General features: G+C 71.4%; 62 protein-coding genes, 1 pseudogene and 1 riboswitch (2 of these 64 only partly in view). Of the genes and pseudogenes, 29 read left to right on the top strand and 34 right to left on the bottom strand.

Annotated features, from left to right (window positions below):
- The 4 genes from RV983_RS13030 to RV983_RS13045 form a co-directional block, all read left to right on the top strand.
- A protein-coding gene (locus RV983_RS13030) for a multifunctional oxoglutarate decarboxylase/oxoglutarate dehydrogenase thiamine pyrophosphate-binding subunit/dihydrolipoyllysine-residue succinyltransferase subunit (RefSeq protein WP_475985954.1) crosses the window boundary here: on the top strand, positions 1–95 show its final stretch. 3,859 nt of this gene lie to the left of the window's left edge; the window shows 95 of its 3,954 coding nt (coding positions 3,860–3,954); its start codon lies off the left edge, out of view; it ends in the stop codon at positions 93–95.
- A gap of 244 nt (positions 96–339) precedes the next feature.
- Positions 340–519, top strand: coding sequence for a DUF6104 family protein (locus RV983_RS13035; RefSeq protein WP_475985955.1), 180 nt, complete (start codon positions 340–342; stop codon positions 517–519).
- Between the two features lie 246 nt (positions 520–765).
- On the top strand, positions 766–1,641 hold the full coding sequence (locus tag RV983_RS13040; RefSeq protein WP_475985956.1) for a DUF4097 family beta strand repeat-containing protein: 876 nt from the start codon (positions 766–768) through the stop codon (positions 1,639–1,641).
- A 1-nt stretch (position 1,642) separates the two neighbouring features.
- Entirely contained in the window at positions 1,643–2,548 is a 906-nt protein-coding gene (locus tag RV983_RS13045) for a PadR family transcriptional regulator (RefSeq protein ID WP_475985957.1), read from the top strand.
- Positions 2,549–2,648: 100 nt separating this feature from the next.
- On the opposite strand, the gene RV983_RS13050 is transcribed toward RV983_RS13045, so the two are convergent.
- Both RV983_RS13050 and RV983_RS13055 read right to left on the bottom strand, forming a co-directional pair.
- On the bottom strand, positions 2,649–3,611 hold the full coding sequence (locus tag RV983_RS13050; protein WP_475985958.1) for a zinc-binding dehydrogenase: 963 nt from the start codon (positions 3,609–3,611) through the stop codon (positions 2,649–2,651).
- A 90-nt stretch (positions 3,612–3,701) separates the two neighbouring features.
- Positions 3,702–4,931 carry an NAD(P)-dependent malic enzyme gene (locus RV983_RS13055; RefSeq protein ID WP_475985959.1) on the bottom strand — a complete coding sequence of 410 codons (1,230 nt, stop codon included), beginning with the start codon at positions 4,929–4,931 and terminating at the stop codon, positions 3,702–3,704.
- 494 nt (positions 4,932–5,425) lie between these two features.
- Here RV983_RS13055 and RV983_RS13060 point away from each other — a divergent pair, with 494 nt between their 5' ends.
- From RV983_RS13060 to RV983_RS13070, 3 genes are read left to right on the top strand one after another with little or no spacing between them, the layout of a single operon-like run.
- On the top strand, positions 5,426–6,367 hold the full coding sequence (locus RV983_RS13060) for an ABC transporter substrate-binding protein (protein WP_475985960.1): 942 nt from the start codon (positions 5,426–5,428) through the stop codon (positions 6,365–6,367).
- Between the two features lie 34 nt (positions 6,368–6,401).
- Positions 6,402–7,367, top strand: a complete 966-nt coding sequence (locus RV983_RS13065; RefSeq protein ID WP_475985961.1) for an amino acid ABC transporter permease — start codon at positions 6,402–6,404, stop codon at positions 7,365–7,367.
- Positions 7,367–8,155, top strand: coding sequence for an amino acid ABC transporter ATP-binding protein (locus tag RV983_RS13070; protein WP_475985962.1), 789 nt, complete (start codon positions 7,367–7,369; stop codon positions 8,153–8,155). Before RV983_RS13065 ends, RV983_RS13070 begins: the two co-directional genes overlap by 1 nt.
- A gap of 95 nt (positions 8,156–8,250) precedes the next feature.
- Here RV983_RS13070 and RV983_RS13075 read toward each other — a convergent pair whose 3' ends face one another.
- Positions 8,251–9,012, bottom strand: coding sequence for a class I SAM-dependent methyltransferase (locus RV983_RS13075; RefSeq protein ID WP_475985963.1), 762 nt, complete (start codon positions 9,010–9,012; stop codon positions 8,251–8,253).
- A 79-nt stretch (positions 9,013–9,091) separates the two neighbouring features.
- Here RV983_RS13075 and RV983_RS13080 point away from each other — a divergent pair, with 79 nt between their 5' ends.
- The gene (locus RV983_RS13080; protein WP_475985964.1) at positions 9,092–9,721 is read left to right on the top strand and encodes a CGNR zinc finger domain-containing protein; all 630 of its coding nucleotides are present in this window, start codon (positions 9,092–9,094) and stop codon (positions 9,719–9,721) included.
- Here the strand turns inward: RV983_RS13080 and sodX are convergent.
- Positions 9,625–10,059: a nickel-type superoxide dismutase maturation protease gene (gene sodX / locus RV983_RS13085; RefSeq protein WP_475985965.1), complete on the bottom strand. Its 435-nt coding sequence runs from the start codon at positions 10,057–10,059 to the stop codon at positions 9,625–9,627. The two genes, RV983_RS13080 and sodX, sit on opposite strands and share 97 nt — an antisense overlap.
- 138 nt (positions 10,060–10,197) lie before the next feature.
- On the opposite strand from sodX, the gene sodN reads away from it, so the two are divergent.
- Positions 10,198–10,593 carry a superoxide dismutase, Ni gene (gene sodN, locus RV983_RS13090; RefSeq protein ID WP_018563636.1) on the top strand — a complete coding sequence of 132 codons (396 nt, stop codon included), beginning with the start codon at positions 10,198–10,200 and terminating at the stop codon, positions 10,591–10,593.
- A 70-nt stretch (positions 10,594–10,663) separates the two neighbouring features.
- Here the strand turns inward: sodN and RV983_RS13095 are convergent, their stop codons facing one another.
- The 8 genes from RV983_RS13095 to RV983_RS13130 all read right to left on the bottom strand — a co-directional run bounded on the left by RV983_RS13095 (position 10,664) and on the right by RV983_RS13130 (position 15,422).
- A complete protein-coding gene (locus RV983_RS13095) occupies positions 10,664–10,924 on the bottom strand; it encodes a hypothetical protein (RefSeq protein WP_475985966.1) in 261 nt (86 codons plus the stop codon).
- Positions 10,925–11,167 (bottom strand): hypothetical protein, encoded by a 243-nt coding sequence (locus RV983_RS13100; RefSeq protein ID WP_475985967.1) that lies wholly within the window; start codon positions 11,165–11,167, stop codon positions 10,925–10,927.
- On the bottom strand, positions 11,164–11,859 hold the full coding sequence (locus tag RV983_RS13105) for an IS3 family transposase (protein ID WP_475990306.1): 696 nt from the start codon (positions 11,857–11,859) through the stop codon (positions 11,164–11,166). Before RV983_RS13105 ends, RV983_RS13100 begins: the two co-directional genes overlap by 4 nt.
- Positions 11,856–12,158, bottom strand: coding sequence for a transposase (locus RV983_RS13110; RefSeq protein WP_475985968.1), 303 nt, complete (start codon positions 12,156–12,158; stop codon positions 11,856–11,858). Before RV983_RS13110 ends, RV983_RS13105 begins: the two co-directional genes overlap by 4 nt.
- A 125-nt stretch (positions 12,159–12,283) precedes the next feature.
- Positions 12,284–12,976, bottom strand: coding sequence for a hypothetical protein (locus tag RV983_RS13115; RefSeq protein WP_475985969.1), 693 nt, complete (start codon positions 12,974–12,976; stop codon positions 12,284–12,286).
- Positions 12,977–13,037: 61 nt separating this feature from the next.
- Entirely contained in the window at positions 13,038–14,882 is a 1,845-nt protein-coding gene (locus RV983_RS13120) for a zinc metalloprotease (protein WP_475985970.1), read from the bottom strand.
- A gap of 67 nt (positions 14,883–14,949) precedes the next feature.
- Positions 14,950–15,162: a hypothetical protein gene (locus RV983_RS13125; protein ID WP_319665719.1), complete on the bottom strand. Its 213-nt coding sequence runs from the start codon at positions 15,160–15,162 to the stop codon at positions 14,950–14,952.
- Positions 15,163–15,206: 44 nt separating this feature from the next.
- Complete coding sequence (locus RV983_RS13130; RefSeq protein WP_475985971.1) at positions 15,207–15,422, bottom strand: hypothetical protein; 216 nt, start codon at positions 15,420–15,422, stop codon at positions 15,207–15,209.
- Positions 15,423–15,875: 453 nt separating this feature from the next.
- On the opposite strand from RV983_RS13130, the gene RV983_RS13135 reads away from it, so the two are divergent.
- Complete coding sequence (locus RV983_RS13135) at positions 15,876–16,046, top strand: hypothetical protein (protein ID WP_475985972.1); 171 nt, start codon at positions 15,876–15,878, stop codon at positions 16,044–16,046.
- Positions 16,047–16,340: 294 nt separating this feature from the next.
- Positions 16,341–16,715: a hypothetical protein gene (locus RV983_RS13140; RefSeq protein ID WP_475985973.1), complete on the top strand. Its 375-nt coding sequence runs from the start codon at positions 16,341–16,343 to the stop codon at positions 16,713–16,715.
- A gap of 76 nt (positions 16,716–16,791) precedes the next feature.
- Here the strand turns inward: RV983_RS13140 and RV983_RS13145 are convergent, their stop codons facing one another.
- Together RV983_RS13145 and RV983_RS13150 are read right to left on the bottom strand one after the other, a co-directional pair.
- Complete coding sequence (locus RV983_RS13145; RefSeq protein WP_475985974.1) at positions 16,792–16,962, bottom strand: hypothetical protein; 171 nt, start codon at positions 16,960–16,962, stop codon at positions 16,792–16,794.
- Between the two features lie 379 nt (positions 16,963–17,341).
- Positions 17,342–17,788 (bottom strand): helix-turn-helix domain-containing protein, encoded by a 447-nt coding sequence (locus RV983_RS13150; RefSeq protein ID WP_475985975.1) that lies wholly within the window; start codon positions 17,786–17,788, stop codon positions 17,342–17,344.
- Positions 17,789–18,401: 613 nt separating this feature from the next.
- Between RV983_RS13150 and RV983_RS13155 the strand changes: the two genes are divergently transcribed.
- Positions 18,402–18,881: a hypothetical protein gene (locus RV983_RS13155; protein WP_475985976.1), complete on the top strand. Its 480-nt coding sequence runs from the start codon at positions 18,402–18,404 to the stop codon at positions 18,879–18,881.
- Between the two features lie 7 nt (positions 18,882–18,888).
- Here the strand turns inward: RV983_RS13155 and RV983_RS13160 are convergent, their stop codons facing one another.
- Positions 18,889–20,220 (bottom strand): polysialyltransferase family glycosyltransferase, encoded by a 1,332-nt coding sequence (locus RV983_RS13160; RefSeq protein WP_475985977.1) that lies wholly within the window; start codon positions 20,218–20,220, stop codon positions 18,889–18,891.
- Between the two features lie 359 nt (positions 20,221–20,579).
- Between RV983_RS13160 and RV983_RS13165 the strand changes: the two genes are divergently transcribed.
- Entirely contained in the window at positions 20,580–20,945 is a 366-nt protein-coding gene (locus RV983_RS13165; protein ID WP_475985978.1) for a YciI family protein, read from the top strand.
- 61 nt (positions 20,946–21,006) lie between these two features.
- The gene (locus tag RV983_RS13170; protein WP_475985979.1) at positions 21,007–22,329 is read left to right on the top strand and encodes an RNA polymerase sigma factor; all 1,323 of its coding nucleotides are present in this window, start codon (positions 21,007–21,009) and stop codon (positions 22,327–22,329) included.
- On the opposite strand, the gene RV983_RS13175 is transcribed toward RV983_RS13170, so the two are convergent.
- Positions 22,293–22,541, bottom strand: coding sequence for a hypothetical protein (locus RV983_RS13175; RefSeq protein WP_475985980.1), 249 nt, complete (start codon positions 22,539–22,541; stop codon positions 22,293–22,295). The genes RV983_RS13170 and RV983_RS13175 overlap by 37 nt on opposite strands.
- A gap of 291 nt (positions 22,542–22,832) precedes the next feature.
- Here RV983_RS13175 and RV983_RS13180 point away from each other — a divergent pair, with 291 nt between their 5' ends.
- The 6 genes from RV983_RS13180 to RV983_RS13205 all read left to right on the top strand — a co-directional run bounded on the left by RV983_RS13180 (position 22,833) and on the right by RV983_RS13205 (position 27,452).
- Positions 22,833–23,459, top strand: coding sequence for a histidine phosphatase family protein (locus RV983_RS13180; protein WP_475985981.1), 627 nt, complete (start codon positions 22,833–22,835; stop codon positions 23,457–23,459).
- Between the two features lie 135 nt (positions 23,460–23,594).
- Positions 23,595–24,434: a hypothetical protein gene (locus RV983_RS13185; RefSeq protein ID WP_475985982.1), complete on the top strand. Its 840-nt coding sequence runs from the start codon at positions 23,595–23,597 to the stop codon at positions 24,432–24,434.
- Between the two features lie 4 nt (positions 24,435–24,438).
- Positions 24,439–25,329: a 1-aminocyclopropane-1-carboxylate deaminase/D-cysteine desulfhydrase gene (locus tag RV983_RS13190; RefSeq protein WP_475985983.1), complete on the top strand. Its 891-nt coding sequence runs from the start codon at positions 24,439–24,441 to the stop codon at positions 25,327–25,329.
- 10 nt (positions 25,330–25,339) lie between these two features.
- The gene (locus RV983_RS13195; RefSeq protein ID WP_475985984.1) at positions 25,340–25,849 is read left to right on the top strand and encodes an N-acetyltransferase family protein; all 510 of its coding nucleotides are present in this window, start codon (positions 25,340–25,342) and stop codon (positions 25,847–25,849) included.
- A gap of 207 nt (positions 25,850–26,056) precedes the next feature.
- Positions 26,057–26,470: an ATP-binding protein gene (locus RV983_RS13200; RefSeq protein WP_319665704.1), complete on the top strand. Its 414-nt coding sequence runs from the start codon at positions 26,057–26,059 to the stop codon at positions 26,468–26,470.
- 43 nt (positions 26,471–26,513) lie between these two features.
- On the top strand, positions 26,514–27,452 hold the full coding sequence (locus RV983_RS13205) for an RNA polymerase sigma factor SigF (protein WP_475990307.1): 939 nt from the start codon (positions 26,514–26,516) through the stop codon (positions 27,450–27,452).
- A 19-nt stretch (positions 27,453–27,471) separates the two neighbouring features.
- On the opposite strand, the gene RV983_RS13210 is transcribed toward RV983_RS13205, so the two are convergent.
- The gene (locus tag RV983_RS13210; protein WP_475985985.1) at positions 27,472–27,891 is read right to left on the bottom strand and encodes a hypothetical protein; all 420 of its coding nucleotides are present in this window, start codon (positions 27,889–27,891) and stop codon (positions 27,472–27,474) included.
- Between the two features lie 72 nt (positions 27,892–27,963).
- Here RV983_RS13210 and RV983_RS13215 point away from each other — a divergent pair, with 72 nt between their 5' ends.
- A complete protein-coding gene (locus RV983_RS13215) occupies positions 27,964–28,929 on the top strand; it encodes a diacylglycerol/lipid kinase family protein (protein ID WP_475985986.1) in 966 nt (321 codons plus the stop codon).
- A gap of 318 nt (positions 28,930–29,247) precedes the next feature.
- Positions 29,248–29,506: pseudogene (locus tag RV983_RS13220) on the top strand (WhiB family transcriptional regulator).
- 132 nt (positions 29,507–29,638) lie between these two features.
- Here the strand turns inward: RV983_RS13220 and RV983_RS13225 are convergent.
- The 6 genes from RV983_RS13225 to RV983_RS13250 all read right to left on the bottom strand — a co-directional run bounded on the left by RV983_RS13225 (position 29,639) and on the right by RV983_RS13250 (position 37,515).
- Entirely contained in the window at positions 29,639–31,087 is a 1,449-nt protein-coding gene (locus RV983_RS13225) for a sensor histidine kinase (protein WP_475990308.1), read from the bottom strand.
- Positions 31,088–31,632: 545 nt separating this feature from the next.
- On the bottom strand, positions 31,633–32,703 hold the full coding sequence (locus RV983_RS13230) for an SIS domain-containing protein (protein ID WP_475985987.1): 1,071 nt from the start codon (positions 32,701–32,703) through the stop codon (positions 31,633–31,635).
- A 50-nt stretch (positions 32,704–32,753) separates the two neighbouring features.
- Complete coding sequence (locus RV983_RS13235; protein ID WP_475985988.1) at positions 32,754–34,277, bottom strand: glycoside hydrolase family 3 protein; 1,524 nt, start codon at positions 34,275–34,277, stop codon at positions 32,754–32,756.
- Positions 34,274–35,170, bottom strand: a complete 897-nt coding sequence (locus RV983_RS13240; protein WP_475985989.1) for a carbohydrate ABC transporter permease — start codon at positions 35,168–35,170, stop codon at positions 34,274–34,276. The genes RV983_RS13235 and RV983_RS13240 overlap by 4 nt, the downstream gene beginning before the upstream one ends.
- Positions 35,167–36,135 carry a carbohydrate ABC transporter permease gene (locus tag RV983_RS13245; RefSeq protein ID WP_475985990.1) on the bottom strand — a complete coding sequence of 323 codons (969 nt, stop codon included), beginning with the start codon at positions 36,133–36,135 and terminating at the stop codon, positions 35,167–35,169. Before RV983_RS13245 ends, RV983_RS13240 begins: the two co-directional genes overlap by 4 nt.
- A gap of 102 nt (positions 36,136–36,237) precedes the next feature.
- Complete coding sequence (locus RV983_RS13250) at positions 36,238–37,515, bottom strand: extracellular solute-binding protein (RefSeq protein WP_475985991.1); 1,278 nt, start codon at positions 37,513–37,515, stop codon at positions 36,238–36,240.
- A gap of 226 nt (positions 37,516–37,741) precedes the next feature.
- On the opposite strand from RV983_RS13250, the gene RV983_RS13255 reads away from it, so the two are divergent.
- The 3 genes from RV983_RS13255 (at position 37,742) to mctP (ending at position 40,581) form a co-directional block, all read left to right on the top strand.
- On the top strand, positions 37,742–38,521 hold the full coding sequence (locus tag RV983_RS13255) for a GntR family transcriptional regulator (protein ID WP_475990309.1): 780 nt from the start codon (positions 37,742–37,744) through the stop codon (positions 38,519–38,521).
- 150 nt (positions 38,522–38,671) lie between these two features.
- On the top strand, positions 38,672–38,932 hold the full coding sequence (locus tag RV983_RS13260) for a DUF3311 domain-containing protein (protein ID WP_475985992.1): 261 nt from the start codon (positions 38,672–38,674) through the stop codon (positions 38,930–38,932).
- Positions 38,929–40,581, top strand: coding sequence for a monocarboxylate uptake permease MctP (gene mctP / locus RV983_RS13265; protein ID WP_475985993.1), 1,653 nt, complete (start codon positions 38,929–38,931; stop codon positions 40,579–40,581). Before RV983_RS13260 ends, mctP begins: the two co-directional genes overlap by 4 nt.
- 58 nt (positions 40,582–40,639) lie before the next feature.
- On the opposite strand, the gene RV983_RS13270 is transcribed toward mctP, so the two are convergent.
- Entirely contained in the window at positions 40,640–41,611 is a 972-nt protein-coding gene (locus RV983_RS13270; RefSeq protein WP_475985994.1) for a helix-turn-helix domain-containing protein, read from the bottom strand.
- Between the two features lie 299 nt (positions 41,612–41,910).
- A riboswitch (cobalamin riboswitch) is annotated at positions 41,911–41,987 on the top strand.
- Positions 41,988–42,135: 148 nt separating this feature from the next.
- Between RV983_RS13270 and RV983_RS13275 the strand changes: the two genes are divergently transcribed.
- Complete coding sequence (locus RV983_RS13275; RefSeq protein ID WP_475985995.1) at positions 42,136–44,523, top strand: ribonucleoside-diphosphate reductase subunit alpha; 2,388 nt, start codon at positions 42,136–42,138, stop codon at positions 44,521–44,523.
- Positions 44,523–45,533 carry a ribonucleotide-diphosphate reductase subunit beta gene (locus RV983_RS13280; RefSeq protein ID WP_475985996.1) on the top strand — a complete coding sequence of 337 codons (1,011 nt, stop codon included), beginning with the start codon at positions 44,523–44,525 and terminating at the stop codon, positions 45,531–45,533. The genes RV983_RS13275 and RV983_RS13280 overlap by 1 nt, the downstream gene beginning before the upstream one ends.
- A 66-nt stretch (positions 45,534–45,599) precedes the next feature.
- Here the strand turns inward: RV983_RS13280 and RV983_RS13285 are convergent, their stop codons facing one another.
- From RV983_RS13285 to RV983_RS13330, 10 genes are all read right to left on the bottom strand, one after another.
- A complete protein-coding gene (locus tag RV983_RS13285) occupies positions 45,600–45,794 on the bottom strand; it encodes a hypothetical protein (RefSeq protein ID WP_475985997.1) in 195 nt (64 codons plus the stop codon).
- A gap of 61 nt (positions 45,795–45,855) precedes the next feature.
- Positions 45,856–46,212, bottom strand: a complete 357-nt coding sequence (locus RV983_RS13290; protein ID WP_475985998.1) for a DUF6247 family protein — start codon at positions 46,210–46,212, stop codon at positions 45,856–45,858.
- A gap of 123 nt (positions 46,213–46,335) precedes the next feature.
- Positions 46,336–46,956 carry a peptide deformylase gene (def, locus tag RV983_RS13295; protein WP_475985999.1) on the bottom strand — a complete coding sequence of 207 codons (621 nt, stop codon included), beginning with the start codon at positions 46,954–46,956 and terminating at the stop codon, positions 46,336–46,338.
- 73 nt (positions 46,957–47,029) lie between these two features.
- Positions 47,030–48,001 (bottom strand): tetratricopeptide repeat protein, encoded by a 972-nt coding sequence (locus RV983_RS13300; RefSeq protein ID WP_475986000.1) that lies wholly within the window; start codon positions 47,999–48,001, stop codon positions 47,030–47,032.
- Positions 48,002–48,232: 231 nt separating this feature from the next.
- Positions 48,233–49,417 carry an HD-GYP domain-containing protein gene (locus tag RV983_RS13305; RefSeq protein WP_475990310.1) on the bottom strand — a complete coding sequence of 395 codons (1,185 nt, stop codon included), beginning with the start codon at positions 49,415–49,417 and terminating at the stop codon, positions 48,233–48,235.
- 71 nt (positions 49,418–49,488) lie between these two features.
- Positions 49,489–50,856 (bottom strand): HD-GYP domain-containing protein, encoded by a 1,368-nt coding sequence (locus RV983_RS13310; protein WP_475990311.1) that lies wholly within the window; start codon positions 50,854–50,856, stop codon positions 49,489–49,491.
- Between the two features lie 196 nt (positions 50,857–51,052).
- Entirely contained in the window at positions 51,053–51,367 is a 315-nt protein-coding gene (rsrA, locus tag RV983_RS13315) for a mycothiol system anti-sigma-R factor (protein ID WP_475986001.1), read from the bottom strand.
- Positions 51,364–52,026 carry a sigma-70 family RNA polymerase sigma factor gene (locus tag RV983_RS13320; protein WP_475990312.1) on the bottom strand — a complete coding sequence of 221 codons (663 nt, stop codon included), beginning with the start codon at positions 52,024–52,026 and terminating at the stop codon, positions 51,364–51,366. Before RV983_RS13320 ends, rsrA begins: the two co-directional genes overlap by 4 nt.
- 231 nt (positions 52,027–52,257) lie before the next feature.
- Positions 52,258–52,902 (bottom strand): alpha/beta hydrolase family protein, encoded by a 645-nt coding sequence (locus RV983_RS13325; protein WP_475990313.1) that lies wholly within the window; start codon positions 52,900–52,902, stop codon positions 52,258–52,260.
- Between the two features lie 34 nt (positions 52,903–52,936).
- Positions 52,937–53,752: an SOS response-associated peptidase gene (locus RV983_RS13330; protein WP_475986002.1), complete on the bottom strand. Its 816-nt coding sequence runs from the start codon at positions 53,750–53,752 to the stop codon at positions 52,937–52,939.
- Between RV983_RS13330 and RV983_RS13335 the strand changes: the two genes are divergently transcribed.
- Together RV983_RS13335 and aroA are read left to right on the top strand one after the other, a co-directional pair.
- Positions 53,751–54,503, top strand: a complete 753-nt coding sequence (locus RV983_RS13335) for a M50 family metallopeptidase (RefSeq protein WP_475986003.1) — start codon at positions 53,751–53,753, stop codon at positions 54,501–54,503. The two genes, RV983_RS13330 and RV983_RS13335, sit on opposite strands and share 2 nt — an antisense overlap.
- A gap of 98 nt (positions 54,504–54,601) precedes the next feature.
- Positions 54,602–55,190, top strand: the beginning of a protein-coding gene (gene aroA, locus RV983_RS13340; RefSeq protein ID WP_475986004.1) for a 3-phosphoshikimate 1-carboxyvinyltransferase. It continues 758 nt past the right edge of the window; 589 of the gene's 1,347 nt are visible here — the first part of the coding sequence; its start codon is at positions 54,602–54,604; the stop codon falls past the right edge of the window.

A 55,190-nucleotide genomic window follows, 5' to 3' on the forward strand; every position in this document is an offset into this window, starting at 1 on the left:
TCTCGCGCCCGTCCTCCTCCTCGCCGGCGGTCGGCTCCGCCAAGCGCCACCAGCAGGAGCAGGAGCAGCTGGTGCACGAGGTCTACGAGCTCTGAGTCCACGGGCCGCAAGGCCCGAGGCGCACAGCGGCACAGCGCGAGGGGCCCCGTACTCACCGAGTGCGGGGCCCCTCGCGTGCCGAAGCGCCCGCCCCCCGGACGGGTGCCCCGGTACGCGAGGTGCGCCGCTGTGGGACCCATTGCACGGGAGAGTCCCGATTCCGCCTATCCTGACCGGGCGAAACATCCATCAGCGTCAACCGAGTTCGACTGAGTTCGACCGAGTTCTCCGGAGCACCCCTTGTACTTCACCGACCGCGGCATCGAGGAGCTGGACAACCGCCGGGGCGAGGAGGAGGTGACCTTCGCGTGGCTCGCCGAGCGGCTGCGTGAGTTCGTCGACCTCAACCCCGAGTTCGAGATCCCCGTGGAACGGCTGGCCACCTGGCTCGCCCGCCTGGACGACGACGAGGACGAATGACCGGCGGGGGTCCACAGGCCCCCCGCGCACTCGCGTGCTCGCCTCCCGGGCATGACGCGGCACACCGGTAGCCCTGGGCAACCGGTCCTCACATGCCCCGGCCGGGCGGGGACTCGGCGCCGCGGGACGCGCGAGGATGCTTGACTTCACCGTCACGCGATATATCGTGTCTATCGAGAGACGCGATATGTTGCGTTGTCGGTGTCGGCGCGGCACCCGCGCCCGGCGACCCCGAGGAGGGGCGGAATGAGCGGAACACCCGGCACACGGGAGTGGAAGGTCACGGAGCCGCACAAGCTGGTCTTCGACGGAACCGTCGACACCTTGCACGTGCGCATCGTCAACGGCGCGGTCAACGTCGTCGGCGTCGACGAGGGCCCGGCGCGGCTGGAGGTCGGCGAGCTGGAGGGGCCGCCGCTGATCGTGACGCGCGAGGGCGGCACCCTCACCGTCTCCTACGAGGACCTGCCGTGGAAGGGCCTGCTCAAGTGGCTCGACCGCAAGGGCTGGCAGCGGCACGCCGTGGTCTCGCTCGCGGTGCCGCAGCGCACCCAGGTCTCGGTCGGGGTCGTCGGCGCCAGCGCGGTCGTCTCGGGGATCTCCGACCGCACGGCGGTCCGCGGGGTCAACGGCGACATCACGCTCGTCGGGCAGGCCGGCCCGGTGACGGCCGAGACGGTGGCCGGGAACGTCGAGGCCCAGGCGGTCTCGGGCGATCTGCGGGTGAACACCGTCTCCGGGGACCTCACCGTGGTCGAGGGCAGCGGCAGCCACGTCAAGGCCGACTCCGTGAGCGGCAACATGGTGCTCGACCTGGACCCGCGCAGCGGCTCCGAGGTCCGCCTCACCTCGGTCTCCGGCGAGATCGCCATCCGCATCCCCGACCCGGCCGACGCCGAGGTGGACGCCAACACCACCAGCGGCCACGTCTCCTGCGCCTTCGACGAGCTGCGGGTCAGCGGCCAGTGGGGCGCCAAGCGGATCTCCGGCCGGATGGGGACGGGGGGCACCCGTCTGAAGGCGACCACCGTCTCGGGCGCGATCGCCCTGCTGCGCCGGCCGGCCTCCCCGGACAGCGGGTACGGCGCGGACCAGGCGGATCCGTTCCGGAAGGGTGTCTGACATGGCCCCCGTCTTCGCCCACGGCCGGCTCCGTCTCTACCTGCTGAAGCTGCTGGACGAGGCCCCCCGCCACGGCTACGAGGTCATCCGCCTCCTGGAGGAGCGCTTCCAGGGCCTGTACGCCCCCTCCGCCGGCACCGTGTACCCGCGCCTGGCCAAGCTGGAGCAGGAGGGCCTGGTCACCCACTCCACCGAGGGCGGCCGCAAGGTGTACTCCCTCACCGACGCCGGTCGCGCCGAACTCGCCTCCCGCGAGGACGAGCTGGCCGACCTGGAGAACGAGATCCGCGACTCGGTCTCCTCCCTGGCCGCGGAGATCCGCGAGGACGTCCGCGGCGCGGCGGGCGACCTGCGCCGCGAGATCCGGGCCGCCACCCAGCAGGCGACACGCACGCAGCCGAGGAACTCCCAGTCCGACTGGAAGGAGCAGATGCGCCGGTCGAAGGAGGAGATCCGGCAGGCCCGCGAGGAGGCGCGCAACGCCAAGCACGCCGCCAAGGAGGCCCAGGACGCCGCCCGCGACGAGATGCAGCGCATCGCGCGCCGCGTGCAGGAGGAGGTCCAGGACCACGTCCGGCGCGGCGACTGGCAGGCCGGCGTCCGTGAGGGCCTCGCCGAACTCACCCGCGAACTCGGCTCGTTCGGCCGCACGCCCAACTGGCCCCCGCGCGTCAAGCCCGAGCCCGCCGAGACCCCCGAGTGGGGGGCGGAGGACGCCGCCGCGACCGGCGACCCCGCCCGCGACCTCGAACGCCTCCTCGACCGCTTCCGCGACGACGTCCGCGACGCCGCCCGCGACAACGGGGTCGACGCCGACCAGCTCCGCGAGGTGCGCCGCCACCTGTCCACCGCCGCAGCCCACATCGGCGTCGTCCTGCGCGGAAAGCGCAAGGACCAGAAGGACTAGCCGGCCGGCGCCGCACGGACGCCGCAGAGGGCGTCCGTGCGGCGCCGGGTACGGCACGGCACGCAGTCCCGCGCCGCGGCCCCGGAGAACCGTCAGACCGTCAGACCGTCAGGACGACCTTGCCGAACAGGTCGCCGCCGGCCATCTTCTCGAAGCCCTCACGGGCCCGGTCCAGCGGAAGCACGGTGTCGACGACGGGACGGACGCCGGTGACCGCGCAGAAGCTGAGCAGGTCCTCGAGTTCGTCCTTGGTGCCCATGGTGGAGCCGACGACCTTGAGCTCCAGGAAGAAGATCCGGTTGAGTTCCGCGGCCTGGGGGTTGGGGCCGGACGTCGCGCCGGAGATGACGAGAGTGCCGCCCGGCCGCAGCGACTTGACCGAGTGCGACCAGGTGGCGGCGCCCACGGTCTCGATGACGGCGTCCACCCGCCGGGGCAGTCGCGCGCCCGGCTCGAAGGCCGCGTCCGCGCCCAGGTCCTCCGCGCGCTTGCGCTTGGCCTCGTCGCGGCTGGTGGCGTAGACCCGCAGGCCCGCGGCCTTGGCGAGCACGATCGCGGCGGTCGCGACACCGCCGCCGGCGCCCTGGACGAGCACGGAGTCGCCGGGCCGCACACCGGCGTTGGTGAAGAGCATCCGGTAGGCCGTCAGCCACGCCGTGGGCAGGCAGGCGGCCTCCTCGAAGGAGAGTTCCTTCGGCTTGGGCAGCAGGTTCCACGTGGGGACGGAGACCTTCTCGGCGAAGGTGCCCTGGTACTTCTCGGTGAGGATGGAGCGCGGCTCGTCCGGACCGACGCCGTGGCCGCTGAGGCCGACGACCGGGTAGACGACCACCTCGTTGCCGTGCTCGTCGATCCCGGCGGCGTCGCAGCCGAGGATCATCGGCAGGCTCTCCTCGCCGAGGCCCACCCCGCGCAGCGACCACAGGTCGTGGTGGTTGAGGGAGGCGGCCTTGACGGTGACGGTGCTCCAGCCGGGGCGGGCCTCCGGCTCGGGGCGTTCCCCGAGTTCGAGGCCGTTGAGGGGCTGGTCGCGGTCGATGCGGGCGGCGTAGGCAGCGAACATGGCCATGACGCTAGCGGCGCGCGGCACCCCGGCGGAACCGTACCGGGATGTGACACGCGCCGCTGCGCGACGGCCGATGCGGCGACGGGCTCAGCGCCGGGCGACGCCCTCGGCGCGGGCGGCGGCGGCGACGGCCGCGGCGACCGCGGGGGCGACCCGCTCGTCGAAGGGCGACGGGATCACCCGGTCGGCCGACAGATCGCCGTCGACGACGGCGGCCAGCGCCTCGGCGGCGGCGATCTTCATGCCTTCGGTGATGCGGGAGGCCCGCACCTGGAACGCGCCGGAGAAGATGCCGGGGAAGGCGAGCACGTTGTTGATCTGGTTGGGGTAGTCGCTGCGGCCGGTGGCCACGACGGCGGCGTAGCGGTGCGCCACGTCGGGGTGGATCTCCGGCGTCGGATTCGCCATGGCGAAGATGAAGCAGCCCTTGGCCATGCCCGCGACGGCCTCCTCCCGGACGGTGCCGCCGGAGACGCCGATGAAGACGTCCGCGCCCTCCAGGGCCTCCTCGAGCGAGCCGGTGAGGCCGGTTCTGTTGGTGTACGAGGCCAGTTCGCGCTTGGCCGGGTTGAGGTCGTCGCGCCCGGCGTGCACCACGCCCTTGCGGTCGGTGACGGCGACGTCGCCGATGCCCGCCTCGACCAGGATCTTGGCGATCGCGACTCCCGCGGCGCCGGCGCCGGAGATCACCGCGCGCAGTTCGCCGAGCGTACGGCCGGTCAGCCGGGCGGCGTTGCGCAGCGCGGCCAGGGTGACGACGGCCGTGCCGTGCTGGTCGTCGTGGAACACCGGGATGTCCAGGCGCTCCTGGAGCTTGCGCTCGATCTCGAAGCAGCGGGGCGCGGAGATGTCCTCCAGGTTCACCCCACCGAAGGACGGCGCGATGCGCACGACGGTCTCGACGATCTCGTCCACGTCGGTCGTGGCGAGCGCGATCGGCACCGCGTCGACCCCGCCGAACTGCTTGAAGAGGATCGCCTTGCCCTCCATCACCGGGAGCGAGGCCTCGGGGCCGATGTCACCCAGGCCCAGCACCGCGGTGCCGTCGGTGACGACGGCGACCACCTGGGACTTCCACGTGTAGTCGTAGACCAGCTCGGGCTTCTCGGCGATGGCCGTGCACACGCGCGCGACGCCCGGGGTGTACGCGAGCGACAGATCGTCGGCGTTCCGCACCGGGACGGTCGCGGACACCTCCATCTTGCCGCCGCGGTGCAGCGCGAAGGCCGGGTCCACCGGGCTTTCGGGACCTTCACTGCCTGCGCTGTCACCGGATTCACTGCCGTCGGTGCGAGGATTCAGAATCTCCGCTGCCACTTTCGACCCCTTTGTCCGAATTATCAATGAGGGTACTACCCCCTGCGACAGGGGATAGGTGGGCTCGGCTTCCGCGCCCGGGTGCAGAGTGGTCCCGGGCAGCCCGGACGCCGGGCGCGCCGCACGCGCGCCGTGGGCCCCAGGTGAGGGGTAAGGGTCTGTTGTACCGGAAGACGGTTTCCGCCGACGAGCAGGCTTCACCGTTCCGCGGTGCCGCACATCGGAGGGTTCCTCAGGAACGCGACAAGTCGTCCGAATAGCGGGACGGCGAAGGTGACGCACGCAACGTCGCACCGCGGCCTCATCCCGGTCCGGCCTTGGTGTACCGGCCCGGAGGGGTCCAGGGGATCGCCCGTTATGCGATTTTGACACAACCGGACACCTATGAAGACATGCCCAGATGGCAAGATGCGTGGATCACACGCTGTAGCGATAACCGAATACATGTACCCGGATGATCGGCTACTCCAGGACTCCCGCAGGAGGAACCAGCAATGACCGCACCCACCCCCCGTCGCTCGACCGTGACGAGCCGCTTCGCCGTGGTCGGAGCGATCGCGGTCGCCGGTGCCCTCGTGCTCACCGGCTGCGGCGACCAGACCGACAAGGGCACCTCGGCGTCCCCCTCCACCGGCGCCTCCAAGGCACCGCTGTTCGACAAGCTGCCTGAGTCGGTGCAGTCCGCCGGCGTGATCAAGGTCGGCTCGGACATCGCCTACGCGCCCGTGGAGTTCGTCGACGGCGGAAAGACCGTCGGCGTGGACCCGGACCTGGCCGACGCGCTGGGCGAGCAGCTCGGCGTGAAGTTCGAGTTCAACAACGGCACGTTCGACACCCTGCTCACGGGTCTGCGCGGCAAGCGCTACGACATGGTGATGTCCGCGATGAGCGACACCAAGAACCGCCAGGACGGCGTGGACTCCACCACGGGCAAGAAGGTCGGCGAGGGTGTCGACTTCGTCGACTACTTCACCGCCGGCTCCTCGATCATCGTGAAGAAGGGCAACCCGGAGGGCATCAAGTCGCTCGCCGACCTGTGCGGCAAGAACGTCGCCGTGCAGCGCGGCACCACCTCGCAGGACCTGCTCAAGGCGCAGAAGTGCGACAAGCCGATGAAGATCCAGCCCTTCGACACCGACGCGGACGCGCAGACCCGCCTCAAGGCCGGTGGCGTGGTCGCCGACGTCTCGGACTTCCCCGTGGCGGCCTACGCGGTGAAGACCTCCGGCGGCGGCCAGAACTTCGAGCTCGCCGGCGACCAGGTCGAGGCCGGCCCCTACGGCATCGCCGTGTCGAAGTCCAACACCCAGCTGCGTGACGCCCTCCAGGCCGCGCTGGACGCCATCATCAAGGACGGCTCCTACACCAAGGTGATGGAGAAGTGGGGCGTCACCGACGGCGCCGTCACCGAGGCGAAGGTCAACGGCGGCTCCTGAGCCAGGACGGCAGGAGGCACTTCTCATGGCAGACATGTCAGAACCGAATGACGAGGACAAGGCGGCCCCCGCCGGCACCCCGGCCGGGCCGCCCGTCACCGTGACCTCGCACCCCGAGGCCATCAAGGCGATCCCCGTGCGGCACTACGGCCGCTGGGTCTCCGCCGTGGTGGTGCTCGCGGTGCTGGCCCTGCTCGTCAACGCGTTCGCCAACGCGAACATCAACTACGCGGCGATCCCGGACTTCCTGTTCGACTCCGCCGTCCTCAAGGGCCTGCGCAACACCGTGATCATCACGGTCGTCGCCATGGTCGTCGGCCTGCTGCTGGGCATCGTCCTCGCGGTGATGCGCCTGTCGAAGAACCCGGTCACCTCCTCGGTGGCCTGGGGCTACATCTGGTTCTTCCGCGGCACTCCGGTCTACGTCCAGCTGCTGATCTGGTTCAACCTGGCGCTGATCTTCCCGGTCATCGATCTCGGCTTCTACAAAGACGAGATGAACCAGTTCATGACCCCGTTCATGGCCGCGCTGCTGGGCCTGGGGCTGAACGAGGCCGCGTACATGTCCGAGATCGTGCGGGCGGGCATCCAGTCCGTCGACGAGGGCCAGACCGAGGCGTCCCACGCGCTCGGCATGACCCAGGGCCAGAACCTGCGCCGCGTCGTGCTCCCGCAGGCGATGCGGGTGATCGTGCCGCCGAGCGGCAACGAGTTCATCAACATGCTGAAGACCTCGTCGCTGGCGGCACAGGCCGCGCAGTACGCGGAGCTGCTGCGCTCCACCACCGACATCGGCAACACCACCGGCGCCACGGTCGAGATGCTCTTCCTCGCCGCGGTCTGGTACCTGGTGCTCACCTCGGTGTTCTCCGTCGGCCAGTACTACCTGGAGCGCCGCTACGCACGGGGCACGACGCGCAACCTGCCGCCCACCCCGTGGCAGAGGATCAAGCAGAACCTGGGCACGGTCCGCCGCAGCCCGGTCGCGGGAGGTGCCTGATGACCGACTTCAGCAAGGGCACCGGCGGCCATCCCATGGTCAAGGCCGAAGCGGTGCACAAGCACTTCGGCCCGGCCCACATCCTCAAGGGCATCGACCTGGAGGTCGCGCCCCGTGAGGTGTTCTGCCTGATCGGCCCGTCCGGCTCGGGCAAGTCCACGTTCCTGCGCTGCATCAACCACCTGGAGCAGATCAGCGCGGGCCGGCTGTCGGTGGACGGCGAACTCGTCGGCTACCGGCAGAAGGGCGACAAGCTCTACGAGCTCAAGGACCGCGAGGTCGCCGCCAAGCGCCGCGACATCGGGATGGTCTTCCAGCGCTTCAACCTCTTCCCGCACATGACCGCGATGGAGAACATCATCGAGGCCCCGGTGCGCGTGAAGAAGGAGTCCAAGGCCGTCGCCCGCGAGCGGGCCGTGCGGCTGCTGGACCGGGTCGGCCTCGGCGACAAGGCCGGTCACTACCCCTCGCAGCTCTCCGGTGGCCAGCAGCAGCGCGTGGCCATCGCCCGCGCGCTGGCGATGGAGCCGAAGCTGATGCTCTTCGACGAGCCGACCTCCGCGCTCGACCCCGAGCTCGTCGGCGACGTCCTGGACGTCATGCGCGGGCTGGCCGAGGACGGCATGACCATGATCGTCGTGACGCACGAGATGGGCTTCGCCCGCGAGGTCGGCGACGCGCTGGTCTTCATGGACGACGGTGTGGTGGTCGAGGCCGGCCACCCCCGCGACGTGCTGACCAACCCGCAGCACGACCGCACCAAAACGTTCCTGTCCAAGGTGCTCTGACCAGAGCCCCACCGGCACGGGAACAGAGACGACGAGGGACGGCGCCCGGCGGCGCCGTCCCTCGTCGTTCGTCCCCCGGTGTCCGCGGGTCCGGGTCAGCGCAGCCCGAGGACGATCGCGTCCGTCGCCGAGCGCCAGATCTCCCGCGCCTCGCCGAAGCCCGCCTCGCGCAGGGCCGCGACGTGCCAGGAGGGCGGCAGTTCGTCGCCGTCCGCGTGGGAGCCGTAGATCGCGTAGCGCTCCTCGGTGGGGCCGGCGAGCAGCGGGTCGGCCCTGGCGGTCGCCCACCACTGCTCCCAGTCCAGGACGCCCGCGGCCTTCTCCCGGTCGCGGCGGGCGCGGTCGAAGGAGCGGACGGCGGCGTTGAGCCGCGGGGTGGACGCGTCGGGCATGTGGTCGGCGTTCATCAGCACGCCGCCGTCGCGCAGGAGCCCGGCGAGCGTGCCGTACAGGGCGCCGAGCGGACCGGGCTCGAGCCAGTGCAGGGCGGTGGCGGTGAGCACGGCGTCGTAGCGGTCGTGCGGCAGCCGGTCCGGCCACTGCGGGTCGCGCAGGTCGGCGGTGACGAACTCGACGCGCCGTTCGCCGGCGAAGTGCCCGCGGGCGATCGTGAGCAGCGCCGGATCGAGGTCGACCCCGGTGGACGTCGCCCCGGGGAACCGGCGCAGCAGGCGGTCGGAGATACTGCCGGTGCCACACGCGAGGTCCAGCACCCGGGGTTCCGGGCCGACGAGGGCCTCGACCATGTCGAGCATGACCCGGAAACGCTCCTCGCGGTCCGGGAGGTACCACTCCTGCTGCCGGTCCCAGCTGTCCTGCCAGGCCCGCCAGTCGGCCGCCGTGGCGGTTTCGGACATACGAATCCCCTCCAGATGTAATACCCTGAAAGCCGGATCAGCCATTACCGACCTTAGAGCGCGGGAGTAAGGACTACAAGTGGAACTGGCCCATTACTCAGACCTCGCTTCGCGCCTGGTGAACAGCGAGGAGCCCGAGCGCGGCATCGACACCCTGACCTCGGTGGACGCCGTACGGGCCCTGTTCGGACCGGCAAGCCTGGCGGCGAGCAGGATCACGGAGGCCGATGTGCAGCGGCTGCGCGGCGTGCGCACCCGGCTGCGGGGCGTCTTCGAGTCCGCCTCCGAGGGCGACGAGGTCCGCGCCGTGGACCTGCTGAACTCACTGCTGCTGGAGTTCCCGGTCAGCCCGCAGATCTCCGGCCACGAGTACCTGGACGAGAGCGGCCGGCCGGACTGGCACATGCACCTGGCCGAGCACGCCGCCACCGCGACCGCGTCCTACGCCGCGACCGCCTGCATGGGCCTGGCGTTCCAGCTCACCGACCTCGGGGTGGACCGGCTCGGCATCTGCCAGGCCACCGCCTGCCGCAACGCGTACATCGACACGTCGACCAACCACTCGCGCCGCTACTGCTCCGACCGCTGCGCCACCCGGGCCAACGTCGCGGCCTACCGCGCCCGCAAGCGCCTGGAGAACGACCGGTCCGCCCTCAGCGGCCGCACCGACGACGCCACCCAGCCCGCCACACCGGCCACCGACCGCTGAACCTCGGTCGGCGGCCGGAACCGGCCGATCCCCCGGGCGAGCACCATCTCGTCCGGGACGGTGCCGAACTCCCGGCTGTCGTTCTCCACAAAGGTGTTGTCGCCCAGCACCCACCACCCGCCCTCGCGCCGCTCCACGGCGCGTTTGACGATCAGCAGGTCCTGCTGCAGCGGATGGCGCATCACCACGACCTCGCCCTCACGGACGTCGTCGGCGCCCGCGACATGGCGCACGAGCAACCAGTCGCCGTGGACCAGCGTCGGCGCCATCGACGGACCTGTGACTTCGACCAGCTGGAACGACACTCTCCTCCTCTGCCCAGCCCCCGGCTCCCGCATGCTCCGCCTCCTCGTCCCGTCCTCCACCAGCCCAGGGTGTCACCAGACTTTTGTCCTCAGCACCAAGGGGCCCCGAGAAAACCACTCGGACAGGGAGTAATCTCGCTCGTGGAAAGACGATCACGAGGAAGGACAGTCATGCTCGCTCGCCTGTTCGCGCCCAAGGTGAAGGTCAGCGCCCACTGCGACCTGCCCTGCGGCGTTTACGACCCGGCCCAGGCCCGCATCGAGGCGCAGTCCGTCAAGGCGGTCCAGGAGAAGTACCAGGCCAACGAGGACCCGCACTTCCGCGCGCGCGCCATCGTCATCAAGGAGCAGCGTGCGGAGCTCGTCAAGCACCACCTCTCGGTGCTGTGGAGCGACTACTTCAAGGCCCCGCACTTCGAGAAGTACCCCCAGCTGCACCAGCTCTTCAACGACGCCCTGAAGGCCGGCAGCGCCGCGAAGGCGTCCACCGACCCGGCGACGGGCCAGAAGCTGCTGGACCTGATCGACCAGATCGACGCCATCTTCCAGGAGACGAAGAAGGCCTGACCTGGCATCGGCAGGTGTGCGCCCGGCCGCTTCTGCGGCCGGGCGCTGCCGTTCCCGGGACCACACACCGTCAGACGGCTTGCCCCGGGCGCATTCCCCCGCGGTCGCGGACGGCCGGCGGCGGCACCGGGGAAGGGGTGCCGCGCACGCGGCGCAGGAATTCCAGCTCGTCCAGTACGCACAGGACCGTCATGGGGAGCAGTGGTTCGGGGGCCGGCGGCCTGCGGCGCGGCCCCGCGAGACGACGGACCAGGCCGGCGGCGCGCGGCAGGACGCCGTGGCCCGGCCGGAGCGGGCGCGGGCGCCGTCGCAGCCGGAGGACCGCGCGCATCTAGGACGCCACCGGTCTGGAACGCAGCCAGCAGATCACGGCGTTGACCGTCGGATAGTCCAGTTCGGCGATCCGGGCGACGGCCCACGCGTCGTCACCGCGCATGCGGACCCCGGCGGCGTCGAGCGCACAGTGCAGCATGACCTGGTGGGCCTGCGTGGCGGGCAGGGTCTGCCCCGGCGGGATGTGCCGCCGCAGCGACGAGGAGATCGGCAGGGGCGGCGTCGGTCGTTCCACAGTCATACGCGGATTCCCTCGAAGTAGTCGGACAGGGCACTGGTGAGTTCCGGCCTGCTGTACCACTCCCGGTGGCCGATGAGTTCGGTGTACGCACGGGACCAGAAGGCCGCGACCACCGCGTGGTCGGCGCGGTCGGCGACCAGGCCGGTGGGCGGGGCCAGTCCGCCCGCGTGCGCCCGGTCGGTGAAGACGAGCGTGACGAGGGGGGCGCGCTCGTTCTCGGCACCCGCGTCGGCGGGTGCCGCGTCGCGCAGGACGGCCCTGCTCAGGGCGTCCGCGGCGACGCCGGCCGCGGGTGCCGGCCCCGTGCTCCAGCCCATCAGCCGCCGGCTGTGGACCTCCAGGACGACCACGCACAGCACCTCGCCCTGCCGGGTGGGCAGGGAGACGGCGTCGGTCACCCACAGCCGCCCGGGAACGCCCGACCTCCCCTGGAGACCGGCCCTGCGCATGAGCAGTTCGACCGTGCCGTGACTGACCGCGACCCCGTGCCGCAACAGCAGTTCCTCGTGGACACGGCGGTATCCGAAGGTGCCGCGGGAGGCGGTGTGGATCGAGGTGATGAGCTCGGTGAGCCATGCGTGACGCAGGGAGCGCGCCGACGGGGTGCGATTGCGCCAGGTGAAGTAGCCCGACTCGGAGGTGCCGAGCACGCGGGTGGCGGTGCGCACCGGCAGCCCCTCCCCCGCCATCATGTGCACGGCCTCGAAACGCCTTTTGGGGACACCACATCGCGCAGCAGTTCTGTCACGCGCCGGTGCACGGCAAGTTCGGTCTCCAGCTCGCTGATGCGCCTGCGCGCCGCGCTGAGGTCGGCGCCGGTCGTCGGCAGCCGGCGCTTCCTGCCCAGGTGCGGCAGGTGGGTGCGCCGCCACTGGTAGACCGTCTGGTCGCTGAGGTCGAGTACGTCGGCGACCTTCCGTACGGGCTCACCGGCGGTCAGCAGATCGAGGGCCTTGCGGCGCAGCTCGGGCGGGTAACGACGAGTGGGCACTTCTTTTCCTCCGGGGGAGCCGGTTCGGGGTGTGCCCCGGACCGGGGCCCGCCCTGGGGATAAGGGGGTGTGTGCGGGCGGGCCCCGGTCCGGGAGTTCGGGAGTTCGGGATTTCGGGAAACGTTTCAGCTGACGTGGCGCCGCATGCTGACGGTGGGCTGGAAGTCGTTCAGCGGGCTCACGCCGCGTCCGGCCGGTACCGCGTCCGCCGCCCGTCCGAGGATCGCCCTGACCTCGGCGGCCAGGGCGTCGGCCCGGCTCTCGACCACGTCGGCCGAGTCGTCGCAGCGCTCCAGGGCGGCCAGCCGGCGGCGGACGTCGGCGAGCCGGGCGCGGTCGGCCCTGCCCAGGACGAGCGGGCGCGGCGTCGCGACGATGAACTGGTACGCGCCGGCGAAGGTCTGGCAGCCGGCGCAGTGCTCGTTGACGGCGCGGCTGATGTTCGTGGCGGTGATCCGCCGGATGTCGACACCCGATGTGGTGACGATCTGGAAGGACAGGGCGACCGAGCGGCACGGCCGGTCGAGCGAGCAGCCGACGGAGGCGGCGACCGCCCGGTTGTGCGCGACGGCGGCGACGAGCGGACCGTACTCGTGGACGGAGAACGAGTCGTCGTACTGGACCCGGTGGACGCGGTTGGCCAGCGTGTGGGCCTCGTCCACGGCGGCGGCCACATCGCGGGGGATGCTCGACCGCGGTGCCACGACCGCGCCGGCCGGGGCCGCCGTGGCGAGGGCGGCCAGTCCTGCGGTGGCCAGCATGACCGGCCCGACGGCCTTGCGGCCGAACGTGCCGGTGCGGGGCTTTCGGTGCGTCACGTGCTTCTCCTGTACGGGTGTGCGGAAGGGGGGTGTGCAACTGGAGGGGACCGGCCGCGCGTCACGAGGGGAAGGGCGCGGGGCTGATGAAGGTGAACGGCGGGGTGGACGGGGGCACCGACGGCGTCACCGAATCCGAGGGCGAGGCACTGGGCGAGCCCTCGGACGGACTGGGCCCGGCCGTTCCGGTGGCCGGGCTGCCGCTGGGGGTCGGGCCGCTGCGGGTGGGCTGCGGCTGGGCGGAGGTCCTGACGGCCGAGGGTGAGGCGCTGGGCGTCGCCGGAGCTGAGGAGGAGGCGCTCGGCGACGGTGACGCGGACGGCTCGGCCGTCAGGGGCACGGTGCTCGCCGCCGGGGGCAGCGAGGGCGGGGTCGTGCTGGGCAGCGGCGACGGTGCCACGGTGCGCAGCGGCCGGACGTCCGGCACCCCGGGCTGCAGGATCGGCGCGATCGGCGGCTGCGGCGGCAGCGGTTTGGGCGTCACGCCGCCCAGCCACGCGCCGCACAGCGCGGCGCCTCCCGCCAGGACGACCCCGCAAATGGCCAGCCGCAAGCGCAGGTTGCCCGCAGTGGCCCGGACCGCGGCGCGCACCACCCGGCCGCCGAGGCGGACCGACAGATATGCCGCGCCGGCCAGCGGGCAGATCAGCATGAGGCTGCCGAGGATGCCGACCAGGCCCGCGGCGATCTCACCGTCGGCGAAGGCGAACCAGGTCCCGGCCAGTTGCTCGGCCAGCGAGCGCAGACTCGTGGCCAGCAGCCGCGGCAGGTTCCACAGCACGTAGCCGAGTTCGGCGAGCAGCAGCGGCACCATGGTGACGACCCACGCGGTGACGATGACCCGGGCGGAGCGCTTGAGGTCGGCGACGTCCGGGTGGACCGGGCGGCCCGGCCGCATGCTGAGCAGGATGGGCTTGATCTTGCCGAAGAGATCGGGGACCCCGGCCAGGTCGCCGAGGATGTAGTAGCCGTCGAGCCGCACGGCCGGCATCAGCTGCTCGACGATCTCGAAGTGCGCGAGGTAGATCGCGCCGAGGAAGAAGGACTGCCCGGTGGCGAAGTACCCGCCGGCCAGGGCCAGTATGAAGACGACGTTGAAGTAGACGCCGCCCAGGTCGGTGCGCATGCGCCCGGCCCGGCCGATCCGGTACACGTCGGTGACGTCGGTGTACATGGACGGCCAGATCAGGAAGAGCCCGCAGCCGATGGCCCCGGGCCGGGCGCCGCTGTAGCGGCATGCCGACGCGTGCCCGAACTCGTGGAAGACCAGCGAGGCCACCGTCAGCGCGAACACCACCAGCATCAGCACCGGCTGTTCCAGTACCTCGAGCACCGGCGTCATCGCGCCGTGCACCACGAACAGCCAGAACTCCATGACGACGGCCGCGCCGAGAACCAGCGCGACCACCGGTGGGCGGTGCAGCCAGGCCAGGACGTCCGCGATCCGGGCGACCTGCCGCTCGCACAGCACCACCCGGTGGCCCTTGAGGACCAGCAGAAGGTCCGCGGTCGGACCGCTGACCTTGTCGCTCTCCTGGTCGAACGGCACGGTGACGCCGAGCGGCTGGAGCTTGTGCTCGATCAGATAGTGGATGTTGTCCGCGCTGACCTCGCGGCCGAACCGGCCGCTCACCCGGTGCGAGACGGCCTCGGTGTCCCGGCGGCCGTCGATGGCGCCGGCGACCAGGTAGAGCAGCCTGCTCAGCTGCACGACCTGCCCGTCTCCCCGGCGGACCAGGTAGCGGGGCTCGGTGAAGCCCGATCCCTGGTATTCGCCCAGGAGTTGGAGTCCCGCGCCGAGGCGCGGAACCGGAAAGCCGGTGTCGTCCGCGGGTGCGTTCTCATCCGCCTCGTACACCGCCGTTCCCGTGGGGCCGGGACTGCCCGCCCTGTGACTGTGGGGCACCGTCTGCTCTTCCTCCCGAGGCGGACCGCACCGCGCCGGGCGCGGTCCGCACGGACACGGGGTGTGGTTACTGGCGGATGCTGATCGCCTGGGTGGCCTCGGACTGGGCGACCGCGAACGGCGAGTCGACGTTGACGGCGAGCGAGTCGTTGTGGGCCTCGACGTGCGCGACGTGCTTGGTCACGTGCGTCGTCTTGACGAAGCTGAACTTCAGCTTGCCCAGGGCCTCGCGGCCGGGCAGCAGCTCCGCGGACTCGGCGTCGAGCTGGTCGTTGTTCATGAACGGGTACCTCTCTCGGAAGATGTGATGCGCGTCGCCGCGGACTACTGGCAGATGCTGATGGCCTGGGTGGCCTGCGACTGCGCGACGGCGTACGGGGAGTCGACGTTGACGGCCAGCGACTGGTTGTGGGCGTCGACGTGCGCAACGTGCTTGGTCACGTGCGTCGTCTTGACGAAGCTGAACTTCAGCTTGCCCAGGGCCTCGCGGCCGGGCAGCAGCTCCGCGGACTCGCTGTCCAGCTCTCGCATGTCGAGCATGAAGGTTCCTTCGGACGAGGGGCGTGGGCAGGGAGCGGATCCCAGGATCCGTCCATCCACGCCGGACGAACTGTCTGACGGCGTTGGACAGTAGCCGCGCACCCCACCCCCGGCAAGCGTCCCGGCCGATCCCGACGGACCGTCAACTGTGCCGCGAGTGACGGGAAACGACAGGTGGGAGGCCAACTCGCCACCGGCCGGCCACACACCTCGGCCGTGCCGTTATCACCCGAACGGGTCAATCCGCCTGCTGCCCGAACTGAGGAAGTCCCCATGGAAGGGGCGAAGTCCGGCCAAACGGTGGCTATCCTCTCGAACTCCGAGGCGCGAGAGCCGACCAAGCCTCCAGCGAGAGGGGTGCAGGTGCTTTTCGTTCAAGGGGCGTCCGCGACCGCAGTCGTCCGCCACCGGACAGGAGAGTCCGTTGTCCTGCTTTCCGGCGAACTCCCCGCTGTGCTGACCCCGTCGAGTCTGAACGAACTGCTGAATCTGGCCGCGGCCGTTCTGACCCAGGAGGAGATGGAGCTGTTCCGCAGCTGCCTGACCGCGCTGCGCTGCGGGGAGAAACTCCAGGAACGCCGCATCGAGGTCAGCGGCGCGGTCCTCACCGTCCACAGCAGCTGAAATACATCACGCGGAATTTGGCAGACGGCATTTCCGGGGCATTTATAAAAACAACTCACGCGACCCGACATGCCGAATACCGATCACCCTGGAGGGTGTTTCCCGGGACCGTCCCGGAAAGCGCTCCGAGCAGCCGACAGTGAAGCTCACAGGCGGTTTTCCACCTCGTCAACGCCCCCTCCCGAGGTCGTCCGATCGGCCTCCATGGCACCCGTCGCCGAATGAATTCCGGCCGGTCGCCGAGTAACGTCTGGCGGGCCATCCGGCAATTCATCCACCGTGAGGAGAAAACCGATGAGAAAACTCGCTCGGGCCGCCGCGACGACCGCTCTGGCAGCCGTCGCGGTGATCGTGCCGCTCACCGGCACGGCCGAGGCCGCGCCCTCGCACGCCGTGACCGGCGGCTGGGACCGGGACAACGACGGAGGCTGGGGCCGGGGCCATGACGGAGGCTGGGGCCGGGGCCACGACGGCGGCTGGTGCGGAGGCCACCACCGGGGCGGGGTCCGGCTGTGGACCTACTACCGGTGGAGCAACCACTGGGGCAACGGCCGGGGCTGGGACAACCGCGGAGGTGATCGGTTCGGTTTCGGACGCGAACGCTTCGACTTCGGACGCGACGGGAGGGACTGCGGCTGCGGCGACGGTTTCCGTGGCGGGCGCTTCTGATCCCGCCGGCTCATGAGGCGGGCCCCCGGGGGGCGCATTCCCCCGGGGGCCCGCCCTTGCCCGCCATTGTGCTCGGTCAGCTGCTGTGGACGGTGAGGACCGCGCCGCTGACCTCGATGCGGCGTTCCTGGAGTTTCTCCCCGCAGCGCAGCGCGGTCAGGCAGTTGCGGAACAGCTCCATCTCCTCCTGGGTCAGAACGGCCGCGGCCAGATTCAGCAGTTCGTTCAGACTCGACGGGGTCAGCACAGCGGGGAGTTCGCCGGAAAGCAGGACAACGGACTCTCCTGTCCGGTGGCGGACGACTGCGGTCGCGGACGCCCCTTGAACGAAAAGCACCTGCACCCCTCTCACCGGAGGCTCCGGGGGCTTACCCACTCGTCCCGGGACTGGAGAGAATATCCCTGTTCCCCCCGCCCTTTGCCCCTTCTTGGGTGACTTCACCACCACCCATCACGGCAGGACCGACATGGGCATGCCCTTCCGGACGGGATGCCCCGGTCAGCGGGCCCCGACAACGGCCAAATCAGCACACTGCTGCATCAGACCGCCCGGGCCATCGGCAGTAGCCACCCGTCCGCAATCGGCGCCCCCATCTTCCCGCCGCGTGGACGGTCGTGACGGTAGGTCAGGCCGACGAATCGGGAGCGGCCGCGGGACCCGTGCCGGGCCCGGGATCGGATTCCGCTTCGGGAGCGCTGCGCAGCAAGGACTCGACGAGTGCGGCGACATGCCGGCGATCGGCTTCGGACAGCCGCTGGACACTGGCGATCAGGGTGGCCACCTCCGGATCGGGAGCGGCACCGCCCTCGCCGCCGGCGGTCGCGCCGTCCGCGAAGTACAGGTGGATCCCGCAGGCCTCGGCGGCGGCTCTGCGCACGGCGTCCAGCGGGAGTTCCAGACCCCGGGCCAGCCCGTCCAGCGTGGACTGCTGCGGCATCCTGGCGACCCGCGCGCTGGTCGCCAGGTGGTGCACGGTCGACCGCGGCACGCCTCCCCGGCGTGCCACTTCGCCGTACGACCAGCCCCGCTGCTCCAGCCGGCGCCTGATCAGTTCCTGCAGTGCGTTCACCACGGGGTGGATTCTTCCTGCTAGCACGTCGGTTGACCCATCCGAGTGAGATCGAGTCTATAGCGGCCACCGCGGTTCGCCCCGGCCTCGGCTGCCCTCACCTGCACCTTCACCCTTCCACGCGACACCGTCCGCACTCAAATGCCGCGAAATGCTTGCCGCGGGCCACCCAAGCCACTAGCGTCCAACGTGACCAGACGAGCCGTCCAATACTTCTGGACGGCGCAGCGCGGACCACCCGTCCGCCTGGGCCGGCCCTCCTTCCGACGGCGATCAGTGTCCCGGAATCCTGACAGTGATTCCACGCGCCCCGGGGCAGTTCTCCCCAGCGTCACCAAAACTGCACTCCGGACGCATAGTCCTCACCTTCAACGCTTCCGCGATGCTGCACGTCACGCCCGGCACCCGCCGCATCCGGACGGAATCTAGAGGTGATCAACCCCGGCGAAACCCCAGATGCCCAAAACTGGCCGCTTTTGCTCCATCCGATCAAGTGAATCAACGTCATGGGCATTGCTCACAGCACATGCCGACAGCAGACTTTCGGTGTTTTGCCGACACCTCCCGCCGGCTCCACGTGCACACGCTGATCACTTGCGGCAGATCCGGGAGAGGTATGTGCGACGAATTCTGCGGGCCCGCCCTCGCGGCCTGGCTCGCCCAGGGAACCGGTGGGACGGCGGGCCGGCTGCGCGCGTGGGAGCGCGCCAGGAACAGGGTGCTGCTGCTTCCCGCCGGAGTGCGGTGGGACGCGGTGCGTGTCCCCGAGCGGCCCGGCCACGAGGTCCACGCGCGGCTTCAGGACAGCACCGCGCCGCTCGGGCCCGTCATGTGGGACCGCCGCTGCGGCCTCCTCTACTTCCTTGTGCCGCCCCACGGGGAGGATGTGTGGGCCCCGTTGGGGCTGCGCCGTCTCACCCTCGGGTCGTGGCTGGCCGCCCGGGACCCCCGCCGGGCCGCCCCGCACCCGGCGGTGTGGCTCTACCCCAGGGACGGCGTCCGGCTGACCAGCCCCGCGTTTCTCCTCATCGCCTGCCTGGAGGTGCTCGGCGCGGGCACCCGCGCCCGGCAGCGGCTGCCGGCGCCCCTCGGCTGAGCCCCGCTCACGTTCTGGCGGCGCGCAGCGTGCGCACGATGCGCCGCACGGCCGGGTGGCGCCGCAGCGCCTCGGCGCGGACCGGGGCCCCGCCCGGGAGCCGCAGGCTCGTCAGCCGCCGGCGCTTGAAGTACCGCTCCCGCCCGGCCTGATGGCCACTGAGCCAGGCCTCCGCCTCCGGGCGCAGGGCGGGATGGGCCCGCGCCTGCATGCAGTAGCCCACGGTGCGGATCAGCGGCGCGAGGCGTTCCGCGACCAACTCGCCGGTGAGGGCGGGGGGCTTGCCGATCACCTCCGTGTCCCGTTCCAGATCGGGCAGCGCGGCGTCGATCAGGGTGAGCGGCACACGGTTGCTGTTCTCGTACGGGCTGATCCGTTCCAGCAGCAGCTCCGTGCCGACCCGGGCGGCCGGGATGCCGTAGAGGGACGCGGCGGTGATCAGCGCGGTCGAGAAGCAGCCCACGACGAGCTCGGGACGGTCCCGTTCGAAGAGGGTCTCCGCGAGCACCGGTGTGCCGAGGACGGTCAGTTCGGCCCCGAGCTCCGCTGCCGCCCGCTCCAGGGAGCGCGACTGCTGCACAGGGGCACTGGGGTGCGGCTTGAACAGCACCGAGGTGTGGCCCGCGGCCACCGCGCCGCGCAGTATGCGCGCGTGCAGCTCGTCCTCCTCCCGTTCGGAGATGAGGTCCAGCGCCGACAGGTACTGGCCGAGGAGCACGGCGGTGTACCGGCCGGACGCGGCCGGCGCGGCGGCGCCGATGCCGGAGAGCGTGCGCAGGAAGGGCTCGCCGGGGAGCGGCACCGCCTCGACGCCGTACTCCGAGAGCAGCAGGGGGCGCAGTCCCGGGAGCAGGTCGAGGTGGAGCAGTCGCGCGATGCGGCAGGCGATGCCGCCGGGGAGCCGGTCACGGGTGGGGCCGTAACTCATCAGGCCGTCGGCGTACACATGGATCGTGCTCTCGGCGAAGATCTCGGCCACCGCGCGGGAGGGATTGGCCTGCAGGGACTCACAGGCGATCTCGACGGGCCCGTCCCCGAGGTCCCAGGCCAGGCGCAGCGCCCGTTCCCACAAGGTGAGGTCCTGCTCACGGGGGGACCAGCCGGCCGGGTGGTGCGGGGCGATGGCCTCGTTCCAGGAGTGCACCGCGTCGAACTCCGGGCGCAGCTCCTCGAAACCGGCCATCCGGTCCAGGGGCGTGGTCAGTTCGGGGATGGCCGAGGTGTTGCTCACCACGAGGAGGCGACGGTGCTCCTCACGCGGGCCGAACAGCCCCGCCCGGACGGCCGCCGTGACGGTTGCCGCCGCGTACTGGGTCGCCGCGAAGAAGATCTGGATCATCTAGGACAATTCCTTCATGCCGGGCGCACGCCCGCCGCGCACCCGGCGCGGCGTCTGGCCCGGGGCGCAGCCGCTGTCCCCTCAGCATCACGGCCCGAATCCCCCGGGACCAAGCCCAGCTGCCGGATATCACCGGACCGGGTGACCCCTGTACGGACGGCTTACGCCGCACGTCACCCGTTCGCGCGCCCTCGCGGTGGGGCCTCACCCACTCGCCGCCCGGCCCACCGTGCCCGTGCCGGAGCCGGTCCGGAAAAAACTTCGGCCGGGGTGTCGATCCGCCCGCCGCCCGTTCGACGCGTATGCAGAAGCGGGGCCGCAGCCCCGCCGGCACAGCACCGAAACAGAGGAGTACGGCAATGCGTTTCATGTCCCTGATCCTGATCAACGAGGACAAGGTCCCGGCGGGCGGCCCCAGCGAGCGGCTGATGCAGGACATGGGCAAACTCATCGAGGAGATGTCCACGGCAGGCGTGCTGCTGGACACCGCCGGGCTGCGCCCGCCGGCCGAGGGCTCCCGGATGCACTGGGACCACGGGAAGCTGACCGTCGTCGACGGGCCGTTCACCGAGTCCAAGGAGTTCATCGGCGGCTACGCGATCATCCAGGCGAAGTCGAAGGAGGAGGCGCTGGAGTGGACCAAGCGCTTCCTCCAGGTGCACGGCGACGAGTGGGAGCTCACCTGCGAGGTGCGCCAGATGGAGGAGGCCCCCGAGCTCGCCTGAGGGCGCGGGCGCGCCGCTCCGCCGATCGGGTTGCAGCTGCCCGGGGCGGCTGCTCTGATGGGTGGCTGTGACCGGTACGGCTTCTGGCTCCGATGACGCCCGCCGAGCGATCGACGCGGTGTGGCGCATCGAGTCGGCCCGGGTGATCGCCGCTGTCGCGCGCGTCGTGCGCGACATCGGCGTCGCCGAGGAACTGGCCCAGGACGCCCTGGTGGCCGCCCTGGAGCAGTGGCCGCGGGACGGCGTCCCGGCCAGCCCCGGCGCCTGGCTCACGGCCGCGGCCAAGCACCGCGCGATCGACCTCGTCCGCCGCAAGGAGGTCTTCGCACGCAAGCTGGAGGAACTGGGGCACGCCTTGGAAGCGCGCCCGCCGGAGTCCGAGGCCGGCTTCGCCGCGGCCGAGGCGGCGGCGGACGACGACATCGAGGACGACCTGCTCCGGCTGGTCTTCACCTCCTGCCACCCGGTGGTGTCCACCGAGGCGCGGGTGGCGCTCACACTGCGCCTGCTGGGCGGCCTGACGACCGCCGAGATCGCGCGGGCCTTCCTGGTGCCCGAGGCGACGGTCGCGCAGCGCATCGTCAGGGCGAAGCGGAACCTGGCCAAGGCGGAGGTGCCCTTCGAGCAGCCGCAGGGACCGGAGCGCGTCGAGCGACTGTCCTCGGTGCTGGAGGTCATCTACCTGGTCTTCAACGAGGGGTACTCGGCGACCGCCGGCGACGACTGGATGCGCCCGGCGCTGTGCGAGGACGCGCTGCGCCTCGGCCGGCTGCTGGCCGGTCTGATGCCGAAGGAGCCCGAGGTCCACGGCCTGGTCGCATTGATGGAGATCCAGGCGTCCCGGGCCGCCGCCAGGACGGGTCCCGACGGCGAGCCGGTGCTGCTGATCGACCAGGACCGGCGGCGCTGGGACCGGCTGCTGATCCGCCGCGGTTTCGCCGCTCTGACCCGCTCCGACGCGGCCGGCGGGCCGCCGGGGCCGTATGCGCTCCAGGCCGCCATCGCCGCCTGCCACGCCCGGGCTGCCCGCGCGCAGGACACCGACTGGCGGCGCATCGCGGATCTGTACGGCGTGCTGGCGCTGCGGGCGCCGTCGCCGGTGGTGGAGCTCAACCGGGCGGTCGCGGTCACCATGGCGTACGGGCCGCAGGAGGGACTGGCGGTCGTCGACCGGCTGGCCGGCGAACCCGCGCTGCGCGAGTACCACCTGCTGCCGAGCGTCCGGGGCGACCTGCTGGAGCGCCTCGGCCGTCATGACGAGGCGCGTGCGGAGTTCCTGCGGGCGGCGGCGCTCACGCGCAACGAACGCGAGCGCGCGCTCCTTATGGGGCGCGCCTCGGCGGCGCCTCAGACCCGGGGCGGGGAGTCCGGCGGCCGGACCTGAAATGCGCCGCGGCGCGGGCCCTTGAGCGCGTGCAGCATGATCAGCATGAGCAGCGGGCACATCAGTGCCACCGCGAGGATGAACACCGCGGCAAAGGGAACGCCCACGCTCAGGGCGACCACGACGGCGACGGCCGCGAGCACCGCCCCCACAGCCCATTGACGGCCGGTCCGCGGCAGGCCCCGCGCCCCCGGCGTACCCATCGTTCGCATCGCGGCCTCCCGCGTCAGCTCGCCGACGGCCTACTTCTCATCGTACGCGGGGGGGCCGCGTCCCGCACCCGCGCCGGCGCGGGGTGCCGGCGCGGGGTGCCGGCGCGGGCGCCCGACACTCCCGCGCACCAACTCCCGGATGGTCCGGGCAACTTGACGGCAGATGCGCCAAACGGCCGGACGCCCCCGTGGCATCATCCTGCGGGGTACGCTCCGCGGCAGGGCGGAACCGGGCCCGCACGGGCGACGTCTCCACGCCCAGCATCCCCGAACACCCGAGAGGGGCCCGGCATGACCGGCACGGCGAGCCGCTATCTCTATCTGACCCGGCACGCTGAGGCGCTGCCCGACGAGAGCGGCCTGACGGAGAACGGCCTCCGGCAAGCGGAACTCCTCGGCGAACGCCTCAAGGGAACCCCGATCGCCGCCGTCCACCACGGCCCGCTCCCCCGGGCCGCCCGGACCGCCGCGCTCATCGGCGAGCGACTCGGCGGCACGGTGCCGGTGGAGGCGAACGAGCTGGCGGGCGACTACCCGCCCTACTTCCCCCAGGAGTCCGAGCTGCCCCCGGACAGCGCGTACTACCTCTCCCGGTTCCTGGACCGCTTCGGCCCGGAGGACCGCGCGTGGGGGCCGCAACTGGGGCGGGAGGCGCTGGCGCGCTTCACGGGCCCGCCGGCCGCGGGCAAGGCCACCCACGAGCTCGTGGTCACCCACAACTTCCTGATCGGCCGGCTGGTCGCGGCGGCCCTGGACGCGCCGCCGTGGCGCTGGCTCGGCCTCGACCACGCCAACGCCGCCCTGACCGTCGTCCGCTACACGCCGGGGCGTCCGCACTCCGTCCTGCTCTACAACGACATGCGGCACCTTCCGGAGGAGCTGCGCTGGACGGGTTTCCCCGCCGAGCTGCACTTCTGAGCACGTCCACGCGCGTCCCCGGCACCGCGGGGCACGCCGACGGCCCCTTCGGCCCCTTCGGCCTCTGGCAGCCCCCCACCCGCAGTGCCACAAAGGCGACATGGTCGAACTTTTCGGCCGATTCGGGATGTACCGGTGCGGTCACTGAGCGAGAAGAGTCCCCGCAGCGTCGCCGGGCAGGTCTTCATCCTCCAGGTGGCGGTGGTCGTGCTGCTCGTGGCCTGCGGAATGCTCGCCCTGGTGCTGCAGTCGCGGCACGACAGCGAGCGCGAGGCCGTCAACCGCTCGGTCGCCGCCGCGCGCACCTTCGCGCGTTCCCCCGGGCTGCCGGAGACACTGAAGGGCCCCGATCCCTCCAAGGTGCTGCAACCGGTCACCGAACTGGCCCGCAAGGAGGCGGGGGTCGACTTCATCGTCGTCATGGACACCCACGGCACCCGCTACACGCACCCCATACCGGCGCGGATCGGCCAGCGGTTCGTCGGCACCATCGAGCCGTCGCTGCACGGCAAGGTCTACACCGAGAGCGTCCAGGGCCCGCTCGGCCACGAGGTGCAGGCCGTCGTTCCGGTGCACGACCCCGTCGACGACCCGCACGGCGCAATCATCGCCCTGGTGTCGGCCGGCATGAAGGTCACCAACGTGACGGTCGTGGTGAACCGGCAACTGCCGATCGTCCTCGGCGCGGGCGCCGCCGCGCTCGCCCTGGCCATGGCGGGCACGGCGCTCATCTCCAAGCGGCTGCGGCGGCAGACCCCTCACTTGGACCCCGTCGCGATGAGCCGCCGTCGCGCAGATCGCCGAACGCTGGGGCACCCGCTACACCCCCGACGGCAAGGTGCTGTGGGCCGAGCAACCGCTGCCCGAGGGGAACACCGGGGAGGCGGCCGTGGGGTTGGCCGACACCCTCGACGCGGCCTCCCCCTGACCCGAAGCTGCCGACGCGTCCCGCTCCCCCGGGTGACGTCACAATGAAGCCGTGATCGCGGATGTCCGGCTGCCCTCCCCCCTCGTCGAGCTGACCGGCGACGAGCGGCTGGCGGGGCGCGGCCTGCGCATGCTCGTCAAGCGGGACGACCTGATCCACCCGGAGGTGCCCGGCAACAAGTGGCGCAAGCTCCACCTGAACCTGCGCGCGGCGGCCGACGCGGGACACCAGGTGCTGCTGACGTTCGGCGGGGCCTACTCCAACCACCTGCGCGCGACCGCAGCGGCGGGCCGCCTGCTGGGACTGTCCACCGTCGGTGTCGTGCGCGGCGACGAGCTCGCCCGGCGCCCGCTGAATCCCTCGCTCGCCCGTGCCGCCGCCGACGGCATGCGCCTGCACTTCCTGGACCGTGCCGCTTACCGCCGCAAGGACGAGCCTGAGGTGCTGGCGGAGCTCCTTGAGCGGTTCGGCCCCGCCTATGTGCTGCCCGAGGGCGGCAGCAACGCCCTGGCCGCACAAGGGTGCGTGGCACTCGGCGAGGAACTGCGCGGCGCGGCGGACGTCGTCGGTGTCGCCTGCGGCACGGGCGGCACCCTGGCGGGGCTCGCCGCGGGGCTGGGCCCGGGGCAGCGGGCGATCGGCTTTCCCGTCCTCAGGGGAGGCGGATTCCTGCGGGAGGACATAGGCCGCCTCCAGGAGGCGGCCTTCGGCGGGCGGCGCGGGGCCTGGCACCTGGAGGACCGCTTCCACCACGGCGGATACGCGCGCCGCACGCCCGCCCTCGACGCCTTCGCGGAGGACTTCGGCGCGCGCCACGGCTTCGTGCCTGACCCCGTGTACGTCGCCAAGATGCTGCACGGCCTGTTCACGCTGGCCGCCGAGGGTGCCTTCCCCGAGGGGACGGTCGTAGCGGCCGTCGTGACCGGCCGGCCGAGCGGTTAGCCTTGGCCGCATGATCCGATCCGCGGCCCCCGAAGACATCCCGGAGATCCACTCGATGATCCGCGAACTCGCGGAGTACGAGCGGGAGCCGGACAGCGCGCGGGCGACCCACGCGCAGCTCCGGGAGGCGCTCTTCGGCCCCGGGGCGGCGGTCTTCGCGTTCATCGCCGAGGACGACGACACCGGCGCCGCGGTGGGCTTCGCCATGTGGTTCCTGAATTTCTCCACCTGGACCGGCACCCACGGCGTGTACCTTGAGGACTTGTTCGTACGCCCCTCCGCGCGCGGGGGCGGCCACGGCAAGGCGCTTCTCGCCGAGCTGGCCGCCGTCTGCGTCGAGCGGGGCTACGAGCGCTTCGAGTGGTCCGTGCTGGACTGGAACGAGCCGTCGATTGCGTTCTACCGTGCGATGGGCGCCCGTCCCCAGGTCGGATGGACGGTGCAGCGGATGGCCGGCGAACCGCTGCGCACCCTCGCGGAGCAGGCACGTGTCAACAAAGCGACTTCTCTTTCGAATTGAGACCCCTCGCCCCCTACCCACGGTGCGTGCGCATGCGCCTACTATGGGTGACAGCCATGGGGTGCCGGGCCGGGGCCCATTCATGGCGGCGGCCGTGCTCCGTCCGGGCGACACCGGGGTACGGATCGCGATAGCGTCGCTGGCGAACCGAACCAGATCCAATGCAATGCCGATGAGGGCAGTGCGAGTGCCACCTTGGAGGTGAGGGTGTCCGAGATCGCAGGCGAGCCCGGGTCGAAGGACTTCGTCGAGGTCCGGCTGCCCGCGGCGGGGGCCTATCTTTCGGTGCTGCGTACGGCGACCGCCGGCCTCGCGGCCCGCTTGGACTTCACCCTCGACGAGATCGAAGACCTGCGCATCGCCGTTGACGAGGCGTGCGCGATCCTGCTCCAGCAGGCCGTCCCGGGGTCCGTGCTGAGCTGCGTCTTCCGCCTGGTCGGGGACGCTCTGTGGGTGACCGTGTCGGCTCCCACGACCGACGGCCGCGCCCCGGAGCGCGACACCTTCGCCTGGACGGTGCTCTCGGCCCTGGCCGGCGAGGTGGACTCCAGCGTGGCCGAGGACAAGACCGTGAGCATCGCCCTGCACAAGAAGCGCGGTGCCGGACCGGGACAGCTGTAACGGGGGAATCGCCGTGAACGATCTGGAAGGCAGTACGCCTGGGGTGAGGGGCCGCCCCGTACCCGCCCCTGCGGCACAACAGGACGAGGCACGGCCCCACCCTGGCAGTGGACCGGCGGACCGTCCCGACGACAAGGACGCGCCCGAGCAGACGGATCAGGCGGATCAGGCGGATCAGGCGGGTCGCATGGAGCAGGAGCAGCAGGCGCAGCACGAGCACCACGACCCGCACGACCGGGCCGGGGCACGTGCGCTCTTCGTGGAGCTGGGCAAGCTTCCGCCGGGTTCGCCGGAGCGTGCCGAGCTGCGCAACCGGCTGGTGCGGATGCACCTGCCGCTGGTGGAGCACCTCGCCCGGCGCTTCCGCAACCGCGGCGAGCCGCTGGACGACCTCACCCAGGTCGCCACGATCGGCCTGATCAAGTCCGTCGACCGGTTCGACGTCGACCGCGGGGTGGAGTTCTCCACGTACGCCACCCCCACCGTCGTCGGCGAGATCAAGCGGCACTTCCGGGACAAGGGCTGGGCCGTGCGCGTCCCGCGGCGGCTCCAGGAGCTTCGCCTGTCGCTCACGACGGCCACCGGCGAGCTCTCCCAGCGGCACGGGCGGGCCCCGACCGTGCACGAGCTGGCCGAGCATCTGAAGATCACGGAGGAGGAGGTCCTCGAGGGCCTCGAATCCGCGAACGCCTACAGCACGCTCTCGCTCGACGTGCCCGACACCGACGACGAGTCGCCGGCCGTGGCCGACACCCTGGGCGCCGAGGACGACGCACTGGAGGGTGTCGAGTACCGGGAGTCCCTCAAGCCGCTGCTGGAGCAGCTGCCGCCGCGTGAGAAGAAGATCCTGCTGCTGCGCTTCTTCGGCAACATGACGCAGTCGCAGATCGCGCAGGAGGTCGGCATCTCCCAGATGCACGTCTCCCGGCTGCTCGCCCGCACCCTGGCGCAGTTGCGCGACAAGCTGCTCGTCGAGGAGTGACGGCCGCCGGGCCGGAGGGCTAGCCCTCGGTGGCGGTGATGCCCAGCGCCTCGGTGGCCGCGGGGTGCACCAGCAGTACCAGTTCGGCGATCGCCGCGGCGCCCAGTGCGGCGCCCGCGGCGATCATCACACCGCCGTTCTGCACCATGGTCCAGGCGACCGGCAGCGCGACGAGCTGGATGATGAGGGCGGGGCCGCGGCTCCAGCGGCGGGCGTGCCACAGGCCGTACGCCGCCGCCAGGGGCATGGCCGAAAGGGCCAGCACCGTCAGTCCGCCGGCCTCGGCCTGGCGCGGGCTGTCGGGGTTGCCGACCAGCCCGAGGACGAGCATCGCGATGCCCCACGCCGCCAGCGCGGCGCCTTCCAGTGCCGCTACCGCGGCGGCGGCCGCGAGGCGGCTCGTACGGCCCGGGCGCACGGTGTTCTCTGTGCCACTCACCCGAGCAGGGTATCCGCCTCCGCTCCCACCGGGAGTAGGGGCCGGTACCGCCCGGTAGGTACCCTGGCGGTCATGCGCGCTCTCCTCGTGGTCAATCCCGCCGCCACCACCACCAGCGCCCGTACCCGTGACGTCCTCGCGCACGCGCTCGCCAGCGACCTGAAGCTGGAGGTGGCCGCCACCGAGTACCGGGGCCATGCGCGCGACCTCGCGCGGCAGGCCGCCGAGGGCGGCGAGATCGAGCTCGTCGTGGCCCTGGGCGGCGACGGCACGGTCAACGAGGTCGTCAACGGGCTGCTGCACAACGGCCCGGACCCGGAGGGCCTGCCGAAGCTCGCGGTGGTGCCCGGCGGATCCACCAATGTCTTCGCGCGCGCCCTGGGGCTGCCCAACGACCCCGTGGAGGCGACCGGGGCCCTGCTGGACGCCCTGCGGGAGGGAAGCTCGCGGACGGTCGGCCTGGGCCGCGTGAGCGGCACGCCGGGCACCGCGGACGAGGGCGTGCCGGAGCGCTGGTTCACCTTCTGCGCCGGCCTCGGTTTCGACGCCGGTGTCGTCGGCCGGGTCGAACAGCAGCGGGAGCTCGGCAAGCGTTCGACGCACGCGCTCTACATACGGCAGATGGTCCGGCAGTTCCTCGCCGAGTCCCGCCGCGGCGGGACGATCACGCTGGAGCAGCCGGGCGAGGACCCGGTCACCGATCTCGCGATCGCCATAGTCTGCAACACCGCCCCCTGGACCTACCTGGGCAATCGCCCGGTGTACGCGTCGCCGCGGGCGTCCTTCGACACCGCCCTCGACGTGCTCGGGCTCTCCCGTCTGTCGACCGCCGCGCTGACCCGTATCGCCACGCAACTGCTGCGATCGACCCCCGAGCGGGGGCCGCACGGGAAGCACGCGGCCTCGCTGCACGATCTGACGGACTTCACCTTGCATTCGCAGGCGCCACTGCCGTTCCAGGTGGACGGAGACCACCTGGGACTGCGAATCAGCGCAACCTTCTCAGGCGTACGCCGTGCACTGCGTGTGATTGTGTAAGCAGAAGGACATAAAGTCCTTCCACTCGAACGTTTAGGCTGCCCTGCACCCCATGGAAGTACGGCTGTGACCGAGCCGACACCGAGGAATCAAAAAAAAGTTTCCGGAAGGGGTTGTATCCGCAGCCCAGGTTTGCGAGTCTCTTCTTGGCGATCGGGACAGCCGCTCTACGGGCGTCCTCAGTAGCCGGAATCCTCACCACACCCCCGCGGGACCGCACCCAGGAGACTGGGCGATGTCCCGTGTCGTGTCTGGGGATTCGTGAAAGCGTTCACATTCACAAGCAATGTGCAAGCAATACAAGGAGATGGAGCAGCCATGGACTGGCGTCACAACGCCGTTTGCCGCGAAGAAGACCCTGAGCTCTTCTTCCCTATCGGCAACACCGGTCCTGCGCTGCTGCAGATCGAGGAAGCCAAGGCCGTCTGCCGCCGCTGCCCCGTCATGGAGCAGTGCCTGCAGTGGGCGCTTGAGACCGGCCAGGACAGCCGGCGTGTGGGGTGGCCTCAGCGAGGACGAGCGTCGCGCAATGAAGCGCCGCGCCGCCCGCAACCGCGCCCGCAACGCCAGCGCCTGACGCACTCGCTTACCCCCGAGCCGCAGCGCGCAGCACCTCCGAACCGCGCAGCATCGCAACGCAAAAAGCCCCGGCAGCTCCCCCGAGCAGCCGGGGCTTTTACGTTGCTCCGGCCAGTCGCACGGCGGGAGTTCAGCTCTCCAGCGAGAGCTCCAGCAGCACCTTCGTCCCGCGCTCCTCGGCTGGGACCATATCGAAGGTGCCGCCCAACTCCCCCACCACCAGGGTCCGTACGATCTGCAGCCCGAGGTTGCCCGCCCGCTGCGGATCGAAGCCCGGAGGCAGGCCGCGGCCGTCGTCGCGCACCGCGATCGCCAGCTTCCCCTGGCGCCGCTCCGCCGAGATCTCGACCGAGCCTTGCTCGGCGGGGCCGAATCCGTGCTCCAGGGCGTTCTGCAGCAGTTCGGTGAGGACCATCGCCAGCGGGGTGGCCACATCAGCGCTGAGGACGCCGAAGTACCCGGCGCGCCGGGTGGTGACCCGACCGGGTGAGATTTCGGCGACCATGGCCAGCACGCGGTCGGCGATCTCGTCGAACTCGACGCGCTCGTCGAGGTTCTGCGACAGGGTCTCGTGCACGATCGCGATCGAGCCGACCCGCCGCACCGCCTCCTCCAGCGCCTCACGGCCCTGGTCGGAGTCCATCCGGCGGGCCTGGAGCCGCAGCAGGGCGGCGACCGTCTGCAGGTTGTTCTTCACCCGGTGGTGGATCTCCCGGATGGTGGCGTCCTTGGTGATCAGCTCCCGTTCGCGGCGGCGCAGCTCGGTGACGTCGCGCAGCAGCACCAGCGAGCCGCTGCGGACGCCCTTGGGGCTCAGCGGGATGGCGCGCAGCTGGATGACGCCGCCGTTGCCCTCGATCTCGGTCTCGCGCGGCGCCTTGCCGCCGGCGACGGTCACCAGCGCCTCGTGGCTCTTGCCGCGCGAGGGGGCCAGCTCGGCGGTGGCGGTGCCCAGATGGTGGCCGACGAGGTCCGTGGCCTGGCCGAGGCGGTGGTAGGCGGACAGGGCGTTGGGACTGGCGTACTGGACGATGCCCTCGGCGTCGAGACGGATCAGTCCGTCGCCGACGCGCGGCGAGGCGTCCATGTCGACCTGCTCGGACGGGAAGGGGAAGGTGCCGGCCGCGATCATCTGCGCCAGGTCGGACGCGCTCTGCAGATAGGTGAGCTCCAGCCGGCTCGGCGTGCGCACGGTGAGCAGATTGGTGTTGCGCGCGATCACCCCCAGGACCCGTCCGGCCCGGCGCACGGGGATCGACTCGACCCGCACCGGCACCTCCTCGCGCCACTCGGGGTCGCCCTCCCGCACGATCCTGCCCTCGTCGAGCGCGGCGTCCAGCATGGGACGGCGGCCGCGCGGCACGAGATGGCCGACCATGTCGTCCTGGTACGACGTGGGGCCGGTGTTGGGGCGCATCTGCGCGACGGATACGTAGCGCGTGCCGTCGCTCGTGGGTACCCACAGAACGAGGTCGGCGAAAGAAAGATCAGAGAGCAATTGCCACTCCGACACCAGCAGATGGAGCCACTCGAGATCGGAATCGTCGAGGTCGGTGTGCTGGCGTACGAGTTCGTTCATGGAGGGCACGCAAATGAGCGTACCCGCGCTCATGGCAAGCGCTGACATCCAGTCCCCCACAATGGCCTTCGAACGCCTATGATCTGACTGCGTCAGCTTATGGACAACGGATAATGGTCTAGTCCAGAATTGATGTGAACAACTGAACTTCCATCCTTCCCGCACAGAAGGGTGGACCGAGGCCGGGGCGCTCTCTGCCCTGACTGCGCCAGGCCTCACGAGTCGGCTCCAGCAAGCCGCGGGAACCGCACACCCCGCGTGCCATGGTGCCGACAGCAGCTCCGGGCTGCGGTGCTGGACGGGCTGAGGGTCCCGTTCCGGCGCCGCGGCCCGAAGTGGTTTCCGGGACTTTTGCGCCCTTGCCCTCACTGTGTCCCCGCACCTTTCACGCACCGCGGCTTCACATCTTTGACGATCGACGCCCGCGGCGCTCCCCGGCTCCTCCGCTCCCCGTCCCCGCGCGGCACGCGAAAAGCCCGTGGACGCGGCGGGCAGGACATCGAGTTCCTCACCCCCCACGCCCACGGGCCGGACGCGGCGCGGCGTCAGTGCGTCTCGGTCACCTTGGCCAGGGCGCGCGGCGCGTCCGGGTCCTGGCCGCGGGCGATCGTGACCTCGTAGGCGAGCATCTGCAGCGGCAGGATCTCCAGGATCGGCTGGACCTCCTCGGCCACACCCGCGGTCGGCAGTACGAAGCCGGCGGAGGCCGCCTCGACGGAAGCCCGGTTGCCGATCACGACGAGGTCGGCGCCCCGGCCGCGGAGCCGGTCGAGGACCGGCTGCAGGGCCTGGCCGCCCTTGCCCTCGGTGACGATGGCGATGACCGGCGAGACGTTGTCGACCATCGCCAGCGGACCGTGCAGCAGGTCGGCGCCGGAGAAGGACAGGGCCGGGATGTAGCTGGTCTCCATCAGCTTCAGCGCGGCCTCCTTCGCGGTCGGGTAGCCGTAGCCCCGCGAGGTGAGCACCAGGCGCTCGGCGAAGCGGTAGCGGCCGGCCAGCGTCCTGACCTCGTCCTTGCGGGCGAGGATCTGCTCGGCCAGCTCGGGGAGGATCTTGGCGGCGTTGCCGTCGCCGCCGCGCAGGCCCTCGACGAAGAGGTAGAGGGCGAGCAGCTCGGCCGTGTAGGTCTTGGTGGCCGGGAGCGCCTTCTCCGGCCCGGCGAGCACGTCGATGTGGAACTCGGAGACCTCGGCCAGCGGCGAGTCCGCGTTGTTGGTGACCGCCAGGGTGATCGCACCGGCGTCGCGGGCGGCCCGGGTGGAGGCCACCAGGTCGGGCGAGCCGCCGGACTGGCTGACGGTGATGACCAGGCAGTCGGTGAGGTCCGGGCGGGCGCCGTAGGCGGTCGTGGTGGACATGGAGGTCAGGCCCGCCGGCTTGCCGAGCAGTACCTCGATCAAGTACTTCGCGTACAGCGCCGCGTTGTCGGAGGTGCCGCGCGCGGTGAGCAGGACGAAGCGCGGGTTGCGCGCGGCGATCTGCTCGGCGATCTCACGGATGCGCGGCGCGCCCTCCTCCAGGATGCGGCGCAGCACGGTGGGCTGCTCTGCCATCTCGCCGGACATGATCCGGCCCGGCATCGAGGGCTGCTGGGTCGGAGTCGGGGCGGACATTCTGCATGCCTCCAGGTCGGTCTCTGGAACGGGTGGCGCCGCCGGGGCGGTCAGGCGTCGGCGTCCTTGCCGACGACGACCTCCGCGGCCGCTCGCCCGCACACGCGGGCCGCGCCGTGGGTCGCGATGTGCAGCGCGCCGGAGGGCGGAGCCTGGGGGACGCCCATCTCCACCACCGCCGTGTCCGGCCGGGCGGCGAGCAGGGCGCCCAGCGCCTCGGCCATCCACGGGTGACGGTGCACGTCGCGGACCACTGCGACGATCCTACGGTTCGCCGCGGACCGGAGCACATTTGCGGTCAAAGCATCGCCCTGGCGGAAGGTGCCGGTCACCGTCCCGGGCAGCAGCCGGTCCAGTTCGGCGGCGACCCCCCACGGCGTCTCGGCGCCGACCGCGATGTTGGCGACCGGGGTGAACGCGGCGACGTAGGGCGCCTCGGCGATCGGCACGTACTCCTCGGTCCGGGTCACGCGCAGCGCGCGCCGCGCCGCCATGAGGCCGATCTCCGGATCCGGCGCACTGCCGGCGGCGGCACCGGCCGCGCCGGTGGCCCAGGAGGCCAGCGCCCGTACCCGGGCGGCCGCGTCGGCGAGCCGCCCGCGCGGCAGTTCGCCGGCGCGCACGGCGTCGACGATGGCGTCCCGGAGGGCGACCACGGTCTCCTCGTCGGCGAGGCCGCCTCCGACGCAGATGGCGTCGGCACCGGCCGCGATCGCCAGCACCGTTCCGCGCTCCACGCCGTAGGTGTCGGCGATGGCGCGCATCTCGATGCCGTCGGTGACGATGAGGCCGTCGTAACCGAGCTCGTCGCGCAGCAGTCCGGTCAGGACGGCGGGGCTGAGCGTGCCGGGGCGGTCGGGGTCGAGGACCGGGACGAGGATGTGCGCGCTCATGACGGCCTTGGTGCCGGCGGCCAGGGCGGCGCGGAACGGGACCAGTTCACGGGAGTGCAGGGTGCCGGTGTCCACGTCCACCTTGGGCAGGGCGTGGTGGGAGTCGACGGAGGTGTCGCCGTGCCCGGGGAAGTGCTTGGTGCAGGCGGCCACGCCCGCGGACTGCAGCCCCTCGACATAGGCGGCGGTGTGCCGGGCGACGAGCAGCGGCTCCGAGCCGAAGGACCGCACCCCGATGACCGGGTTGCCGGGGTCGGAGTTGACGTCGGCGGACGGCGCCCAGTTGAGATTGACCCCGCAGGCGGCCAGCCGGCGCCCCAGCTCGGCGGCGACGTCACGGGTCAGGACGGTGTCGTCGACCGCGCCGAGCGCGAGGTTGCCGGGGAAGGAGGAACCGGTCCGGGCCTCCAGCCGGGTCACGTCGCCGCCTTCCTCGTCGGCGGCGATCAGCACCTCGGGCCGTACGGCACGCAGTTGCGCGGCGAGCGCGGCGAGTTGCTCGGGCGACTCGATGTTGCGGGCGAACAGCGCCACGGAGCCCAGGCCCTCGGCGAGCCGGCGCAGCAGCCACTCGGGGGCGGTGGTGCCGTGGAAACCGGGCTGCAGGACGGCCAGGGCGTCCCGTGCCAGTTCGTCGGCGTCCGCGATGCCGTCCGGGATCTGACTCAAGGTCTCGGTCATCCCTTCACCGCCCCGGCGGTCAGGCCGGCGGCGACCTTGCGCTGCACGATCAGGAAGAAGATCACCACAGGAACGCCCATCATGGTCGAACCCGCCATCATCGGCGCGTAGTCCGTACCGCGCGAGGTGACGAAGTTGCCCAGCCAGACGGTTGCGGTCTGGTGCTCCTGGCTCATGATGAGCATCGCGTAGAGATACTCGTTCCAGGCCTGGATGAGCGCGTAGATCGAGGTGGCCACGAGGCCGGGGGCGAGCAGCGGCAGGACGATGCGGAGGAACGCGCCCATGCGCGTGCAGCCGTCGACCATCGCCGACTCCTCCAGCTCCTTGGGGATGTTGACGATGAAGCCGCGCAGCGTCCAGACCGTGAAGGGCAGGACGAAGGTCAGGTACGTGATGACGAGGCCGGAGAGCTTGTCGATCTGGTCGATCTGGTTGAGCAGCAGGAAGACCGGGATGATCATCGCGACCAGCGGCACCATCTGCACGGCGAGGATGGCGACGATGACCGCCTTGCGGCCGCGGAAGACGAAGCGCGAGATGGCCAGCGCCGCCAGCAGCCCGATGACCAGGCCGAGGCCGACGGTCGAGCCGGAGACGATGAGGCTGCGGCCGACCGAGCCCCAGAAGTCACCGATGTCGAGGGCGTCGGAGAAGTTCTGGAAGGACAGGCCGGTCGGGAAGAATTTGGGGTCGGGGTCGATGGCGTCCTTGGCGGGCTTGAACGCCGTGTTCAGCATCCAGTAGACCGGGAAGCCGGTGACGACCACGACCAGCAGGCCGAGCAGGTTGTAGACGGTGCGTCCCTTGCGGCGCGGGCGCCGGGCGGCGCGGCGGGCCGGGGAGGCGGGCGGGGCCGCCGGGGCGGGGGCGGTGTCGAGCACGGTCGTCACTCCACCTCTCCGATCTTCAGCATCTGGCGCATGTAGACGGCCATCACGCCGAGGAGCAGCAGCACGGTGATGACGGCGATGGCCGCGCCCGCGTCGTAGTCGTTGGCGACGAAGGCCTGGTCGTAGGAGTAGGTGGTGAGCACCTGGTAGTCGGGCTCGGGGTGGCCGTCGCGCATGAGGAAGACCTGCGGGAAGACGCCCATGTCCCAGATGACCGACAAGGTGGTCAGCATGACGATGAGCGGCTTGAGCACGGGAAGGGTGACGTGCCGGAAGACCTTGACCGGGCCCGCCCCGTCCATGCGGGCAGCCTCCTCCAGTTCCCTGGGCACCTGGGTGAGGCCGGCGTGCAGGGTGATGGCGACGAAGGGGATGGCGCCCCAGACCACCATCAAGGTGATGACGAGGAAGCCCTGCCGGGTGTCGGTGAACCAGTTGTGGCCGCTGAAGTCGACCCCGGGCAGCCGGCTCAGCAGCCAGTTGAGGACGCCGTAGTCGCTGTCGAACATCCACTTGAAGACGGTGATGGCGACGACGACGGGCATCGCCCAGCTCGCCACCAGCGCGATGTTGATCAGTGTCTTCATCCAGGGCGAGACCCGCTGGAGCAGCAGCGCCACCGCCATGCCGAGGACGAGGGTGAGCAGCACCGCCGCGATGGTGAAGAGCAGGGTGCGCAGGACGACGGCCCAGAACTCCGAATCGCCGAGCACCTGGGTGTAGTTGGCGAAGCCCTGCCAGTCACCGGGCAGCCCCTGCCAGAGCTCGGCCTGCCCGTACTGCTTGAAGGACAGGGTGATCAGCCGGACCAGCGGATACCCGAGGACCAGCACCAGGACACCGATGGTCGGTGCGAGCAGGGCCCAGGGAAGCGCGGCCCCGCCCAGACGGCGTGATCTGCGGCCCGGTCCCGCCGGCGGCCGCGAGAGCGGCACTTTGTCGGGCGATGTGTCAACGGCACTCATCATGTGCTCCTCGGCTACTCCAGTCCCTGGTGTTCGCGCACCGGGGCCGGCCGCCCGAGGGCGGCCGGCCGGCGTCGATCACTGTGGCGCCCTGACCCCTGGTCAGCCGGCGTTGATCACCGCGTTGATCTGGTCGTCGGCGGACTTCGCCGCGTCCTCGATGGACGCCTTGCCGACGGCGATGTCGTTGAGCATGTTCTGCAGGATCTGCTTCTTCTCGACCTGCAGCCAGCCCGGGGCGGTCGGGACGAACCAGGTGTTCTCGTTGGCGCGGGCCGAGGCGGCCGTCGCCGGGTCGTCCTTCAGCGGCGCGAGCAGGGACTTGGCGTTGGGCAGGTTGCCCTTGGAGATCAGGACCTTCTGGGCCGCCGTGTTGGTGAAGTCGTTGATCCAGTCGGCGGCGAGGTCCTGCGCGGCGGACTTGGCCGGGATGACCAGGTCGGAGCCGCCGATGAAGTTCGGCAGCAGGTCGCCGTTCGGGCCGGGCAGCGCGAAGGTCTCCAGGTTGTCCTTGAGCTTGCCGGTCTTGTCGGTCTTCGGGTCGGCGGCCGCGCCGCCCTCCCAGCTCGCGCCGTAGATGAGCGCGGACTTGCCCTGGCCGTAGACGATGTAGCGGTCGGACTCGTCCTTGTTCTTGTCGCCGTGGAAGTACTTGTCGAGGACGCCCTTCCAGGTCTTGAGGCCCTCGATGGACTTGGGGTCGGAGAGGGAGGCGGTCCACTTGCCGCCGTCCTCCTTGGCCACGTCGCCGCCGGCGTCCTTGACGAAGGCCAGCGCGGTGTACCAGTCACGGCTGGGCTGGTACCAGGCGGAGAACTTGTCGCCGTTCTTCTTCTGGATCTTGTCGAGCGCGTCGGTCAGCTCGGCCCAGGTGGTCGGGGCCTTGGTGACACCGGCCGCCTTGGCGACGTCCTTGCGCCAGGTGCCGACACGGGCACCGGCGTAGTAAGGCACGCCGTAGGTCTTGCCGTTGTACGTGACCGAGCCCTCCAGGGCGTCCAGCCAGTCACCGGAGTTCTCGAACTTGCTCTTGTCGATCGGGGCGAACGCGCCCTTGACCAGGTAGCCGAGCGTCTCGGTGTTGCCCATCTCGACCACGTCCGGCACCTTCTTGGTGGCGAGGACGGCGTCGAGCTTCTGGTTCTTGGCGGTCCACTCGTAGTACTCGTGGTGGATCTTCACGCCCTTGTGCGCGGCCGTGAAGGCGTCGTCCGCCTGCTTCACCAGCTCGGGCCAGTTCTTCTGTGCGTCGACCGTCAGCCAGACGGTGATCTCCTTGGGCGCGGCGGCCTTGTCGGAGCCCTTGTCGTCCGAACCGCAGGCCGCAACGCCGGCGACCATGACTGCGACACCGATCGCCGCGATCAGCTTGCGCTTCACAACACCCTCCCCAGGGCAGTGAGTACCAAGTGGTGTAGACCAGTGCCCGAAGCTTGGCCTAGACCTTTAGGGGTGTCAAGGGTGTATAAGAGCACCGGTCGCGTCCGTTACCGGACCGACATCTGGGGCCCGTAACGCGATATGGCCCCTGACCGTGCCACGATGTGAGCCGCGAATGACGGAGGAGCCGGTGACGGCAGCACGACAGCACACGGGAGCAGAGGCGATGGACAGCGACGGCGAGACCGGGTCGGCGGTGACGGAGTCCGCGGATACCGCGGCGACCGCGGCCGGACGAACCGCCAGGGTGCCCAAGTACTACGGGCTCAAGCGCCATCTGCTGGAGCTGACGCGGACGATGCCGCCCGGCTCGCCGGTACCTCCGGAACGCACCCTGGCGGCGGAGTTCGACACCTCCCGCACCACCGTGCGCCAGGCCCTGCAGGAACTGGTCGTCGAGGGCCGGCTGGAACGCATTCAGGGCAAGGGCACCTTCGTCGCCAAGCCGAAGGTCTCCCAGGCACTGCAACTCACCTCGTACACCGAGGACATGCGGGCCCAGGGCCTGGAGCCCACCTCGCAGCTGCTGGACATCGGCTACATCACCGCCGACGACCGGCTGGCCGAACTGCTCGACATGAAGGCCGGCGGCCGCGTGCTGCGCATCGAGCGGCTGCGGCTGGCCAACGGGGAGCCGATGGCGATCGAGACCACCCACCTGTCGGCGAAGCGCTTCCCCGCGCTGCGCCGCAGCCTGGCCAAGTACACCTCGCTCTACACCGCCCTGGCCGAGGTCTACGACGTGCGGCCGGCCGAGGCCGAGGAGACCATCGAGACCTCGCTGGCCACCCCGCGCGAGGCCGGGCTGCTCGGCACCGACGTGGGCCTGCCGATGCTGCTGCTGTCCCGGCACTCCATCGACGCCGACGGACAGCCTGTGGAGTGGGTGCGCTCGGTCTACCGCGGCGACCGCTACAAGTTCGTGGCCCGGCTGCGACGCCCGTAATCCCCGGGGGAGGCCCGGAAGTTCCGGAATGGTTCCCGTCCGTGGAGATCGTTTCCATACCGCAATGCGGACGGGTAGTGACGTGCGCCTGCGCCTGACCTAGATTTCCTGCGCATTACACAGGAGTGAGATCAGGACGGAGCCGCAGCAATGTCCGAGCAACCATCCGGAACTCCGGTTCGGCCACCGGTGGCCACCCCCACCCGCGTGATCGCCGGTGTCTGCCTCGTCATCCCCTTTGTTGCCATGCTCTGGGTCGGCTCGTACGCGAAGCTGACCCCCGAGTTCATCGGCATCCCGTTCTTCTACTGGTACCAGATGCTGTGGGTGTTCCTCTCGTCCGGGCTGACGTACACCGCGTACGTCCTGGTCCGCCGCGAGGAGCAGGCACGGAAGGAGGCGTCGAAGTGAAGGACGGGGTCAACGGCGTCGCACTCGCCGTCTTCATCTTCTTCTTCGTGGTCGTCACGGTGCTCGGCTTCCTGGCCGCCCGCTGGCGCAGGGCGGAGAACTCCCTGCACCTGGACGAGTGGGGGCTCGGCGGCCGCAGCTTCGGCGGCTGGATCACCTGGTTCCTGCTGGGCGGTGACCTGTACACGGCCTACACCTTCGTCGCCGTCCCGGCGGCGGTGTACGCCGCGGGCGCGTCCGGCTTCTTCGCGGTGCCGTACACGATCCTGGTCTACCCGCTGGTCTTCACCTTCCTGCCGCGGCTGTGGTCGGTCTCCCACAAGCACGGCTACGTCACCACCTCGGACTTCGTCCGCGGCCGCTTCGGCTCCAAGAGCCTGTCCCTGGCGGTGGCCGTCACCGGCATCCTCGCCACCATGCCCTACATCGCACTCCAGCTCGTCGGCATCCAGGCGGTGCTGGACGTGATGGGCGTGGGCGGCGGCGCGTCGTCCAACTGGTTCGTCAAGGACCTGCCGCTGCTGATCGCCTTCGGCGTGCTGGCCGCGTACACGTACTCCTCGGGCCTGCGCGCGCCCGCGCTGATCGCGTTTGTCAAGGACACCCTGATCTACATCGTCATCGCCGTGGCGATCATCTACATACCGATCAAACTCGGCGGCTTCGACCACATCTTCGCCAAGGCGGGCGAGGCCTACGCGCAGGTCAACCCGGCCACCGGCAAGCCCCGCGGATCCCTGGCCCCCGGCGACACCGCGCAGTGGGCCTACGGGACGCTGGCGCTGGGCTCGGCCCTGGCGCTGTTCATGTACCCGCACTCGGTCACCGCGGTGCTCTCCAGCCGCAGCCGCGACGTCATCCGCCGCAACACCACCGTGCTGCCGCTGTACTCGCTGATGCTCGGCCTCCTGGCGATGCTCGGCTTCATGGCGCTGGCGAGCGGGGTCGGGGCGGGGATCACGGGCTACAACGGACAGCTGGCGATCCCTCAGCTCTTCGAGAACATGTTCCCGTCCTGGTTCGCGGGCGTGGCCTTCGCCGCGATCGGCATCGGCGCCCTGGTGCCCGCCGCGATCATGTCGATCGCCGCGGCGAACCTGTTCACCCGCAACATCTACAAGGACTTCATCAAGCCGAACGCCACCCCGGCGCAGGAGACCCAGGTCTCCAAGATCGTCTCGCTGCTGGTCAAGGTCGGCGCGCTGGTCTTCGTCCTCACCATGGACAAGACGGTCGCCATCAACTTCCAGCTGCTGGGCGGCATCTGGATCCTCCAGACCTTCCCGGCCCTGGTCGGCGGGCTGTTCACCCGCTGGTTCCACCGCTGGGCACTGCTGGCCGGCTGGGCGGTCGGCATGGTCTACGGCACCTGGGCCGCCTACGGCGTCGCGAGCCCCGCCCAGAAGCACTTCGGCGGGTCCTCCGACACCATCCCGGTCATCGGCCAGATCGGCTACATCGGCCTGACCGCCTTCGTGCTCAACGTGGTGGTCACCGTCGTCCTCACCCTGGTCCTGCGGGCCCTCAAGGCGCCCGAGGGCCTGGACGAGACGGCGCGGAAGGACTACACCGCCGACGCCGGCGACCCCGGCGTGCAGCCGGATCTGCCCGGCGATCTGCCGGACGTGCCGGTCGCCGCCGGCCACTGACGGCCGCTTCCGGCCACGGTCACGGGCCGCCGCCCTGGGACGGGTCGGCGGCCCGTCGTCATGCGGTACGCGCCTGCTCGGGCCGGTGGAAGGCACGGCGGTACGCCTGCGGGGTGGTCCCCACCCAGCGCGCGAAGTGATGGCGCAGCGTCGCCGCGTTGCCGAAGCCCGCGCGGACGGCGACCGCGTCCACGGTGTCGCCAGTGGCCTCCAGCAACTCCCGGGCCAGCAGGACCCGCTGGCCCAGCAGCCAGCGGTAGGGCGTCGTCCCGGTCTCCTGCTGGAAGCGGCGCGCGAAGGTGCGCGGCGACATGTGCGCACGGGCCGCGAGTTCGTCGACGGTCACCTCGCGGTCCAGGTGGCGCTCCATCCACCCCAGGACCTCGCCCACGGTGTCGCACCGGGTGCGCGGCAGCGGACGCTCGATGTACTGCGCCTGCCCGCCCTCGCGGTGCGGCGGCACCACCATGCGGCGCGCTATCGCGTTGGCCACGTCGCTGCCCTGCTCCTTGCGGACCAGGTGCAGACAGGCGTCGATCCCGGCGGCGGTGCCCGCCGAGGTGATCACGGGGTCCTCGTCCACGTAGAGCACGTCGGGCTCCACCCGGGCCAGCGGATAACGGTCCGCCAGTTCCTCGGCGTGCCGCCAGTGTGCCGCGCAGCGGCGGCCGTCCAGCAGACCCGCGGCGGCCAGGACGAAGACGCCGGAGCACACGCTGAGTACGCGCGCGCCGCGCTCCACCGTGCGGTTCAACGCCCGCAGCAGCTCCGGCGGGTACTCCCGGCGCACATAGGAGTCGCCGGCCGGCACCGCGACGAGGTCGGCCTCCTCCAGCCGTTCCAGCCCGTGCGAGGTGCCGATGGTGAAACCACCCGGGGAGGTCAGGGTGGGGCCCTCCGCGGAGGCCACGGCGAAGTCGTACACCGGCAGCCCGTCGGCCGATCTGTCGAGCCCGAACACCTCGCAGACCACGCCCAGTTCGAAGGGATGGACACCGTCGAGCAGCACCACGGCCACGTTCTGCAGCATGCGCACCAGCATGACAGAGCTCTGGCAGGATTTCGAGGGAGTACGACAGTCCTGCCACTCCCGGCAGGGGCGGACGAGGAGCACAGTCGAGGACATGGAAACCCTCCTCGCCACCGTCACCGCACTCGTCTTCTTCCTCCTTCTGGCGCTCGCCGCCCTGACCGGACACGTCCACGACTCCCGGGACGGTCACGACTGGCATGCGTGAACCGGGCAATCCGTGACCCCTCCGACACAACATCTGGTGGCGCCATGAGCGGGCGCCACTAGATGTATGCTCGACTCCGCTGTCGCCGCAGGGGAAGCCGGTGGGAATCCGGGACTGCCCCGCAACGGTGTGCGGGCGCCTTGAGGCATGCCCGCGAGTCCGAGTACCTGCCGACGGCACCGTCCGGCGCGCCGTCCGGACGGTGAAGTGTCCGGGCCTCGCGGGTTGGGCCGGCGGACGCGCCGCGGCATGCCCTGCCCTGCGTGCGCCCCGCTCCTCCCTCTCGCGTCGTCGCCGTACGAGGGAGAGAGCACACGTGACCATCGCGCCCGCAGCACCCGCCACCGCATCGGACCCCGCTTCACCGGGAACCGAGTTGCTGAGCTCCCTGACGGAGCTGACCGCAGACCTCCCCGACACCGACCCCGGCCGGGTCGCCGCCGCCGCCCTGCGCGGCCGCAGCGCCGCGGCGGACGAGGCGGAACTGCGGGCGCTGGCCACGGAGGCCGCCGCCGGGCTGATCTCGGAGGACCCCCAGTACTCCCGCCTCGCCGCCCGGCTGCTGACGATCGCCATCGCCGAAGAGGCGACCGGCCAGGGCGCGGTGTCCTTCTCCGCGTCCATCGCCGTCGGCCACCGCGAGGGCCTGATCGCCGACGGCACCGCCGAGTTCGTGGCCACCCACGCCGCCCGGCTGGACGGCTTGGTCGACGCCGCCCTCGCCGGCCGCGCCGACGACCGCTTCGGCTACTTCGGCCTGCGCACCCTGCACAGCCGCTACCTGCTGCGCCACCCGATCACCCGTCAGGTCATCGAGACCCCGCAGCACTTCATGCTCCGGGTGGCCTGCGGTCTCGCCGAGGACCACACCGTCCGCGCGCTGGACGAGGTCGCCGCGCTCTACGGCCTGATGAGCCGGCTGGACTACCTGCCCAGCTCCCCCACGCTCTTCAACTCCGGTACCCGGCACCCGCAGATGTCCTCCTGCTACCTGCTGGACTCCCCGCTGGACGAGCTGGACTCCATCTACGACCGCTACCACCAGGTCGCCCGGCTGTCGAAGCACGCCGGCGGCATCGGCCTGTCGTACTCCCGCATCCGCTCCCGCGGTTCGCTGATCCGCGGCACCAACGGCCACTCCAACGGCATCGTCCCGTTCCTGCGCACTCTCGACGCCTCCGTCGCCGCCGTGAACCAGGGCGGCCGCCGCAAGGGCGCGGCCTGCGTCTACCTGGAGACCTGGCACGCGGACATCGAGGAGTTCCTGGAGCTGCGCGACAACACCGGTGAGGAGGCGCGCCGGACCCACAACCTCAACCTGGCGCACTGGATCCCGGACGAGTTCATGCGCCGTGTCGACGCCGACGGCGACTGGTCGCTGTTCTCCCCCGCCGACACGCCCGAGCTGGTCGACCTGTGGGGCGAGGAGTTCGACGCCGCCTACCGCAAGGCCGAGGCGGCGGGCCTGGCCCGCAAGACCCTCCCGGCCCGCGAGCTGTACGGCCGCATGATGCGCACCCTCGCGCAGACCGGCAACGGCTGGATGACCTTCAAGGACGCCTCCAACCGCACCGCGAACCAGACCGCCGAGCCCGGCCGGGTCATCCACTCCTCCAACCTCTGCACGGAGATCCTGGAGGTCACGGACGACGGCGAGACCGCGGTCTGCAACCTGGGCTCGGTCAACCTGGCCGCCTTCGTCAGGGACGGCGCCGCCGGGCAGGACGTCATCGACTGGGAGCGGCTGGACGCCACCGTCCGCACCGCCGTCACCTTCCTCGACCGCGTGGTGGACATCAACTTCTACCCCACCGGGCAGGCCGCCTCCTCCAACGAGCGCTGGCGCCCGGTGGGCCTGGGCGTGATGGGTCTTCAGGACGTCTTCTTCAGGCTGCGGCTGCCCTTCGACTCCGCCGAGGCCACGGCGCTGTCCACGCGGATCGCCGAGCGCATCATGCTCGCCGCGTACGAGGCCTCCTGCGACCTCGCCGAGCGGCACGGCCCGCACCCGGCCTGGTCCGAGACCCGCGCCGCCCGCGGTGTCCTGCACCCCGACCACTACGCGACCGAGGCGAACTGGCCCGAGCGCTGGGACGCGCTGCGCGCCCGCGTCGCCACGTCCGGCATGCGCAACTCGCTGCTGCTCGCCATCGCCCCGACCGCCACCATCGCCTCCATCGCGGGTGTCTACGAGTGCATCGAGCCGCAGGTCTCCAACCTGTTCAAGCGCGAGACGCTGAGCGGTGAGTTCCTCCAGGTCAACTCCTACCTCGTGGACGAGCTGAAGAAGCTCGGCGTCTGGGACGCGCAGACCCGCGACGCCCTGCGCGAGTCCAACGGCTCCGTCGAGGGCTTCCACTGGATCCCCGCCGACGTCCGCGCCCTGTACCGCACCGCCTGGGAGCTCCCGCAGCGCGCCCTGATCGACATGGCCGCGGCCCGTACGCCGTACCTCGACCAGAGCCAGTCGCTCAACCTCTTCCTGGCCTCGCCCACCATCGGCAAGCTCAGCTCGATGTACGCGTACGCCTGGAAGCAGGGCCTGAAGACGACGTACTACCTGCGCTCCCGCCCGGCCACGCGCATCGCCCAGTCCGCCCGCGCGGCCGCCCCCTCGGCCATCCCGCTCCAGCAGACGACGCCCGAGGCCGAGGCGATCGCCTGCTCCCTTGAGAACCCCGAGTCCTGCGAGGCCTGCCAGTAATGAGCTCCACCAAGAAACTGCTCGACCCGGGCTTCGAGCTGACCCTGCGTCCGATGCGCTACCCGGACTTCTACGAGCGCTACCACGACGCCATCAAGAACACCTGGACCGTGGAGGAGGTCGACCTCCACTCCGACGTCGCCGACCTCGCCAAGCTCTCCCCCGGCGAGCAGCACATGATCGGCCGCCTCGTCGCCTTCTTCGCCACGGGCGACTCGATCGTGGCCAACAACCTCGTGCTGACGCTCTACAAGCACATCAACTCGCCCGAGGCACGGCTGTACCTGTCGCGGCAGCTCTTCGAGGAGGCCGTGCACGTCCAGTTCTACTTGACGCTGCTCGACACCTACCTGCCCGACCCGCAGGAGCGCGCCGCCGCCTTCGACGCGGTGGAGAACATCCCCTCCATCCGCGAGAAGGCACAGTTCTGCTTCCGCTGGATGGACTCCGTGGAGTCCATCGACCGCCTGGAGAGCAAGGCGGACCGCCGGCGCTTCCTGCTCAACCTGATCTGCTTCGCGGCGTGCATCGAGGGCCTGTTCTTCTACGGCGCCTTCGCGTACGTCTACTGGTTCCGCTCCCGCGGCCTGCTGCACGGGCTCGCCACCGGCACCAACTGGGTGTTCCGCGACGAGTCGATGCACATGGACTTCGCCTTCCACGTCGTCGACACCGTCCGCCAGGAGGAGCCCGACCTCTTCGACGAGGAGATGGGCAAGCAGGTCACCGCCATGCTGGAGGAGGCCGTCGAGGCCGAGCTCCAGTTCGCCCGCGACCTGTGCGGCGACGGCCTGCCCGGCATGAACACCGACTCCATGCGCGAGTACCTCCAGTGCGTCGCCGACCAGCGCCTGGTGCGTCTCGGCCTGCCGGCCCACTACGGCTCGGAGAACCCGTTCTCCTTCATGGAGTTGCAGAACGTCCAGGAGCTGACCAACTTCTTCGAGCGCCGCGCCTCCGCGTACCAGGTGGCGGTCGAGGGCTCGGTCTCCTTCGACGACGACTTCTGATCCGGACCGCGGGGGTGAGGCTGCGGGCGGCGACAGCCGCCCGCAGCCCCACCGTTCGTCAGCCGGTCAGAAAGCGGTGACCTGAAGAACGTAGACCCGCTCGTGCCGGGGAACCACCATGTAGAGGAAGAGGCCGTCCGGCACGACAGCCGTCTTCGTACCCTCCCCGACACCTTGGAACGTGGCACCGTCGAGGTAGCGGGCCTCGGCGGCGCGGACCAGTTCCCCGGCCTTCTCCTCCACCTGCGCGACCAGCGTCACGGGAGCGGGGTTCCCCCGCCGATCACGTACTCCTCGCCGGGCTCGTACTCCCAGACCCAGCTCACCCATCCACCGCCGCGCGGGCCTCGTCGAAGACGGCCCGGATCTCCGCCATCGCCGCCTTCCACAAGCGGTCGTCCCTGTCGAGGATCTGAGCCGCGTGTTCCGCCGACCGCAGGCGCGCGGCGGTGTCGAGGTCGCGGGCGATCTCGACGTGGACGGCCCACGCGGCGAGGAACCCGCGCAGCGGCTCGATCGAACCCGACTCGGCGGAGAGGGCGATCGCCTCGTTCTTCTGCTGCTCCATCTCGGCGAGGCGGTGAGGGGCCACCTGCGCGAGCGCCACACGGAGCGCGTCGGGCGTTCTCTCCGGCCGTGCGATGAGCTCTGCCTCGTGACGCTCGGGCTGCGTGGTCATGGTGCGGTCCTCCTCGCGGTACCGCGGTTCAGCCTAGCCACTCCGGTCGCGTCACGACGCTTGTCCCGCACGCGGCCGGACCGCGGACCGGGAGAAGAGCCGGTCGCGGTGCCGGGCGGCGCCTCAGTCGTTCGGGACGGTCTCGTACTTCGGCGTCAGCTCGGCCATCTGCCGCAGCGCGTCCTTGCGGTCGCGCGTGGAGAGCCGGTCGATGTAGAGGTAGCCGTTGAGGTGGTCCGTCTCGTGCTGGAGGCAGCGGGCGAAGAAGCCCGTGCCCTGGACGACGACGGGGTTGCCGTGCAGGTCCTGGCCGCGGCAGACCGCGAAGTCGGGGCGCGGGAGCTCGGCGTAGGCACCGGGGACCGACAGGCAGCCCTCGTTGCCGTCGTCCAGGACGCGGCGCTCGGCGGGGAGGTCGTCGATGACCGGGTTGACGACGTGGCCGACGTGGCGGCCGCCGTCGTCGTCCGGGCAGTCGTAGACGAAGACGCGCAGGTTCACCCCGATCTGGTTCGCGGCCAGGCCGACGCCCTCGGCGGCGTGCTGGCTGGCGAACATGTCGTCGACGAGGGCGGCCAGGTCGTCGTCGAACGACGTGACCGGGGTGCACGGGTGGTGCAGGACCGGGTTGCCGACGACGGTGATGGGACGGGCGGTGCCACGCGCGCGGTGGGCCGCCTCACGTTCCTCGGCGTCCGTGACGTCGTCGGTGAATGCGGTCTGCTCGGTGTCCTGCTGCGACATGGTCCGTCGTACGCCTTCCTGGGGCCTGCTTCAACGCTCGATAGCCCATCAAGGGTACGTGCACCCGACCGGATCAGCAGACCTCTTCGAGATCACGCCAGTCCCGGGTGTCCGGGCTGTCCGCCACCCAGCTGTCCAGCAGCCCCCGCACCAGCCCCACCGGGGCGGCGATCCCGCACTCGCGCTCCGGGGCCCACAGGGCGCCCGGGCTGCGGTGGCTGAGGTGCCCGGGGTGGCCGGGCTCACCCTGGTCGTGCGGGTCGCGGGAGGCGTCGGAGCCGTCGTCGGTGGGCATCCGGCTCTCCGAGCACGTGCGGCACAGCAGCCGAACGGAGGACGACCAGTCCTCGGCGGCGTACCCCGCGTCGGCGGCCAGCTGCTCCAGCGCGTCGCGATCGGCCTCGGTGGCGGCCTCCAGCAGCACCAGCCAGGTCGGCACGGGAGAGGGCGCCCACAACTCGATCTCGTCGAAGACCGGGTACGTGGCGCCGTCGGCGGTACGGCGCTCGCCGTGCGGCACGCCGTCGTGCAGTACGACCTCGCCCCAGCGGCGCCCCGAGGAGGGCAGGGGGATGCTCAGCACCTCGATGCGGGCCGGGTCGAGCCGGCGGCCCCACACCACTTCGGCCTCGCCTTCCGGGGAGAGCCGCACGGTGGAACTGCCGAGTTCCATCTCGATCGTGCCGGTGCCGGCGGTGTCGGGCCGCAGCCCGTAGGCCTGCCAGGCGCGCCGCGCCAGCGGCCAGTCCTGGAGCGCGGTGGCGGCGATGCCGACGTTCCACCAGTCGGGGGCCCCGGGGGCCCGGTCGAGGAGGGCGACGGCCCGCAGGCCGGTGGTGCGGGCCTGCTCCCAGTCGTGCCGGAACTTGTGCAGCAGTGCGAGGTTGTACCAGGACTCCGAGCGCCAGGGCTCCAGATCCGCGGCGCGGATGAGGAGCGCACCGGCGTCCTCGTACCGCCCGTCGCTGATCAGGGTGAACGCGCGATCGGTCGCCTGCCGCCAGGTGGCGGAGGGCCGATGGCGTGCCCTGCCGAAGATCTTCAAGGTGTCCCGCCTGCCGTTCGCTTTCGCCGGTGCTCCACGGTGTCCCGTCCGTCCCCCCACGTCCCGTGCTCAGCGGTGCTCATCAGTCCTCCTTGCCATCGGCAGGGCCTGTCACACACGGCCGGGCTCGCCGGTTTGCCGGCATGGGCGACATGCGTGCCTCTCGGGCGCTCTGCGCCCCTGCGGGCATCCAACCATGCCCCTTGGTACGCCCGCTCATTACCGGCCGGTTCACTGCCCTTCCCTGGCAATGACCCTGGTCAGGGCCTCGACCACGCGGGGGTCGTATTCCAGGGCGGTGTCCAGGCGCAATCGTTCCAGCGCCTGCAGTCCCCGGCCCACGGGGGCCCCGCCCCCGGCCAGGTCCTCGTAGGCGTTGGCCGTACGCACGATCCGCCCGGCGAGCGGCTGTTCGCGGTACGGATCGGCCTGGCCCTCGACGATCCGGGCGACTTCCTCGGACGCCCCCGTCCGGCGTACGACGGCCGCTCCGAGCAGGGCGATGCGGCGGCGTTCCTCGGCGTCCAGGGGCGCGGTCGCGCCGCCGGGTACCGGGTCCACGAGGGAGAGTTGGCCGATGTCGTGCAGAAGGGCGGCGTGCTCCACGGCGGCCAGGGCCCGTCCACCCAGGCCGAGTTCCCTGCCCAGGGCGTGACTGAGCGCCCCGACCCGGCGGGCGTGGCCGGACGGGGTGTAGCCGGCGAGGTCGGTGGCCCGGGCGAGCGAGGCGACCGTCGCGCGCCGCGTCGCCCGGATCGCCGCGTGCCGCCGGAAGGCGGTCTGCGTCAGCAGCAGCGGAACCGCGCACACCGGCACCGCCCACAGCCCCGCCGCCTCCACCGCCTGCGCCAGCACCGCCCCGCCCGCGCACACCGCCGACCCGACGCCGGGCAGCGCGGCCACCTCGTCCCGCAGCACCGGCGCGAAGGGCTCCCTCGTCCGGGCCGCGGTCAGCCAGGCGGCCAGGACGGCGTCGCACAGGATGGTGCTGGCGAGCAGCAGCACGGCGTACACCGGGTGGCCGCCGCTGCCGCCGTACAGCGGCTGCGCGCAGACCGCCGCGAAGCCGGTGGTCAGCACCCGCCGGGCGGCGGCGTCCCACGTCCCGCCACGCACCCGTCCGGCCAGGACGGCGCAGCCGACGACCGTGACCACGACGGGCACCGTCCCGGTGCCGACCAGCGCGTATCCCAGCGCCCCGGCGAATGCCACCGGCGCCGCCTCCCGGCCGTCCGCCTCGGCGACCCGGAGCACCTCGCCGACCACGATGAGCGCCCCGAACACGGCGGCGGACGCCGGGTCGGCCACCCCGTGCACGGCCGTCCAGCCGAGTCCGGCGGCCCCGGCGGCGAGGGCGAGGGCGTGCGCCGCGTGCGCGACCGACGGGGTCCGCCCGCGGTGGTGGCGGCGGCGCACCAGCCCGCTCGCGACGGCCACCGCGGCCGTCGCCGGTGTGGCACGCCGGTGTCCGCGGCCGCCCGTCCCGGTCACGCCCGCCGCCCCTTGCCGCCGCGGCGGCCCGGCGTCCGGTCCGGACCGCCGTGACCACGGGCGTGCCGGCGCGGCGCGACGACCCGTCCGGCGACCGGAGTGACGCCGGCGGGACCGGGGGCGGCGGCGAAGGGTTCCGGCTCGTCCGTGGTGAGCGCGGGGTTCCAGCCGTCCCGGTCCACGATGCGCACCAGCGCCTCGACCATCTCGGGGTCGAAGTGGCGCCCGGAGCACCGGCGCAGCTCCCCGAGCGCGTCGCCGACCTCCCGGGCGCGCTGGTAGCTGCGCGCCGACGTCATGGCGTCGAAGGCGTCGGCGACGGCGACGACGCGTGCCGAGGAGGGGATCGCGTCGCCGGCCAGGCCGTGCGGATAGCCGGAGCCGTCCATGCGCTCGTGGTGGTGGAGGATCGCCGAGCGGGCGTCGTCCAGGAAGTCGATGCCGCGCACGATGTCGTGGCCGTAGCCGGGGTGCAGTTCGATGATGCGCCGTTCCTCGGGGGTGAGCGGGCCGTCCTTGCGCAGTACGCGCGTCGGGACGCCGATCTTGCCGATGTCGTGCAGGATGCCCGCCAGCCGCAGGGCCTCCACGCGGTCGGCCGGCAGGCCGATCTCGCGGGCGATCAGGGCCGAGGCGCGGCCCACGCGTTCGCTGTGGCCACGGGTGTAGCGGTCCTTGATCTCGACGGCCTGCACCAGGGCGCGCACCGTGGCCTGGTGGGTGGCGCGTTCGCGCTGCGCCTGCCCGGCGACCCAGCGCGCGATGTGGGTCGGCAGCAGCGCCAGAACGGCCGCGAGACTGCCGTACGGACCCTGCCAGAGCACCGCCGCCAGCAGCCCCACCAGCGCGTACGTGAGGTTCGGTGCGAGGGAGCCGAGCACGGCGTCACGCCACGCGGGAACCGCGGGCACCCGTTCGGCGGCCATCAGCACCCCACCGGTCAGCGCGGCGGACACCAGCCAGAACACCAGCGCGACTCCCGCCGCGGGGAGCAGCAGCCCCGGCAGCCGGTCGAGCGGCCCGTCGTCGAGGATGCCCCGTACCCGGGCGGCGGTGTACGCGGCCAGCGAGAGCTGCGCGGCGTGCCACATCCGGCGCACCACGCGAGGCTCGCCCCGCACCGGGGCGGCCAGCGCGCCGGGCACCGCCACGAGGGCGGCCGCGCCCGGCGGCAGCAGCAGCGCGGCGGCGAACAGCACCGGCGGCAGCGGGGCCCGGGCCAGCTCACCGGCGAGATACAGGGCGGCCAGCGCAGCCGCGGTCGCCCAGGGGACGCCGTCGTAGGGTGCGGTGACGATCGCGCCGCAGGCAGCCAGCACGACGGCGGGCAGGTAGACCCGCGCCATCGGCGGAAGTTCCCGCACCACCCGCATCTCACGCACGGCACGAGGCTAGGGGCGCGGTCGCCGGCCGGCGCGGGAGCAGCCGGGATTCCCGCCTTCGGGTGATCCCGCGTGACCTCCCACGGTACGGATGGGGCGTCGCGCAGCGGCCCCGTACGTCGATCCGGCGGTACCCATGGGCACCGCCGGACTCGGCGGGCAGCGCCCGCCTGACGTTTCAGGAAGCCGCGGTGGTCGCGTCCCCGCCCTCGAGCGGGCCGGGGACGGGCGCGACCTCGCCCTCGCGGATCAGCTCGATCCGGGTGAGGACCTTGGACCGCAGGTCCGTGGGGACGTCGTCCTGGCCGCAGCACCGCTTGACCAGCTTCTTGACGGCCTGCTCCAAGCCGTACTTCTCCAAGCACGGGTGGCACTCGTCGAAGTGCTGCTTGAACTTGGCGCAGGCGTCATCGGACATCTCGTTGTCCAGATACTCGTAAAGGTGGTCGAGTACCTCGGAACAATCCGTCTCATGCGCGTTGCCGCAGCTCATGTCCCCGAGCCCTTCTCGTCGCCCGCGCCCGCCGGGACGAGCCCGCGCTCCCGCGCGTAGTCCTCCAGCAGCGTGCGCAGCTGCCGCCGCCCTCGGTGCAGACGCGACATCACCGTACCGATGGGCGTACCCATGATGTCGGCGATCTCCTTGTAGGCAAAGCCTTCGACGTCCGCGAGGTAGACCGCGATCCGGAATTCCTCCGGGATCGCCTGCAGCGCCTGCTTCACATCGGAGTCGGGCAGGTGGTCCAGCGCCTGGGACTCCGCGGAGCGCAGGCCGGTGGACATGTGCGACTCCGCACGCGCCAGCTGCCAGTCCTCGATCTCCTCCGTACCGCTGCGCTGGGGCTCGCGCTGCTTCTTGCGGTAGGAGTTGATGAAGCTGTTGGTGAGGATGCGGTACAGCCACGCCTTGAGGTTGGTCCCCTCACGGAACTGGTGGAAGGACGCGTACGCCTTGGCGTACGTCTCCTGCACCAGGTCCTCGGCGTCGGCCGGGTTACGGGTCATGCGCAGCGCCGCCGAGTACATCTGGTCGAGGTACTCCAGGGCGTCCCGCTCGAAGCGCGCGCTGCGTTCGAGGTCCGACTCCTGGGATACCTGGACCTGCTCGTGTACCTCGGACGTACTGTCGTCGGTGCCGCTGACCGGACCCACCTCCTCCACGACGGTCACGGGGCCATACACGGACCCCACGCCATCGGAGGATATCCCGGGCGGGATCGGTGCGCTGGTCGTGCCCGCCGCACCACCCGTCGCCGGCCACTCGGGCCAGGCCAGGTAAGGCGCCTCGGCACGGGCGCGGCATGCGGCTGTCGCCATGCGGCTTCCTCACTGTACGTACGAACTTTCGTCTGGACGCCTGACACAACACGGCCCGGTCACGGCTCATTCCCGAAGTCGCGACAGGTCCCCCAGCCAGCCCAGCACGGCGTCCGTGAGGATCGTCACAGCCTCCTCCTGACCCAGGTCCGCGGACTTCGGCACGGCGAATCCGTGGTCGGCGTACGGCACCTCGACCGGCTCGTGGCCGGGCGGGAACTCCTCGGGCCGCCCGAAGGAGTCCCGGCCACCCTGGACGACCAGGGCCGGGACGCCCGCGCCGGTCAGCTCGTCGGCCCGGGACTTCTCGGGCCTGCCCGGCGGGTGCAGCGGGAAGGACAGCGCCAGCACCGCGGCCGCCCCGAGCGCGTCGGCGGTGCGGCAGGCCACCCGCGCCCCCGCGCTGCGGCCACCCGCGACGACCGGCAGACCCGGCGCGGCCAGCGCGGGCCACAGGGCGGTCCAGGCCGCGTCGAGCGTCTTCGGCGCGGGCGCCAGCTTCTTGCCGGCCACCCGCCAGGGCTGCTCGACCAGCACGACGGTCCAGCCGTGCGGTGGCAGGACGGCCGCCAGCGCGCGCAGGTCCCGGGCCTCGATGCCACCGCCCGCGCCGTGACCCAGCGCGACGACGGCGCGCGCCCCGCGCGCCCGGTGCCAGGTGATGCGGGCGTCCCCCACGGGGGTGGGCACGGTCTCGACGGTGTCGGAGATCACGTTCACCCTCGCAGTCTGCCACCGCGGACGGTCAGAACAGCGTCGCCTCCTCCGGCGCCTCGATCGGCTCCACCAGCTCGGGCCCGTTGTTGCGGACGTTGCTGACCTCGGTGCGCACCGGGTGGGCGCGCAGCAGGCCGTGGCCCGGCGGGACGAGCAGTTCGCGCAGCGCGCCGGGGTCGGTGCGGGCGGGGTCGAGCCAGGCGTCCCACCGGTCGGAGGTGAGCCACAGCGGCATGCGGGGGTGGATGTCGGACAGGGCGCGCGGGCCCCCGGGGCGCGCGTCGGCGTCGGCGAAGGGCTCGGTGTCGGCCTCGGTGGTGATGACGGCGCAGGTGACCCACCAGGCGCCCGGGTGCTCGTCGGGCAGGGTGCGGTCGCGCCAGAACTCGTAGAGCCCGGCCATCGCGAAGACCGAGCCGTCGACGGGGGTGACGAAGTAGGGCTGCTTGCGGGGCCGCTTCTTCCTGCCCCGCTCCTCCAGCTGCCGCTCGTCCTTCCCGGTGACCCACTCGAAGTAGCCGTCGGCGGGCAGCAGGCAGCGGCGGGAGGCGAACGGCCGCTGGTAGGAGGGCTTCTCGTGCACCGTCTCCGCCCGTGCGTTGATCATCTTCACGCCGGTGTCGGGGGACTTGGCCCAGCTCGGCACCAGGCCCCAGCGCAGGGCGCGCAGTTGCCGGACGATCTCGCCGGTCTCCTTGTCGGGGCGCTCCAGCACCGCGTAGGTGCTGTCGGTGGGAGCGACATTCCAGTTGGGGTCCAGCGCCTCGGTGGGATCCCATTTCCGCACGTCGAAGAGGTCCACGAGGTCTTCGGGCCTCCGGCTCGCTGCAAATCGACCGCACATGAGTGTCCAGATTGCCACGGCGCGGGCACAGCTCGCCGTCGTAGGGTGCGGAACCGTGCAGCTCATCGACTCCCTCTTCGGCACCCAGCCCGCGCCGTCCGCCTGGGTGGCCGGGGCGACGGCGGCCGTCGCCCTGGCCGCGGTCCTCCCGCACGGCACATGGCGGCTGTCGCGCAACGCCGTCACCATCGCGCACGAAGGCGGCCACGGCCTGGTCGCGCTGCTGTCAGGACGCCGCCTTCAGGGCATCCGGCTGCACTCGGACACCTCGGGTCTGACCGTCTCCCGCGGCAAGCCCTACGGCCTCGGCATGATCCTGACCGCAGCGGCGGGCTACACCGCGCCCTCGCTCCTCGGGGCGGGCGGCGCGCTGCTGCTGGCCGCGGGGCACATCACGCTGCTGCTCTGGGGCGCGACCGCGCTGCTCCTGCTGATGCTCGTCATGATCCGCAATGCCTACGGGGTGCTGACGGTCCTCGTCACCGGCGGGCTCTTCCTCCTGGTGTCGTGGCTGACCGAGCCGCAGGTGCAGGCCGTCTTCGCGTACCTGGTGGTGTGGTTCCTGCTCCTGGGGGGCGTGCGCCCGGTGCTGGAGCTCCAGCAGAAGCGACGCGGCGGAGCGGCGCCGAGCTCGGACGCGGACCAGCTGGCGCGCCTGACCCACACCCCGGCCGCCCTGTGGATGCTGCTCTTCTACGCCGTCGCGCTGTTCTCGCTGTTCGGGGGCGGACGCTGGCTGCTGGGGCTGTAGTCCCCGTGTAGCCCTTGCGGGCGGACCCCTGTTTCCGTCAGGTTTCGTCCGCTTTGTTCGCGATTCAGCCTCACGTTCAACCACTACTCTTGGTTTCCATGACCGGTACCCCCGCGCACACCCCCCTGTGGCCCGCACCGCTTGCGTCCGCTCCCGTCGACGCCACGGTCACCGTGCCCGGATCCAAGTCGGTCACCAACCGCGCCCTGGTGCTCTCGGCCCTGGCCTCCGAGCCCGGCTGGCTGCGCCGGCCGCTACGCAGCCGGGACACCGTGCTGATGGCCGAGGCGCTGCGGTCCATGGGCGTCCAGATCGACGAGGTGGTCAACCCCTACGGCGGCGAGGCATGGCGGGTGATCCCCGCCGGGCTGCACGGCCCCGCGACCGTCGACGTCGGCAACGCCGGCACCGTGATGCGCTTCCTGCCGCCGGTCGCCGCGCTCGCCGACGGCCCGGTGCGCTTCGACGGCGACCCCCGTTCGTACGAGCGGCCCCTGCACGGCGTGATCGACGCCCTGCGCGCGCTCGGCGCCCGCATCGACGACGAGGGGCGCGGCGCGCTCCCGCTGACCGTGCAGGGCGGCGGAGCGCTCGACGGCGGCCCGGTGTCGATCGACGCGTCCGCCTCCTCGCAGTTCGTCAGCGCGCTGCTGCTGTCCGGCTCCCGCTACAACCAGGGCGTGGAGG

Source organism: Streptomyces sp. RLA123, from assembly GCF_056270165.1.

Excerpts from the sequence above, each read along its gene's own strand:
- RV983_RS13040 (WP_475985956.1), top strand. The coding sequence starts at position 766 with ATGAGCGGAACACCCGGCACACGGGAGTGGAAGGTCACGGAGCCGCAC.
- RV983_RS13045 (WP_475985957.1), top strand. The coding sequence starts at position 1,643 with ATGGCCCCCGTCTTCGCCCACGGCCGGCTCCGTCTCTACCTGCTGAAG.
- RV983_RS13050 (WP_475985958.1), bottom strand. The coding sequence starts at position 3,611 with ATGTTCGCTGCCTACGCCGCCCGCATCGACCGCGACCAGCCCCTCAAC.
- RV983_RS13060 (WP_475985960.1), top strand. The coding sequence starts at position 5,426 with ATGACCGCACCCACCCCCCGTCGCTCGACCGTGACGAGCCGCTTCGCC.
- RV983_RS13065 (WP_475985961.1), top strand. The coding sequence starts at position 6,402 with ATGTCAGAACCGAATGACGAGGACAAGGCGGCCCCCGCCGGCACCCCG.
- RV983_RS13070 (WP_475985962.1), top strand. The coding sequence starts at position 7,367 with ATGACCGACTTCAGCAAGGGCACCGGCGGCCATCCCATGGTCAAGGCC.
- RV983_RS13075 (WP_475985963.1), bottom strand. The coding sequence starts at position 9,012 with ATGTCCGAAACCGCCACGGCGGCCGACTGGCGGGCCTGGCAGGACAGC.
- sodX (WP_475985965.1), bottom strand. The coding sequence starts at position 10,059 with ATGCGGGAGCCGGGGGCTGGGCAGAGGAGGAGAGTGTCGTTCCAGCTG.
- sodN (WP_018563636.1), top strand. The coding sequence starts at position 10,198 with ATGCTCGCTCGCCTGTTCGCGCCCAAGGTGAAGGTCAGCGCCCACTGC.
- RV983_RS13095 (WP_475985966.1), bottom strand. The coding sequence starts at position 10,924 with ATGCGCGCGGTCCTCCGGCTGCGACGGCGCCCGCGCCCGCTCCGGCCG.
- RV983_RS13100 (WP_475985967.1), bottom strand. The coding sequence starts at position 11,167 with ATGACTGTGGAACGACCGACGCCGCCCCTGCCGATCTCCTCGTCGCTG.
- RV983_RS13105 (WP_475990306.1), bottom strand. The coding sequence starts at position 11,859 with ATGATGGCGGGGGAGGGGCTGCCGGTGCGCACCGCCACCCGCGTGCTC.
- RV983_RS13125 (WP_319665719.1), bottom strand. The coding sequence starts at position 15,162 with ATGAACAACGACCAGCTCGACGCCGAGTCCGCGGAGCTGCTGCCCGGC.
- RV983_RS13130 (WP_475985971.1), bottom strand. The coding sequence starts at position 15,422 with ATGCTCGACATGCGAGAGCTGGACAGCGAGTCCGCGGAGCTGCTGCCC.
- RV983_RS13140 (WP_475985973.1), top strand. The coding sequence starts at position 16,341 with ATGAGAAAACTCGCTCGGGCCGCCGCGACGACCGCTCTGGCAGCCGTC.
- RV983_RS13155 (WP_475985976.1), top strand. The coding sequence starts at position 18,402 with ATGTGCGACGAATTCTGCGGGCCCGCCCTCGCGGCCTGGCTCGCCCAG.
- RV983_RS13160 (WP_475985977.1), bottom strand. The coding sequence starts at position 20,220 with ATGATCCAGATCTTCTTCGCGGCGACCCAGTACGCGGCGGCAACCGTC.
- RV983_RS13165 (WP_475985978.1), top strand. The coding sequence starts at position 20,580 with ATGCGTTTCATGTCCCTGATCCTGATCAACGAGGACAAGGTCCCGGCG.
- RV983_RS13175 (WP_475985980.1), bottom strand. The coding sequence starts at position 22,541 with ATGCGAACGATGGGTACGCCGGGGGCGCGGGGCCTGCCGCGGACCGGC.
- RV983_RS13180 (WP_475985981.1), top strand. The coding sequence starts at position 22,833 with ATGACCGGCACGGCGAGCCGCTATCTCTATCTGACCCGGCACGCTGAG.
- RV983_RS13195 (WP_475985984.1), top strand. The coding sequence starts at position 25,340 with ATGATCCGATCCGCGGCCCCCGAAGACATCCCGGAGATCCACTCGATG.
- RV983_RS13215 (WP_475985986.1), top strand. The coding sequence starts at position 27,964 with ATGCGCGCTCTCCTCGTGGTCAATCCCGCCGCCACCACCACCAGCGCC.
- RV983_RS13225 (WP_475990308.1), bottom strand. The coding sequence starts at position 31,087 with ATGAACGAACTCGTACGCCAGCACACCGACCTCGACGATTCCGATCTC.
- RV983_RS13230 (WP_475985987.1), bottom strand. The coding sequence starts at position 32,703 with ATGTCCGCCCCGACTCCGACCCAGCAGCCCTCGATGCCGGGCCGGATC.
- RV983_RS13235 (WP_475985988.1), bottom strand. The coding sequence starts at position 34,277 with ATGACCGAGACCTTGAGTCAGATCCCGGACGGCATCGCGGACGCCGAC.
- RV983_RS13245 (WP_475985990.1), bottom strand. The coding sequence starts at position 36,135 with ATGAGTGCCGTTGACACATCGCCCGACAAAGTGCCGCTCTCGCGGCCG.
- RV983_RS13255 (WP_475990309.1), top strand. The coding sequence starts at position 37,742 with ATGGACAGCGACGGCGAGACCGGGTCGGCGGTGACGGAGTCCGCGGAT.
- RV983_RS13260 (WP_475985992.1), top strand. The coding sequence starts at position 38,672 with ATGTCCGAGCAACCATCCGGAACTCCGGTTCGGCCACCGGTGGCCACC.
- RV983_RS13270 (WP_475985994.1), bottom strand. The coding sequence starts at position 41,611 with ATGCTGCAGAACGTGGCCGTGGTGCTGCTCGACGGTGTCCATCCCTTC.
- RV983_RS13280 (WP_475985996.1), top strand. The coding sequence starts at position 44,523 with ATGAGCTCCACCAAGAAACTGCTCGACCCGGGCTTCGAGCTGACCCTG.
- RV983_RS13290 (WP_475985998.1), bottom strand. The coding sequence starts at position 46,212 with ATGACCACGCAGCCCGAGCGTCACGAGGCAGAGCTCATCGCACGGCCG.
- def (WP_475985999.1), bottom strand. The coding sequence starts at position 46,956 with ATGTCGCAGCAGGACACCGAGCAGACCGCATTCACCGACGACGTCACG.
- rsrA (WP_475986001.1), bottom strand. The coding sequence starts at position 51,367 with ATGAGCTGCGGCAACGCGCATGAGACGGATTGTTCCGAGGTACTCGAC.
- RV983_RS13335 (WP_475986003.1), top strand. The coding sequence starts at position 53,751 with ATGAGTGTCCAGATTGCCACGGCGCGGGCACAGCTCGCCGTCGTAGGG.
- RV983_RS13330 (WP_475986002.1), bottom strand. The coding sequence starts at position 53,752 with ATGTGCGGTCGATTTGCAGCGAGCCGGAGGCCCGAAGACCTCGTGGAC.